At 25.0% G+C, this 50696-nt stretch carries 46 protein-coding genes and 1 riboswitch; of the genes, 35 read left to right on the plus strand and 11 right to left on the minus strand.

Annotation, left to right across the window (positions count from 1 at the left end; translation table 11 throughout):
- Positions 1–174 precede the first annotated feature (174 nt).
- Complete coding sequence (locus BP997_RS00590) at positions 175–2004, minus strand: histidine kinase dimerization/phosphoacceptor domain -containing protein (RefSeq protein ID WP_413828633.1); 1830 nt, start codon at positions 2002–2004, stop codon at positions 175–177.
- Between the two features lie 331 nt (positions 2005–2335).
- Between BP997_RS00590 and BP997_RS00595 the strand changes: the two genes are divergently transcribed.
- Entirely contained in the window at positions 2336–2902 is a 567-nt protein-coding gene (locus BP997_RS00595) for a hypothetical protein (RefSeq protein WP_413828292.1), read from the plus strand.
- Positions 2903–2949: 47 nt separating this feature from the next.
- Here the strand turns inward: BP997_RS00595 and BP997_RS00600 are convergent, their stop codons facing one another.
- Positions 2950–5508, minus strand: coding sequence for a PAS domain-containing sensor histidine kinase (locus BP997_RS00600; protein WP_413828635.1), 2559 nt, complete (start codon positions 5506–5508; stop codon positions 2950–2952).
- Positions 5509–5814: 306 nt separating this feature from the next.
- Between BP997_RS00600 and uvrA the strand changes: the two genes are divergently transcribed.
- Positions 5815–8724 carry an excinuclease ABC subunit UvrA gene (gene uvrA / locus BP997_RS00605; protein ID WP_413825584.1) on the plus strand — a complete coding sequence of 970 codons (2910 nt, stop codon included), beginning with the start codon at positions 5815–5817 and terminating at the stop codon, positions 8722–8724.
- A 52-nt stretch (positions 8725–8776) separates the two neighbouring features.
- On the opposite strand, the gene BP997_RS00610 is transcribed toward uvrA, so the two are convergent.
- The gene (locus BP997_RS00610) at positions 8777–10351 is read right to left on the minus strand and encodes a hypothetical protein (protein WP_413825586.1); all 1575 of its coding nucleotides are present in this window, start codon (positions 10349–10351) and stop codon (positions 8777–8779) included.
- Positions 10352–10568: 217 nt separating this feature from the next.
- Here BP997_RS00610 and BP997_RS00615 point away from each other — a divergent pair, with 217 nt between their 5' ends.
- From BP997_RS00615 to BP997_RS00650, 8 genes are all read left to right on the plus strand, one after another.
- Complete coding sequence (locus BP997_RS00615) at positions 10569–11342, plus strand: DUF4013 domain-containing protein (protein ID WP_413825588.1); 774 nt, start codon at positions 10569–10571, stop codon at positions 11340–11342.
- 292 nt (positions 11343–11634) lie between these two features.
- Positions 11635–11898 (plus strand): hypothetical protein, encoded by a 264-nt coding sequence (locus tag BP997_RS00620; RefSeq protein ID WP_413825590.1) that lies wholly within the window; start codon positions 11635–11637, stop codon positions 11896–11898.
- Positions 11859–12476, plus strand: a complete 618-nt coding sequence (locus tag BP997_RS00625; RefSeq protein ID WP_413825604.1) for a DUF4013 domain-containing protein — start codon at positions 11859–11861, stop codon at positions 12474–12476. Before BP997_RS00620 ends, BP997_RS00625 begins: the two co-directional genes overlap by 40 nt.
- Before the next feature lie 229 nt (positions 12477–12705).
- Positions 12706–13428 (plus strand): DUF4013 domain-containing protein, encoded by a 723-nt coding sequence (locus BP997_RS00630; protein ID WP_413825592.1) that lies wholly within the window; start codon positions 12706–12708, stop codon positions 13426–13428.
- Between the two features lie 107 nt (positions 13429–13535).
- Positions 13536–14447, plus strand: coding sequence for an ATP-grasp domain-containing protein (locus BP997_RS00635; RefSeq protein ID WP_413825594.1), 912 nt, complete (start codon positions 13536–13538; stop codon positions 14445–14447).
- A gap of 144 nt (positions 14448–14591) precedes the next feature.
- Positions 14592–15401: a DUF368 domain-containing protein gene (locus BP997_RS00640; protein WP_413828651.1), complete on the plus strand. Its 810-nt coding sequence runs from the start codon at positions 14592–14594 to the stop codon at positions 15399–15401.
- A 207-nt stretch (positions 15402–15608) separates the two neighbouring features.
- On the plus strand, positions 15609–17096 hold the full coding sequence (locus tag BP997_RS00645; protein ID WP_413825596.1) for a TrkH family potassium uptake protein: 1488 nt from the start codon (positions 15609–15611) through the stop codon (positions 17094–17096).
- A 174-nt stretch (positions 17097–17270) separates the two neighbouring features.
- Positions 17271–18719, plus strand: a complete 1449-nt coding sequence (locus BP997_RS00650; RefSeq protein WP_413825598.1) for a TrkH family potassium uptake protein — start codon at positions 17271–17273, stop codon at positions 18717–18719.
- A gap of 12 nt (positions 18720–18731) precedes the next feature.
- Here BP997_RS00650 and BP997_RS00655 read toward each other — a convergent pair whose 3' ends face one another.
- Positions 18732–19223, minus strand: coding sequence for a hypothetical protein (locus BP997_RS00655; RefSeq protein WP_413825600.1), 492 nt, complete (start codon positions 19221–19223; stop codon positions 18732–18734).
- 221 nt (positions 19224–19444) lie between these two features.
- Here BP997_RS00655 and BP997_RS00660 point away from each other — a divergent pair, with 221 nt between their 5' ends.
- From BP997_RS00660 to BP997_RS00730, 15 genes are all read left to right on the plus strand, one after another.
- The gene (locus BP997_RS00660) at positions 19445–21343 is read left to right on the plus strand and encodes a histidine kinase dimerization/phosphoacceptor domain -containing protein (protein ID WP_409197521.1); all 1899 of its coding nucleotides are present in this window, start codon (positions 19445–19447) and stop codon (positions 21341–21343) included.
- Positions 21344–21527: 184 nt separating this feature from the next.
- A complete protein-coding gene (locus tag BP997_RS00665; protein WP_413828637.1) occupies positions 21528–23561 on the plus strand; it encodes a hypothetical protein in 2034 nt (677 codons plus the stop codon).
- 624 nt (positions 23562–24185) lie between these two features.
- On the plus strand, positions 24186–26834 hold the full coding sequence (locus BP997_RS00670; protein WP_409199046.1) for a hypothetical protein: 2649 nt from the start codon (positions 24186–24188) through the stop codon (positions 26832–26834).
- Between the two features lie 186 nt (positions 26835–27020).
- Positions 27021–27728 (plus strand): zinc-ribbon domain-containing protein, encoded by a 708-nt coding sequence (locus BP997_RS00675; RefSeq protein ID WP_409199045.1) that lies wholly within the window; start codon positions 27021–27023, stop codon positions 27726–27728.
- Between the two features lie 2 nt (positions 27729–27730).
- Positions 27731–29041, plus strand: a complete 1311-nt coding sequence (locus BP997_RS00680; RefSeq protein ID WP_413823901.1) for a zinc ribbon domain-containing protein — start codon at positions 27731–27733, stop codon at positions 29039–29041.
- Between the two features lie 31 nt (positions 29042–29072).
- Positions 29073–29663, plus strand: coding sequence for an MrcB family domain-containing protein (locus BP997_RS00685; RefSeq protein ID WP_409199042.1), 591 nt, complete (start codon positions 29073–29075; stop codon positions 29661–29663).
- Between the two features lie 25 nt (positions 29664–29688).
- Positions 29689–30504, plus strand: a complete 816-nt coding sequence (locus BP997_RS00690; protein ID WP_409199041.1) for a tyrosine-protein phosphatase — start codon at positions 29689–29691, stop codon at positions 30502–30504.
- A gap of 89 nt (positions 30505–30593) precedes the next feature.
- Positions 30594–31352: an exodeoxyribonuclease III gene (locus tag BP997_RS00695; protein WP_409199040.1), complete on the plus strand. Its 759-nt coding sequence runs from the start codon at positions 30594–30596 to the stop codon at positions 31350–31352.
- Positions 31353–31382: 30 nt separating this feature from the next.
- On the plus strand, positions 31383–31790 hold the full coding sequence (locus tag BP997_RS00700) for a hypothetical protein (protein ID WP_409199039.1): 408 nt from the start codon (positions 31383–31385) through the stop codon (positions 31788–31790).
- Positions 31791–31805: 15 nt separating this feature from the next.
- A complete protein-coding gene (locus BP997_RS00705) occupies positions 31806–31997 on the plus strand; it encodes a hypothetical protein (protein WP_409199038.1) in 192 nt (63 codons plus the stop codon).
- A 121-nt stretch (positions 31998–32118) separates the two neighbouring features.
- Positions 32119–32769, plus strand: a complete 651-nt coding sequence (locus BP997_RS00710; RefSeq protein ID WP_409199037.1) for a hypothetical protein — start codon at positions 32119–32121, stop codon at positions 32767–32769.
- 168 nt (positions 32770–32937) lie between these two features.
- Entirely contained in the window at positions 32938–33576 is a 639-nt protein-coding gene (locus BP997_RS00715; protein WP_409199036.1) for a hypothetical protein, read from the plus strand.
- Positions 33577–33818: 242 nt separating this feature from the next.
- Positions 33819–34286, plus strand: a complete 468-nt coding sequence (locus BP997_RS00720) for a hypothetical protein (protein ID WP_409199035.1) — start codon at positions 33819–33821, stop codon at positions 34284–34286.
- A gap of 261 nt (positions 34287–34547) precedes the next feature.
- Positions 34548–34643: riboswitch (Fluoride riboswitch) on the plus strand.
- Positions 34644–34860: 217 nt separating this feature from the next.
- Entirely contained in the window at positions 34861–35394 is a 534-nt protein-coding gene (locus BP997_RS00725; protein ID WP_409199034.1) for an inorganic diphosphatase, read from the plus strand.
- Positions 35395–36264: 870 nt separating this feature from the next.
- Positions 36265–37410: a cation:proton antiporter gene (locus tag BP997_RS00730; RefSeq protein WP_413823889.1), complete on the plus strand. Its 1146-nt coding sequence runs from the start codon at positions 36265–36267 to the stop codon at positions 37408–37410.
- 68 nt (positions 37411–37478) lie between these two features.
- On the opposite strand, the gene BP997_RS00735 is transcribed toward BP997_RS00730, so the two are convergent.
- Both BP997_RS00735 and BP997_RS00740 read right to left on the minus strand, forming a co-directional pair.
- A complete protein-coding gene (locus tag BP997_RS00735) occupies positions 37479–37613 on the minus strand; it encodes a hypothetical protein (RefSeq protein ID WP_409199030.1) in 135 nt (44 codons plus the stop codon).
- Between the two features lie 25 nt (positions 37614–37638).
- Positions 37639–37950 carry a hypothetical protein gene (locus BP997_RS00740; RefSeq protein ID WP_409199029.1) on the minus strand — a complete coding sequence of 104 codons (312 nt, stop codon included), beginning with the start codon at positions 37948–37950 and terminating at the stop codon, positions 37639–37641.
- A gap of 247 nt (positions 37951–38197) precedes the next feature.
- Here BP997_RS00740 and BP997_RS00745 point away from each other — a divergent pair, with 247 nt between their 5' ends.
- Positions 38198–38986, plus strand: a complete 789-nt coding sequence (locus BP997_RS00745) for an exodeoxyribonuclease III (protein WP_409199028.1) — start codon at positions 38198–38200, stop codon at positions 38984–38986.
- Between the two features lie 40 nt (positions 38987–39026).
- Here the strand turns inward: BP997_RS00745 and BP997_RS00750 are convergent, their stop codons facing one another.
- Positions 39027–39329: a hypothetical protein gene (locus BP997_RS00750; protein WP_409199027.1), complete on the minus strand. Its 303-nt coding sequence runs from the start codon at positions 39327–39329 to the stop codon at positions 39027–39029.
- A gap of 179 nt (positions 39330–39508) precedes the next feature.
- On the opposite strand from BP997_RS00750, the gene BP997_RS00755 reads away from it, so the two are divergent.
- The 6 genes from BP997_RS00755 to BP997_RS00780 all read left to right on the plus strand — a co-directional run bounded on the left by BP997_RS00755 (position 39509) and on the right by BP997_RS00780 (position 46692).
- Positions 39509–39772, plus strand: coding sequence for a hypothetical protein (locus BP997_RS00755; protein WP_413823892.1), 264 nt, complete (start codon positions 39509–39511; stop codon positions 39770–39772).
- A 91-nt stretch (positions 39773–39863) separates the two neighbouring features.
- The gene (locus BP997_RS00760) at positions 39864–40967 is read left to right on the plus strand and encodes a DUF116 domain-containing protein (protein ID WP_413828639.1); all 1104 of its coding nucleotides are present in this window, start codon (positions 39864–39866) and stop codon (positions 40965–40967) included.
- A 21-nt stretch (positions 40968–40988) separates the two neighbouring features.
- The gene (locus BP997_RS00765; RefSeq protein ID WP_413824388.1) at positions 40989–41273 is read left to right on the plus strand and encodes a winged helix-turn-helix domain-containing protein; all 285 of its coding nucleotides are present in this window, start codon (positions 40989–40991) and stop codon (positions 41271–41273) included.
- A gap of 280 nt (positions 41274–41553) precedes the next feature.
- Complete coding sequence (locus BP997_RS00770) at positions 41554–43266, plus strand: sensor histidine kinase (protein WP_413828641.1); 1713 nt, start codon at positions 41554–41556, stop codon at positions 43264–43266.
- 169 nt (positions 43267–43435) lie between these two features.
- Positions 43436–45010 (plus strand): histidine kinase dimerization/phosphoacceptor domain -containing protein, encoded by a 1575-nt coding sequence (locus tag BP997_RS00775; protein ID WP_413828643.1) that lies wholly within the window; start codon positions 43436–43438, stop codon positions 45008–45010.
- A 71-nt stretch (positions 45011–45081) separates the two neighbouring features.
- Positions 45082–46692 carry a histidine kinase N-terminal 7TM domain-containing protein gene (locus tag BP997_RS00780; RefSeq protein ID WP_413824382.1) on the plus strand — a complete coding sequence of 537 codons (1611 nt, stop codon included), beginning with the start codon at positions 45082–45084 and terminating at the stop codon, positions 46690–46692.
- A 23-nt stretch (positions 46693–46715) separates the two neighbouring features.
- Here the strand turns inward: BP997_RS00780 and BP997_RS00785 are convergent, their stop codons facing one another.
- A complete protein-coding gene (locus BP997_RS00785; protein WP_413824380.1) occupies positions 46716–47057 on the minus strand; it encodes a hypothetical protein in 342 nt (113 codons plus the stop codon).
- 150 nt (positions 47058–47207) lie between these two features.
- Here BP997_RS00785 and BP997_RS00790 point away from each other — a divergent pair, with 150 nt between their 5' ends.
- Positions 47208–47348 carry a hypothetical protein gene (locus tag BP997_RS00790; RefSeq protein ID WP_413824378.1) on the plus strand — a complete coding sequence of 47 codons (141 nt, stop codon included), beginning with the start codon at positions 47208–47210 and terminating at the stop codon, positions 47346–47348.
- A 46-nt stretch (positions 47349–47394) separates the two neighbouring features.
- Entirely contained in the window at positions 47395–47745 is a 351-nt protein-coding gene (locus BP997_RS00795) for a VOC family protein (protein WP_413824376.1), read from the plus strand.
- Between the two features lie 39 nt (positions 47746–47784).
- Here BP997_RS00795 and BP997_RS00800 read toward each other — a convergent pair whose 3' ends face one another.
- The 3 genes from BP997_RS00800 to BP997_RS00810 form a co-directional block, all read right to left on the minus strand.
- Complete coding sequence (locus tag BP997_RS00800) at positions 47785–48576, minus strand: hypothetical protein (protein WP_413824374.1); 792 nt, start codon at positions 48574–48576, stop codon at positions 47785–47787.
- A gap of 103 nt (positions 48577–48679) precedes the next feature.
- Complete coding sequence (locus tag BP997_RS00805) at positions 48680–49114, minus strand: DUF4064 domain-containing protein (protein ID WP_413828645.1); 435 nt, start codon at positions 49112–49114, stop codon at positions 48680–48682.
- Between the two features lie 44 nt (positions 49115–49158).
- The gene (locus tag BP997_RS00810; RefSeq protein WP_413828647.1) at positions 49159–49704 is read right to left on the minus strand and encodes a zinc ribbon domain-containing protein; all 546 of its coding nucleotides are present in this window, start codon (positions 49702–49704) and stop codon (positions 49159–49161) included.
- A gap of 648 nt (positions 49705–50352) precedes the next feature.
- On the opposite strand from BP997_RS00810, the gene BP997_RS00815 reads away from it, so the two are divergent.
- Positions 50353–50696, plus strand: a 344-nt coding sequence (locus tag BP997_RS00815) for a hypothetical protein (protein WP_413828649.1), incomplete at its 3' end; no start/stop codon positions are given.

Here is a 50696-nt window from a genome sequence, read left to right on the forward strand (position 1 = left end):
TTAAAAAAATTATGAGTCAAAATTTTTCAAAAAATAAAATCAACTAAGTTTTTGACAGAACCAAGTTTGATTAATTATACATTAATTCAGATTAAATATAATTATATTGAAGATTTATTATAAAAAAATGGGGAATTAAGAAATTCAATACTTACCTTTTATAATTTCTTTTTTTTAATCAGTAAAGTTTATCTCATAAGCAGTACCTGGTAGAGGTAGTAGTTCTATAGATCCTTCAATTTGTTCAGTTAAACTTTTTATTAATATTATACCAACATCTTTTGGGTTTTCTATATTAACATTTGAAGGTAAACCAATTCCATTATCTGCTATTAATAATTTTATTAATCCTTTAGAATTCTTTTCTAAGCTGATTTTAATATTGCCTTTTTCATTACTTGGGAATGCATATGCAAAACTATTATTAATTATACCGGAAATGATTAAACTTAAAGGAATAGCTTTATCTATTCCTACTTTTACATCATCTAAATTAAAATCTAAATTTATATTTGGTTTTTTATTTCTTTTTGAAATGTTTTGCACTTCTTCTTCAATATATTCTTTTAAATTTATATGAACGTTATCATTTGATTGATAAATTTTTTTATGAACTGTTGCCATACTATTTATACGATTTTTTGTAGATTCTAAAATTTCTGTTGGTTTATTGGGTTTATAATGCATATTAAGGTTTAATAAACTGGATATTATTTGTAAATTGTTTTTAACTCTGTGATGTACTTCTTTTAAGAGGATTTCTTTTTCATTATTTAAATTTCTAAGTTCTTTTTGCTCCCAAACTTTCTCACTAATATCTTGGAGGTATCCTACACCTTGAACTAATTTACCATCTTTATCAGTTTTACAATCAACATATAATTCAATGTCCTTTATTCCTTTTTGTTTTTCTATTTTTGTTCGAATTAATGCTGTTTGAGTTTTTTTAAGTTCATCAAATAATAGAGAATTAACTCTCTCAAATTCTTCTTTTACAATGTAATGTTGGATTATGTCATCATTTAAATCAATGTCTTCTTTTTTTTCTTCAATTATATTATAGAATTCATCACTCCATTCAAAACCGTTATGGCAATCCCAGTAAATATATGCTATTTTGCTTACGTTTGAAACCATATTAAGTGCATTATCTAATTTTTCTGCCCGTATTTGATGATTCACTCCTTCTGTTATGTCAAAAGCATAGAATAGTGCTGCTGGTTTTCCATTAAAACGGGAGGGTTGCATTGTAGATTTAACATAAACAGTTTGCCCATTTTTATGTTTTAGGGTTAAAATATCAGTATAATTAAACATTTCTTTTTTAATTATTTTTGTATAAATTTCATGGATTTTAGAAGGTGTTGGGTTTCTTTTAAATTGGGGATTATTAAAGTAAAAATTTTTACCTATAATTTCACTTGGAGTATAACCTGTAATTTTTTCAATTGCACTATTTGCTTCTACAATTTTTTGGTCTTGAATAATCATTAAAGGATCAGGTGCATTATATAATAATTCAATTTCATTTTCATCAATTAATTTAAACTTAGATTCCACATAAAAAATAATAACAATGTTATTCTTATGTTTAAAAATTTTTTGATTAGATTCATATAATAATGAATTATCTCCATAGTATAAGAGTTTAATATTTCGTGAATTTCCTGTTTTATAAACTTCATCAAAGATTTCCTTAAAACCTAAATCCATCATTAAAGGACATAATTTAAAAAAAGATTTATTAAATAAAATATAATCACTAATATCTGGGTTAAACGGGGATTTACTAAAGTTAGAATATTGTATAACATAATCCTTACAATTATTATAAGGTATAAGTACATTAACTATTTCATTAAAGTTATCTAAAAAATCTTTATCATTATAAGGTTTCAAATCACTTATAACATTAGTGGTTTCTTTTAGTAAACTAGTTTTATTAATGTTCTTATTAAGTATTATATTATTATTTTCATCTAATAATTGACATTTTACTTTCATATTAGGGACATCTCGTTTATAACTTATTTAATCATATTTTTAAAATTAAGAAGCGAATCAAGAGAAAATTTTTTAATTTTTAAAGTTTTTTTCATAAATTAAGATTTTTATTATTCAATTAAATAATTATATATCCAAGATATAAACATTTTTCTATAATTACTTTTAGTTTATTAAAACAAAAAAAATATAAATTTTCATTTTTTAAATTTAAATTAAATTTCTATTTTATTTAAGAATTCATAATATTTTTTTTTTAAGTATAAATGCTTAAAATCATATAAAATATATTAAAGAATTAATTTTTTTTAGGGAGGAATATTATATTTTTATGATTAATGAAGATTTACCAATTAAAAAGAAATACTATAAAACTTGTGAAAGTTTACAAAATTATGTTGAAAATTATGCTAAATATACTAATGAGTTAACAAATGCTATTAACTTATCAAATAAAGTTAGAATTAAAAGTATTAATCATTTGAAGGATTCACCATCACCAAATGAAATAGAATTAATATGTAATGATATTGCTCAAGTAAATATGAATGAATATAGCGTAATTAAAGAGAATTCAGATTTAATATTTGAAAACTTAACAAAAATAATAAATATTGGATTTTATTTCACAAAACTTTACAATGAACCAATTTTAAAAGAAGAAAAAGAAGATATTTATAATTCCATAAATGCATTAATAGGGTTCAAAAAATCCATTATACAAAACCAAGAAAATTTAAATAATAATATAAAAGTCATGACTAATTTAAAAGTGCCTAATGATTTTGTAACAAATTCATTCAATGATTTAATCGAAATTAATAAAAAAAGAAATAAGAAATATAGTGAAATATTAGATTCATTAAATAAATTAGAAATTGAATTTAAGAAAATATAAAAAGTTTTTTCTAATTTAAAAAATAGTTAAAAAATGTGTTATGGTTTTTAGATTTTAAATTTTAATTCTAAACCAAAACCTTTAACATTACTTAATTGTGTTAAATTTGCATCTAATTGTTGTGTGAAGTTTCGAATAATAATAAAACCTAAACTTTCAGCAGTGAACAAATCAACACCATTTGCTAACCCTACACCATCATCCCAAATCTTTAAATCTAATATTCCATCAATGTTTTTAATGGTAATATAATAATTTCCTTCAACTTCATTAGGGAATGCATATTTTATAGTGTTTAATGAAACTTCATTAACAAGTAAACCAAGAGGAATGCTACGATCCATATCTATTTCAATAGGTTCAATATCTAAATGTAATTTAATATTACCCTTAGAGTAAAGGTTAAATAAATTATTAATTGCATCTTCAAGGAATGTTTTTAAATTAACATTAGATAAACTATCACTATTATAAACCTCCTCGTGTGTTAAAGCCATAGTATGAATACGATTATATGCTTGATTTAAAACATATTCTGGATTATTTTTATTAAATCTTGATTCAAGATTTAAAAAGCTTAAAATAAGTTGTAGATTATTCTTAACACGATGATGAACTTCTTGTAAAAGCACTTTTCGATCTTCTGATAATTGTTTTAATGTTTCTTCATATTCCACGGTTTCTGTAACGTCTTGAATAAATCCAACAATTTTAATTAATTCATGTTTATCATCAAATTTACCAGTAGCTTTGCATGAAAAAATACGATTATTACCTTTAGCTGTGAGAATACGATATTTAATTTGGAAATTTGGATTTTCATAAGAAACACTATTTACTAATTTAAATATTTTCTTTAAATCTTCAGGTACAACAACATTTATTAAATCATTAGAAGCTGTTTCTTCTTTTGTTGTTTCACAAAGATTGTACGCTTCATCTGTATATGTAAAATTTCCATCTTTATAAGTGGTTATGAATATTTTACTTAAACTTTGTATTTGATTAATATTATCTTGTAATTCAAAAGCTTCATTTTTAGCTAATGTTTCTTCAGTAACATCCATTATAAAACCAATCTTTCTAATAACCTGCCCATATTTATTAAATATTGCCTTATTTTGACTGTAAATATATTTTAAAGTATTGTCTTGACTAATTATACGGTAGGTTACTTCACTTGTTGGTTTACTTGTACTTAAATCAAATACCTCTACTAATTTATTTTTATCTTCTGGGACTAAAAATTCATGCATTAAAGAGACAGTATCAGGATATTCATTAGGAGTTATTCCAAAGATTTTATAAATTTCTGGGGTGTAGGAATATTTTCCCTTCTCATAAGTTGTAAGTCCAATTTTACTTGTATCTTGGATTAATTCAAAGTTTTCCTGTAATTTTAAAGCATTTTGTTCTGATTTAACTTCGTCTGTAATATCTTGTGTGAATGTGTAAATATTACGCTTATTGTTAATATATTGAACACTAAATAATGATTTTAAATATTTAATATTCCCTTTTGCGGTTTTAATTCCATAAATACATTTCTCTATCTGATTATCACTTAAATTATCAATGATTGTTTGAATTTTTTCATCTTCACCTGGAAGTGTGTAATAGTAAATGAAATTATCATTAGAGTTTAAATCCACATTATTCTGATTGATTTCAAGGATTTCATAAATTTCAGGTGTCCATTTAACAGTATTTCCTTCACGGATACTAATAGCAGTCTTATAACCTTTTTGTTTATTCATAAAGTTATCAAGAAAACTTAAATCAGTATCACCTGTTTCTTTAATTTTTTTAATATAATGAAAACCAATTTGTATCAAATTATCATCAATTTGGCGAATATAAGTATTAAACCATAAATTATCTCCATCTTTGGTTAATATTTCACATTCTAAATTAGAGTTCTCAATTTCACTTTTAAAAATAGCACTGAAATTATCAATAAAACTTGTTAATCCTTTAGGATTATTATGGATTGTTTTAACAATATTATCAATTCCTTTTTTATTTAATTCAGTTATACTATAACCAATTTTTTCTTTAAATGCTTGGTTTGATTTAATAATTTGATAATCATTGTTGATTTGCAATCTTGGAATGTATGCTTCTTCAAAAACACGATTGCTACGTTTTTTTTCTTGATAAATTTTAGTTTTATCTCTAAAAATTAAGTAGTAATACTCGTTTTGTTTAAAAAAGGATACTTTATAAAATTTTAATAGTTTTTCATTAATTAATAATTGTAAATCAAATTCTATATCTAATTTTATTGTTGTTTGATTATCATTTAATTTTTCATATAATGGGTTAAATCTAAAAACTTCACTTAAAAGTCTTCCTTTTAAATAATCCCCAAGATTAGGTATATACTCATTAAAGAAAGTATTACTTGAATAAAGGAATAAGAAATCATTATTCTTTAAGGGTTTTAATATACAAATATTATCATCTAATTTATCAAATACTGGAGCTAAACTGAAAGATTCAATATTTTCGTATCTGGGACATTCACAGATTAATTCATTTAAATCTTTAAATCTATATGAATAATTTTTTTTCTGTTTTTTAAATTCAAGTGTTAAAGTATACATTACCTTACCTTACCTTCTATGAATAATTTATAATTATTTTATTTTATCATGCTTTTATTATTTATCTTTTTTTAAATTATTTATTTTATTAAATAAAAAAATGTTGTAAGGTTTGATTTTATTTAATTTTTCTCCAAAAATAAGATAGTTTTTATACTATAAAACTAATATCTTTATTTAATATAAAAATTTAAAATATAATATCTAAAAAAATACTTACCAAATGCTATGCTAAAACAAGTATTAAATAAAAAACAAAAAAAATAATCAAACCAAAAAAATAAATTAAGGTGGGAAAACACTAAAATGACTAATAATACAAGTAAAAAACAAATCATACTCAAGGGAGCAAGAGAACACAACTTACAAAACATTAACTTATCTCTCCCTAGGGAAGACTTCATAGTAATAACTGGACTAAGTGGATCAGGAAAAACAACCCTTGCATTTGACACAATATATGCAGAAGGACAAAGAAGATATGTAGAATCCCTATCAGCTTATGCAAGACAATTTCTGGGACAAATGAAAAAACCTGAAGTAGATTACATAGAAGGATTAAGTCCAGCAATAAGTATAGATCAAAAAACTACACGTGAAAACCCAAGATCAACAGTTGGAACAATAACAGAAATCTATGATTACCTTAGATTATTATATGCAAGAATAGGAATACCACACTGTCCAGAATGTGGAAAAGAAATCAGTCAACAAACAATAGGTCAAATAGCACAAAACATCATAAGTGAAGGAGAAGGATTAAAAGTACAAATCCTCGCACCAATTATCAAAGACAGAAAAGGACAACATAAAAATGTCTTCGAAGATTTAAGAGAAAAAGGATTTGTAAGAGTACGAGTTGATGGTGAAATTCATGAACTAGAAGAAACATTTAACCTTAAAAAAACATTCAAACATACTATAGAAGTAATTGTTGATAGATTAATAATCAGAAAAGATTTAGACTTCAACAGAAGACTATCTGACTCATTAGAAACAGCTAGTCAATTTGGGGAAGGAGTAATAAATGTCCTATATGAAAACAAACAAGGGGATAAATATGAGAAAATGTACTCTGAAGACTTTGCTTGTCCAGACTGTGGAATAAGCTTTGATGAATTATCTCCAAGAATGTTCAGTTTTAACAGTCCACATGGAGCATGTCCAGAATGTAATGGGATAGGTTCTAAATTAGAAATCAACCCGGACTTGGTAGTACCTAATCCTGATTTAAGCTTAAATGAAGGAGCAATAATACCATGGAGTAAAAATAATAAAAAAGAAGGATACTACAGTCAAATGTTACAAGCATTATCCAATCATTACAATTTCAGTATGGATGTACCATTCAAGGACTTACCAAAAGAAGTACAAGACATAATATTATTCGGAACAGATGAGAGAATAGCCTTTGCATTTCAAAGAAGAAACAAATCATATCATGTAAACCGTAAATATGAAGGAGTTGTAGTAAGGTTACAAAGATTATACTTTGAAACCAAATCTAATGGGAACCGTAAATATATTAAAAAATTTATGAGTGACAGGGAATGTTATGTTTGTCATGGGAGAAGATTAAAACCAGAAGCACTAGCAGTAACAGTAGGGGAATTAAACATTGCAGAAATATGTGAATTAGCAATAAAAGACTCTTACCAATTTTTCCAAGACTTACAACTAAGTGATAGGGACCAATTCATAGCAAAAGAAATCCTAAAAGAAATAAATCAAAGACTCAAATTCTTAATTGATGTAGGTTTAGATTACATAAGCTTATCAAGAAGTAGTGGGACCTTATCTGGAGGAGAAGCACAAAGAATAAGATTAGCTACACAGATAGGTTCAGGATTAGTGGGGGTATGTTATATTTTAGATGAACCAAGTATAGGATTGCATCAAAGAGATAATCTAAAATTAATAGATGCTCTTAAACATTTAAGAGACATAGGAAATACCTTAATTATTGTAGAACACGATGAAGAAACAATATTATCAGCAGATTATGTAGTGGATATAGGTCCTGGAGCAGGTGAACATGGAGGAAACATTGTAGCCGCAGGTACACCATTAGAAATAATGGAATCTCCAGATTCAATAACAGGTAAATACTTATCCCGAAAAGAAACAATACTCATACCTAAAAAACGCAGAGAAGGAAATGGTAAAAACATAATAATACATGGAGCACGTCAAAATAATTTAAAAAATATAGATGTAACCATACCATTAGGATTATTTACTTGTATAACTGGAGTAAGTGGGTCTGGTAAAAGTAGTTTAATAAATCAAATCCTCTATAAAGGACTTGCAACTATAATTAATCGTAAATACATGTATGCAGGTGAACATGATAGTATTGAAGGTGCGAGAAATATTGATAAAATCATTATAATAGATCAAAAACCAATAGGGCGAACACCAAGAAGTAATCCAGCAACATATATTGGATTATTCACCCCTATCCGTGAATTATTTGCTAAAACACCTTTAGCTAAAGCAAGAGGATATAAACCTGGTCGATTTAGTTTTAATGTTAAAGGAGGGAGATGTGAAGCTTGTCATGGTGATGGAATTGTTCAAATAGAAATGCACTTCTTAGCAGATGTATTTGTTCCATGTGATGTTTGTAAAGGTAAAAGATATAATGAAGAAACTTTAGATGTGCGTTATAAAGGGAAAAACATTTATGAAGTACTGGAGATGACAGTTGAAGAAGCATTAGAATTCTTTGAAAATGTGCCAAATATTTATAAAAAATTAAAAACCTTAAATGATGTGGGATTAGGATACATGAAACTAGGTCAACCAGCAACAACTCTTTCAGGTGGAGAAGCACAACGTGTGAAACTAGCTAAAGAATTATCCCGGGCAAGTACAGGTAAAACATTATACATCCTTGATGAACCAACTACAGGATTACACTTTGCAGATATAAAAAGATTACTTAGTGTATTAGACCGTTTAACTGATGCAGGAAACAGTGTAGTGGTGATAGAACATAATTTAGATGTTATAAAAACTGCCGATCATATAATAGATTTAGGACCTGAAGGAGGAGATGGTGGTGGAAGAGTAATTGCAACAGGAACACCAGAAGAAGTAGCAGAAAGTGGAACATACACTGGAAATTACTTAAAAGAAATATTAAATGAAAATATTACACCATTAGCTAAAAAATTAATTGAAGAACATAATACAAAAATAGAAAGTAAATAAAAAAAATATTTAGATGATTGTAAAAAAAAGTAGTATGAAATTTTTAATGATATTATTTCTTACCAGTTATCCTAGAAATTTTATCATTAATATATCTTAAAACATACTCATTACTTTCTTTATTAATTAATTTTTTTAATTCAGGAACACTATTAATTTTTTTAACAGCAGCATATCGTACTTCCCAATCATTATCAGAGACAGCAATTTTTTTAATAATTGAATCCTTTTTAAGTTTATTAGTAGCTTCTACACGTGTATCTTTATAATGGGAATTCAAGGCTAATTTTTCTAAAGTATCCATATTTCTTATTTTTTGAGTTGCATGTATACGTATTTCATTATATCCAGGGTTTTCACTTAATTCAATAAATGATTTCTCTTTTTTAAGTTTATTAAAAGATTCATGTCTAGTATCTTCAAAACTACTATTAACACTTATTTCTTTTAAAACATTCTCAGATTTTATTTTATTTAATGCAACTTTTCTAATCTTACTGTTCTGATTATTTTCTGCAATTTCTTCTAAATATTTCTCATCAGTAAACTTAGGATTTTCTATAGCAATTTTACAAGTATATTCATCATCTTCCTTATCAATGATGTCTTTTAAAAGTTTTTGATTACCTATTTTTTTTATTGCATCAATTCTAACAAATTTATCCTTATTATTTTTAGCTAAATCTTCTAAAATTTCTGGCTTTGTAATCTTTTTCATTGCTTCAATTAGTATGGAATGATCTTTACTTTCATTTAAAATTTTACGTAATGTTTCTTCATCATTTAATTTCTCTATAGCTACTAATTGGACTTCCTTATTTTCAGTGTTTAATGCTATTTCTTTTATTAATTCTTGATTTTCTTTAGGAATTTTGTTCATTGCATAAGCTCTTACTTTTTCATTTTTCTCATTTTTCGCAATACCTCTTAAAAGATCAACATCAGTAATATGGTTAATTACTTCCATTTTAACATCTTTATCTGGATTGTTTTTAATGATTTCTTCAAATAAGTCTTTATCATTTTTTTCCATTTTTTGTAAGGCTTTAACTACAATGTTTTTATTGCTTGAATTTAGTGCTATTTTTTTATAATTTTTTTCCTTTTTAATCTTGTTTAAAGCTTCTGTTTGGATTTTTTTATCTTTAGCATTAATTGCAATATCTGTTAAAATTTCTTCATCATCAATTTCTTCTAATGATTTTTGTCTTGCTTGTTTATTTTTGTCATTTTTTGCAACTTCAGCAAAAGCTCTTTTTTCATCACCTAATAGTTTCCAAGCAACCATTCTTGAATCAGTGTATTCAGCATTTTCTGCTACATCATGGATAATTGAAGGTTTTTCTATACGATTAATTGCGAATAATCGCACATATTTATCTTTAAAGTGTTTACCTACTTCAGCTAAATCTTTTTGGTCTCTAATTTGACTTACTGCGGCTAATCGTACATGTCTATTATTACTTGTTTTTGCAAGGTCTTTTAGGATATTATTCCCTCTTTTTTCATGTTCTTGTTGTGTTAAATCTTCTTGAGCCTGTTGTTGGTTTTCCTCTTCTACTATATTTTGGTTTTCTTTGTCTTGGTCTTCTTTTTTATCTTTTTTTAAGAAATTGAATAATCCCATATTACTTTTCACCTCACATTTTTTAAGTTAATTATATATTTCTTATTTATATTATAAGTTTCTATAATTCCTTTAGTTTAGTTAATATTTCTATTTTTGTTTTATTTTTGAATAAAAAAATATATTAAAGTTTAATTTTTTTTAATTTATTTCTAAAAAATTAAATATTATTAATTAATAAAATAATCTTATATAATATATGTGAGGTGAAAAATTCATGGAAATAACTGATAATTTGAAAGAATCATTAAACTTTCCTATTCAAAATTATGAAAAATGGCTAATTGTTGGTGTATTATTCTTAATTATTGGAATATTTAGTTTTTTAAATACTAGTTATCCTAGTAGTGTAATGTCTACTATTAATACTATAGTTGATATTGTTCTTGGTTTAATCCTTTTTGGATATTCTATTAGTATTATTAAAGCTACTATTAATGGTGAAGATCTTCCACAATTTGATATTGTTAAGAATATTGTAGATGGAGTTAAAGTTGCAGTTTTAGATTTTGTATATTTAATTATACCAACTATAATTACTATTCTTGTTGCTTGGGGTACTGGTGTTTTCTCAAATTTCATTAAAGTAGTTAATATTTTTGCTAATAATGCTACAGCTTCAAGTGCTTCTATACCAGCAAGTTTATCTACAAGTTTAACTTATGGGGTTATAATTACTGTTATAATTGCAGTTATCTTATATCTTATATTTATATTATTAGCTTATATTGGTATGGCTCGTATGGCTGAATTTGATAGTTTAAAAGAAGGATTATCCTTTGTTGAAGTATTCCATAAAATAAGTTCTATTGGCTGGATGAAATATGTAGGATGGTTCATACTTTTTGTTATAATTTTAATGGTTTTAAGTTTAATTAGTGGTTTAATAGATATGATTCCTTATGTCGGTACATTTATAAATGCATTAATTGTAAGTTCATTTATAATGTTATTTACTTATCGTTCATTAGGGAATATTTATAATGAATAATAAATATTTTTAAATCCAAACCATTATTTTTATTTTTTTCTTTTAAAACTTTTAATTATTTTTTTAATAATTCTACTTTTTCTGAACAAAATTTTATAATAGTTTAAATAATAATTTTATGTTCAATTTTTAACTAGAAAATTCAATGACACTCTCTATTTTTATGAAAAAAATTTAAATACTTTAAACAAGAAAAATTTAATTATAATTATTATTTTATAATAATTAATTAATTTTTTTTATAAAAATGTATTAAATAAAAAACTTAAAAAATTAAGGAAGTGTTTTCGAGTTGAATTTAACTCAAATGGTTAAAATATCCTTAAAATATCCTTTTGAAAATAAAAAAGAATGGTTGTTACTTGGAATTATATTTTGTATTATAGAATTATTCAATGCTATTGCAGAAACTTTAGTAAGTCCAGAAGTTGCAGGGATTATAAAATTTATTTCATTAATAATAGCAGTTTTTGTAGCTGGTTATGAAGTAAATGTAATTCACCATGCAATTCACGAATTAGAAGGGCTCCTGATTTTAATTGGAAGAAAAGTCTAGTTGAAGGTTTAAGATCTAAAGTATTCTATATTTTATACTTATTAATCCCAGTAGTAATTATCTATTTTGTAGCCTTTTTAACAAATCTCGGTAAAAATATTGGAATTGTAACTACAGCATTAAAAACTCATAAATATTTAAGTACAGTAATTGCTAATCAAGGTTTAAGTGATGCTTTTAAAATTAGTCAATTATCTACAGTAGTACCAGTGGATGTTATTAATAGCCTTATATTTGGTTTAATAGTAACATCAATAGTTGCAATAGTTGTAATTTTCTTATTTGTAATGTTTTCTGTTATAGGTCATATTATAAGTGATACTCATGGATTTAAACATGGTTTTAATCATAAATTAATATTTGAAAAAATTGGTAAAATTGGTTGGGGTAAAATGTTAGCATGGTATATAAGTTTAATTATTATAGCATTTGCATTACTCATTTTAGCCACTATTATAGCAGAAATTTTACCATTTGAAATCGGCGTATACTTTGATATGTTATTCATAATATCTTACATATTTATGGCTGGTTTCCATTATGTTGGAATGATTTATACAGAAACAGAATCAAATTAAAATATAATTTTTTTTTGAGTATTAGGAATAAATACTATTTATTTTATTTTTATACTCATTACCTATTTTTTTTTAAATAATAATTTTTTTTATTTTGGAAAAATATTCTATTTACTTTAATATATTATTAACATACTAATTCTAATAAAAAAATATATTTAAATATATATGATGATTAAAATAATAATATTATACTAAAATATTTTAATATAAAAGGAATTGAGTATATATGGGTTCATTAAGCTTACTTAAACAATCATTAAACTATCCAATCAAAGATAAAAAGGACTTCATAGTTATTGCAGTAATATTATCCTTAACTCAAATCGTAGATTTTATACTAATTTCAATATTAAATATAAATTCATCAACTATTATAAGTACAATTAATTTTATTTTTAACATAATAATATTTGGTTATTTATTAAATGTGATTAAAAGCACAATAAAAAATCATGATGAAATGCCTATTTTTTATTTTAAAAAAAATATAATTCCTGGGATAAAAGCGTCAATTCTTAGATTAATATATTTTATAATACCAATATTTTTGACTGTTATATTATCATTTTTCTTAAAATATAATATAGATATATTACATAAAATTCCTGAGTTAATATTAATTATAATAAAACAATCTTATACTTTAAAAGGTTCAGCAAATGCTCTTTATGTTTTTAAAGATTTGGTATTCCATAATTTATTTTTAGCTGTATTTGCATTGATTTTAATAATTATTTTTGATATTGCAGGATTTATTGCAATAGGTAGGCTTGCAGAAACAAATAGTTTAAGAGAAGGTTTAAAAGTTAAAAAAATATTTAAAAAAATAGGATCAATAGGTTGGTTCAAATATATTCATTGGTATGTAATCTTTGTTATTTTCATAATAATATATACAATATTTACTGTAATAGTAAGTTTAATTCCATTGTTGGGGTATATATTGTAAGTTTCATATTAGCTCCTTATTATTTACTATTTAAATATCGTGAAATTGGGATAATGTATAAACAATCAAAAAATAATGAATTATAAAAATTAAAGGAGTGTTTTTTGTTGAAAGGCTTAATATTAATAGAAGATAATTTAGAGGAATATATTAAAACAGGAAAAACTCCAAAAGGAATTAAATTACTTTTAAAAATTTTTAAGAAAAACAATATAGAAACAGATTTAGTTAATTATAAAAACATTAAATTCAATTTAAATCAAGATAATCTTAAATTTACTATTAACAATAAAATATCAGCTAATCCGGATTTTGTTTTAAGTATAATTGTTCCAGAACCAGAAAATCATGATTATTATAATATTAAAAAATGTTTTGAATACTTAAATGTTAAAGTTATAAACCTTATAGATAATGTGAATCTAGCTAGAAATAAATTTTTAACATTAGTAAAAATCAAGAATCATTTGTATAATATTAAGGTTCCAAAAACTATGGAAATTAAAAATTTAGAAGATTCTAAAAATATTATACAGGAATTAGGTTTACCACTTGTAATAAAATTAAATAATGGGTATGGTGGAGAAGGAATAAGTTTAATCCGTAATGAAATTGATTTAAAACATGAACTAAAAAAGATTAGTTTAAAAGAGGAATCTTATATTGCTCAAGAAGCTATAATGACAAGCACTTGTCGAGATGTTAGGATAGTAATATTAAATAATAAATTCTTTTATAGTTTTGAACGATATAATCCAAATGATTTTAGATCTAATAAACATCAAGGTGGAGGATTCAAGGATTACAATCCATCTAAAGACTTAATAAACTTTGCTATTAAAATTTCTAAAATTTTAGGTTTAGATTACTGTGGAATAGACTTTCTTTTTGGGGAATCAGATACATTTTATTTATGTGAAGTAAATACTTTTCCAGGTTTTTCTTATATACTAAAAAAGTATGATGAAGGAGATAATAGTTTTTTAGATAAAATTTATTATTTACTTAATTATTTTTGATATTGTGAAACATATAATTATTTATATTTGTTTTAATAAAGTGTAATTATTATTTTATTTATTATAAAAATTATATTTATAGAGGTTATTTTGATGAATAGTAAATTAAAAAACGCATTTTATATTTTTATCCGTGGATTATGCATGGGTTCAGCAGATATTGTTCCAGGAGTGAGTGGAGGGACAATAGCTTTAATAACAGGAATTTATGAACATTTAATTGGGGCTATTAGTAATATTAAATTCATATGGTTAAAACCATTACTCCATGGTGATTTTCATTCCTTTAAAACTAAATTATTAGAGGATATTGATTTTGAATTTTTCATACCATTACTTTTAGGGATAGCTATAGCTTTCCTGTCTTTGGCAAAGGTTATTAATTTTTGTTTAGATGTGTATACTGCTTATACTTTTGCTTTCTTTTTAGGGTTAATTATAGCATCAGCTTATATTTTATACACTGAACTTGAAGAACTTAATATTAAAAGTTTAATTATTGTTGCAATATTTACAGTTTTAACTTTCATTTTTGTTGGTTTAAATCCTATTGCAGCTAATCATTCTATACCAATAATTTTTATATCTGCACTTATAGCTATTTGTGCTATGATTTTACCAGGTATTAGTGGATCATTTGTTCTTTTACTTTTAGGTCAATATCAATACATGCTTACTTGTTTAGCTAATTTAAAAATAGCGGACATTATAACATTCGTTTTAGGTGCTGTTATTGGTCTTCTTGGTTTTACTCGTGTTATTAAATGGTTATTAGAATATTATAAAGCAGCTACTATTAGTGCTCTTATTGGTATTATGTTAGGTAGTATTCGTTTACCTTATGTTAAGATGGCATCTAGTATGGCTGGAACTAATATAATTGCTATTGTTGCTTTAGTAATTATTGGATTTTTTGTTATTTATGTTCTTGAAAAGAAGTTTAAAATGGTTTAATTTTATTCCAATTTAAACAATTTTTTTTCAAATTTTTTCTATATTTTTCCCTATTTTTTAAATAAAAGCTTATAATTGTCTCTTTTTGCATTAAATTTTTTAATAATTTTACTGATTTTTTGTCTTTTTTTCAATAAGTTAATATATTAAAAAGTATAATATTAAAATATTAATTTTTTTTAATTAGTGTGAGGAGGTTGTACTTATATGGCATTTATAAAACGAAAATATTTAATAGATTTAGAAACTATTCTCCATTACTTTGGGGAAGTGGGAATATTTATTGGAATTTCATTATTTATCCCAATTATTGTAGCATTAATTTATGGGGAAGAAGCTTATATAACTCCATTTTTATATGTTGGTATTTTTAGTATTGTTCTTTCTTTAATCCTTAAATTTGGATTTAAAAAACGAAATAAAATGTCAATTAAGTTAAGTATGTTCTTTGTAATGTTCATATGGTTGTATATTTCTTTTTTAGGAGCATTACCTTATGTTCTTTCTGGTGAATTAACTTTTGTGAATGCTTTCTTTGAAGCTATGAGTGGTTTTACTACAACTGGTTTTACAATGTTTTCACCGACTCAAATGATACCTCATTGTATTAACTTTTGGAGAGGTTTCACACAATGGATTGGTGGTTTAGGAATAGTTTTTATGGTTTTAAGTATCATGCAAATTGTTGGAAATGATGTTAAACCATTATACAATGCTGAAGGACGAGATGAACGTATATTTCCAAGTATAAAACATACAACTAAATCAATGCTTTTAATTTACACTGGAATAACTGTTGTGGGTATTATATTATTTATTATTGCTGGAATGCCGGTATTTGACAGTATCTTTTACTCTTTCTCTGCAATATCAACTGGGGGATTTGCTTTATCTTCTTCTAGTATTTATCAATATAATAGTTTTCTTATAGAATTAGTTGCTATTGTTTTAATGATTTTAGGTGGGACAAATTTCAACCTTCATTATGTAGTTTTAAAAGGTAAATGGAGAGAATATTTTAAAGATATTGAAACAAAAATCTTTTTAGTAGTTTCAGTAGTGAGTATTCTTGTTATAGGATTACTTTTAACTTATCATAATGTGTATGGATCTAATATTTTCCATAATTTCCGTTTTGCACTTTTCCAAGTAATATCTGCTATTACAACTACTGGTTTACAAACAAGTTTTGCTCCAGAATTACATGGTGGTTACACTAATTTAGGAGTGTTCATTCTTGTTATTATAATGATTATAGGTGCAGGTACTGGATCTACTGGTGGGGGTATTAAACTTGAAAGAGTTGGAATAATGTATCATTCTATTCAAAACCATATTAAAAGTTTACTTGAACCTTCTAATGCAGTAGTAGTTAATAAGTACCATCATATCAAGGATTATAGGATTGATGATAAGATGATGAAGTATACTTTAACTTTCATTTCTCTTTACTTAATCATTTATATTATTAGTGTTTTAATTGTTTTATTGTATTGTAACGATTTATCTGGTGTTTTATTCGAAATTGCATCTGCTATGGGTAATGTGGGTTTAGGTGATGGATTAGTTGGTCCTACTTCACCATTAGTTGTTAAATTAGTTTATACTTTTGACTTTTGGGCTGGACGTTTAGAAATTTGGCCTGTAGTTATTGTATTTTATAATATTGCAAGAAAATTACATAAAACAATTTAAATTATTCTTTAATTTTTTTTAAAGTTTTATTAATGATAAAAATAATATACTAGTAATTGTTTATATATAGGGGTTTGTGTTAAAATTTTTATTAGAAGCCGTAAATTTACAAATAATTTTGAAACTCTTCTTCATTACTTTGGTGATGCTGGTCTAGTAGTAGGATTAGTTATTTTGCTCCCTATTTTTGTAGCATTTATTTACAAAGAATATGAATTTGTTTTTCCTTTCTTTATTGTAGGTGTTTCTACTATTTTTGTTTCATTAATTCTTATTCATTTTTGTAAAAGAAAAAGTGAAATGACTTTAAAATTAAGTATGTATCTTGCTGTTTTTCTTTGGTTATATTTTGCACTTATTGCGGCATTTCCTTATTTTATAAGTGGAGAGTTAAGTTTTCTTAATGCTTATTTTGAAGCTATGAGTGGTTTAACAACTACTGGGTATAGTATGTTTCCAGATACTGGTGCAATACCTTACACTATTAATTTTTGGAGAGGTTTCACACAATGGTTTGGTGGCTTAGGAATAATTTTTATGGTTTTAAGTTTAATGCAAGTTGCTGGAAATGATGTTACTCCTTTATATCAAGCTGAGGGGAGAAATGAACGTATTTTCCCTAGTATTCGACATACTACAAAATTAATGTTAGTTTTTTATTTATGTTTTACAGCAGTTGGTATTATATGTTTTATTATAGCAGGAATGCCCGTTTTTGATAGTGTATTCTATACTTTTACTGCTTTATCTGGTGGTGGATTTGCTACTAGTAATAATAGTATTTTCCAATATGATAGTTTTAGAATTGAAGTAGTAGCTATGGTTCTAATGATTTTAGGTGCTACTAACTTTAATTTACATTTTATGGTATTTAAGGGTCATATTAAAGAGTATTTTAAAGATATTGAAACTAAAGTTTTTTTAACTGTTTTAATAGTTTCTACACTATTTTTAACAATTCTTTTATTAAATAATCATGTTTATGGTGCTAGTATTTTTGAAAATTTCCGTTTTGCACTTTTCCAGGTAGTATCTGCTATTACAACTACTGGTTTGCAAACTAGTTTTCCTGCACAATTACATCAAGGTTACTATGCAATAGGTACATTAGTTTTAACTATTATTATGATTATAGGTGCAGGTACTGGATCTACTGGAGGAGGTATTAAATGGTACAGAATAGGAGTTATGGTAAAAAGTATTAAAATTCAAATTCTTCATTTATTAAAACCTAGTAAAGCTATTGTACATGCGAAATATTATCATTTAAAAAAGCATGTTATAACAGACAAAATAATGAAAAATACATTAATGTTTATATTAATTTATTTAATAGTTTTTGTTCTCAGTACAATGATTGTTTTAATTTATTATAATGATTTTTCAGGTGTGCTCTTTGAGATTGCTTCAGCTATGGGTAATGTAGGTTTAAGTGATGGTTTAATGACTTATCAATCTCCAAGTATTACTAAGATTGTTTATATTATTGATTTTTGGATTGGTCGTTTAGAAATCTGGCCTGTTCTTATTGTGATTTATAGTATTTTAAGAAAATTTAAAAAAGTAGGTAGAACTGTTGAGAAAGAAGAGAAAGTTGAAATTAAGAAATTGGAAAATAAGTAAATATAATTTCTTTTATAAATATTTCTCTATTCCAGTATCTAATTTTTTCCATACATTAAATGTTACTTCTGGTAATCTTGTTACAAGGTTGGTTAGTTGATCTTGTATTTCTTCAGATTTTTCATTTATTGGTGTTGGTTCATTTGCTGTGTTAAAGTATATTGCAATTTTTTCATCTACTTTTATTACACCTTTTTTCTTAAGTTTTATTTTATCTAACATTACACCTATAAGGTTTAGTTGATAAATTAGATTAGCTTTCTCATCATTATCAAATATTGAATATTCAATAGTATAAAGTTCATTTTTCTTATATTCTTCATACTTTAATCTTAGGTAACTGTAAGCATTATTGTTTATTGGATAATAATAATCAAAGTCTTCATCTTTAAAATCAACTTTCTTAAAAATCAAAACTCTATTATCACTAGCTTCAACCTTATCTAACAATTCTGGTTTTAAATCCTTTCTAATGCTACTAATCTTACTTTCAAAATCTTTCATAAAAAAACTTCCCCATATTATAAAATAATACAAAATATATCTATAATAAGATTTATAATAAAACAAACCTTTTATAATTAATCCCTAAAAAAACTAAAACCCTTACTAAAATTATAAATTTATATATTAAAAACTTAAAATAGTATAGTATAATAAATAAAAAGAAAAGTAAATTTTTTAACAATTATTTTTAATCCTTATTTTTTCAAAAGAGTGATTTGATGGTAAAATTAACATTAGTAGACCAAGACGCAAACGAAATAAATCATGCAATATTCAATCAAGAAAATTTTTATAATCCATCAGAATATATAAAAAACGATTACCAAAACATAAATGTAGATTCACAAACAAGAAATTTGATAAATAGTATGGAATACAAAGTAGACATACTTTTACCATGGCATGATGGAGAAGACTTTATAATAACAAAACCAGATACATTAGCAGATTTACTTCAAAAATATGGTGGATTAGACGATCCATTATCTTTAGAAGGAAGATTATTCACAAGAGTATTACCAAAACTAGGAGAACTTGCATATCCTCAAATATTTCGAGAAGTGCTAAAGGCAGGAACATTCTATCATTGCCGTTTATTAGAATTCTTTAAAAAAGAAGTAATAGAATCTTACACTCAAATTATAGTACCATACAATAATATGATATTACTTTTAACAAAAAGAGAAACAGAATTCGATTTAGTGTTTCAACAGGAAGAACATGATTTATTTGAAACAGCACCATCACCAATGGCAATAATCTATCAAGGAAAATTCGTAAGAACCAATACAAAATTCTTAGATTTAATAAATAATTTTCAAGATCAAGAAACACAAATTAATAAATTAAATGTAGAAACATTCTTCACAAGTGATAAATTCGAATTTGAAGGAGAAAAATCCACAGAAGCTTTACAAACTTTTATACAAATTCAGGACAGAGATGTGTACAGTCATGTGTGGACAATTAAAAAATATTTTGCAAACGGAACAGCAAAATGGTTAAATGTACAAGGGATACCTGTAAATTATAAAAACAAACCAGCTGTACAAGTTGTATGTGAAGATATAACAAAAAGAAAACTTGCAGAAGAAGAAGCTTTCCAATTAAAAAAGGACTTAGAAGTTGTAGCAAATGATGGTTTAATTTCAGTAATGCATTGGGATCCAATAAATGGTTTCAGATGGACAGATGAAATTTACTCTATATTGGAAGAGGAACCAGAAAACTTAGAATTAGGAACAGATATATTACTATCACAACTTTATGGTGATATGGAAGAACAATTAAGAGTAAGAAGACTTATTGATCAAGCAATAAAAGATAAATCTAGTTTTACAACTCAACTTTCAATACAAACTAAAGTTGGGATAAAAAATATTAGTTTAAGTGTTCATTGTTATGGACCAGAAAAAACTGGAGTACCTTACTCCACAGGTTTCATACAAGATATATCTGAAGTAGTACAATTACAACAAAGTTATAATAATTTAGAAATAAGTTTAGAAGATAAAAATGTTATTCTTCGAGGATTATATCAAAGATTTAAAAATAATTTACAAATTATTTTAAGCTTCTTAAGTTTAGATATGCGATTCAATCCTAATGATCCTGATAAAGTTGTAGGTTCTACTCGTGATAGAATTAACAGTATGGTGTTAATTAACGAAAGTATGTATCATTCATCAGATTTAGTTCATGTAAACATGGAACATTATGTGGAATCTGAAGTAACAAGTTTACTTTCAAGTCACAGAGCTGGTAATATAAGACCAATTATTGATGTTGAATCCTTAGAATTCACTATGGAAGAAACAGTTCCTGTTGGATTACTTATAAGTGAATTCTTATTAAACAGTATTGAACATGGATGGGAAGAAGGAGAAAAAGGAAGTTTCATGGTATCACTTAAATCAGAAGGGGAACACATGACATTAATCGTTGCAGATGATGGTAAAGGTTTACCTGATGGTTTCTCAATTGAAACTGCAAATAGTTTAGGATTTACTATAATTGATAGTCTTATAGATCAATTAGAAGGTACAGTTAAACAGTTAAATCAAAGAGGAGCAGCTTTCCAAATTGAATTTGATAGATTTGAAAACAGTAAAGTGTAATTAATTTCTAATTTTTTATATTTTATTACTATTTTTTCTTTTTATTTTTTTAAATTCTTTAAACTATTTTTTTTTAATAATTTTTAAATACTATAAATAAGTATATTTTAAAATATATCGATATGAATATTCTTATCGGTTGAACTTTTTTATAATAAATAAAGAATTATAGGGTAATACGATAATGAAAACTAAAAAACCAATACTAATTTTAACGTTAATACTACTAATATTTTTATCATTAACTTCAGTATCAGCTTCAGATAACCTTAATATTAATAATGTAACAATTAATAATACAAATTCTGATATTCTAGCTAATACTGAGTTAAATGAAGAATCAAATAATATATATGTATCATTAAATGGAAGTGATACAAATGGAAATGGGAAACAAGACAATCCTTATCAATCCATAAATTATGCAATTAATAAATCTACAAGTGGAAGCACAATAATCCTTAATAATGGGGAATACAGTGGATTGAATAATACTTATATAAAAATAAATACTACTTTAACAATTACTACAACAAACCCTAATCTTCCAACAATAATAAATGGGGCAGGAACCACTGATAGTATAATTACAATAAATGAAGGGGGAATTTTAACACTGAAAGGTTTAACCCTTACTAATGGGTATAGTGATGAAGGTGGAGCGATAAAAGTTAATTCACGAGGAATTGCAATTATAGATAATTGTAGTTTCATAAATAATAAAGCTAGTCGTGGAGGATTTATGTACAATTTTGGAACTTTAACTTTAACTAATTCACAAATAATAAATAACACTGCAAAAGAATTAGGTGGAGGATTAAAAAATTGGGGTAAAGCCACAATAACTAATACTTTATTTATGAATAATTATGCCGACTCCACTGGGGGAGCAATCTATAATTTTTATTTCCCTATGCAAATAAATAATTGTACATTTAAAGATAACAGTGCAAAATTCGTAGGTGGAACAATACATAATGTAGGAAGTTTAAACCTAAAAAATAGTGTGATAAATGGTAGTCGCTCATCAAATAGTGATGCAGGAGCAATATGTAATGATATTTATGGAGATAATATTGGATCATGTAATATAACAAATACAATAATAACCAATTCTTATGCAGCTAAAAATGGTGGAGCAATCTTTAATAATGAAGTACAAAAATTAACATTAACAAATTGTACAATAACAAATTCTCAAGCAAGATATGGTGGAGCAATCTATAACCTTGCAGATTTAACCCTAAATAATAATACAATGAATGGTTGTACAGCTAGTGACTTAGGAAATTATATTTATAATTTAGGAAATATTAGAACAAGTATTATACGATTTGAAGCTTTACCAAATAGTATTGATATTAATAAAACTATTAAATTAACTGCTAATTTAACTGATGATAATTTTAATCCAATAACTAATGGAGTAATCACATTCACATTAAACAATACGCTAATTGATTATTGTAATGTTACAGAAGGTATTGCAAGTATAAATTACACTCCAAAATCTTATGGGGAATTCATATTAAGTGGAATATATTCAGGAAGCAATACAAGTGATTTTAACTCAATAATCTTTAACTCTACATTAAAAGTTACAAATAATACAGTAGTGAATACTAATTTAAAAGGTGAAGATTTAACAATAATTTATGGAACTCCAAAAAATTATACAATACGATTAACTGATGAATTAGGTAATCCTGTGATTGGTCAACATATTGCTTTAAATTTAAGTAATCCTATTAATGGTTTAAGTAAAATTTATTGGGTTAGTAGTGATACTTTAGGATTTGAAAGTTTGGAAATAAACTTAGCACCAGGTGAATATTTAGTTAATGCTTATTTTGATGGTATAAGTAATTTTAATTCTAGTAAAACTAATAATACAATAATTGTTAAGAGCAATTTGGATAATAAGACTGGTACTATTTTAAGTGCTAATGAATTTAATCATCCTTATAATGCAGGATGTAATTTTACTGGTAGATTAACTGATGAATTGGGTAATCCTGTGATTGGTCAACATATTGCTTTAAATTTAACTAATCCTATTAATGGTTTAAGTAAAATTTATTGGGTAACTACTGATACTAATGGTGAATATCAATTAGAAATAAACTTATATAAAGGTAATTACACTGCAAAGGCTTCTTATTCTGGTAATGATTTATATTTATCTAGTTATTCTAATGCAAATATTATTGTAAATTAATTTTTTTTATTTTTTTATTTTTTTTAAATATTAAGTAATATAATTTATTCTAATTTTATTATTATAAGAAAATTTTTATACAATTATAGACTTAAATTAATAATGTATATTTTTTAAAAATTTATGAGGAAAACATTGTTTTTTCTTAAATTTATAAAATATCAAAATTTTTTATGACTTTAAATATAAGGAGGTTAAAGTATTAAGTCTAAAAAACTATACTCATTAGTTTTAATAGCATTACTTGCATTTGCAATATGCATATCTGTAGATACAGCATTTGCAGCAGATAATACTAACACTACTAATGCGGATAGTACTAGTATTACACTAGATGACGCATCAGTTAATGCAGTTTACTCATCTAATACTACATTAGGTAACTCAAATCTTGAAACAATACAAAATCAAGAAACATTAACTGCAGAAAATGCAAATTCTATATATGTAAGTACAACAGGTAGTGACACTGATGGAACTGGATCATCATCTAATCCATACCAAACTATCAACAAAGCAGTTAGTTCTGCAACAGGTGGAAGTACAATATACTTATATGATGGAACTTATTCTGGTACAGGAAATACTGGTATTACAATTAATAAAGATTTAACAATTACATCCATGGATAAAACTTTAAATACAATAATCGATGGAAGTAACAGCAACCGTTTATTCACCGTTACAGGAAACTCCAATGTTACATTTTCCGGTTTAATCTTCACACATGCAAGAGCAGATTATGGATCAGCAATTTATATAAATGACGAAAACAATTATGTTAATGTTAATATTTACAATTGTACCCTAACAAATAATTATGCTACCATTGCAGGTGGAGCAATAGCAATAAATGGTAAATACACAAGCAAAGATGAAAGCAGTAAATTCATCATTGAAAACAGTACATTAAGCAATAACTATGCAAGTCAAAAGGGTGGAGCAGCTTATGTAGAACGTGGTGGATTAAGTGTAAGACACACTGATTTAATAAATAATAGTGTTAACAGTAATTTGAATGCTAAAAATGGTTTTGGTGGAGCAATTTATAATAAATTCTTAACATGGTCTTATGGATCCAACTTCATTAATAATACAGCATATAATGGGGGAGCAATATACTCTACACAAGGACACCTTTACACTTATTATAATAAAGGTGAAAACACTATATTTATGAACAATGTTGCAACTGGAAGTGGAGGAGCTATCTACAAATATAATGTTAATGGTACCTCACGTATAAACAATACTTTATTCTTCAACAACACTGCACAATATGGTGGAGCTATTGCAACTATTGGATCTTCAAATTTTACTGATGTAATAAACTCTACTTTTGCATATAATACTGCAACCGTATATGGTGGAGCTGTTTATAATAATGCTATTTCACAATTTAGTGCATCTTACTGTGCATTTTATGGAAATAATGCACCTGAAGGTAAAAGTGTTTATAATAATGGTGGAACCTGTAGTGCAGATTACAATTGGTGGGGAAATAATACAAACCCTCAAAAAGATGGAGATATAAACTTTAAACCATCAACTTGGGTAATAATGGATATGACCACCACTGATAATGGTAATACTGTAAGTGTTACAGCAAACCTTAACAAATACACTACAACTGGTTCAGATAAAAAGAATTTAGAATATTACATCCCATTTAATACAGTAACATTTTCTGCAACAACTGGAAGTATAAGTCCAACAAGTGCAACACTTGAAAATGGAACATACACTGCAACATACTACAAATCTAATGAAAACAGTAATGTAAGTGCAACCATAGGTTCACAAACTATCACTGAAACAATTAATGGTACTGGTGTAGTTTTAAATGTAAACAATGTTACAGGTGATGTGTTAACAAGTACTCATGTAACTGGAACATTAACTGATAATCAAGGTAACCCTATAAGTTTAGGAAATGTAACATTATCAATTAATGGAGTAAACATTAGTACAGTAAATGTAACCAATGGAACTTATTCAATTCCAATAACATTAACTGCAAGTGGAGAATACACATTCTATGTAACTTATAATGGATACAAAAATACTTATGGAGTTACAACTACTGCTGGAAAATTAAATATTAAAGGATTACCAACAATAATCAAAATAGATGATGTTCAAGGATCACTTGGAGATACTGTAACCTTAAATGTTTATGTAGTAGATGAATCTGGTTATGATGTTAAAAACGGAACAGTTAAAATCCATATCTACGATCAGGATACTTTAGTAAATGTATCTAACGGAGTAGGAACTGTTCAATACACTATCATAGAACCATTAGGTCAATATCAAATGACTGCAACCTATTTAGGTAATGAAGTTTATGAATCCTCAACTGGATCTGCAAACTTAGTAGTTACTAAAGAAAAAGTTGTAATAGATGTTCCAACAATCAATGGTGAAACTGGAGAAACTATAACAGCAACTATTAATGTAACTAACCGTAATGGTACTCCTTTAAATGGAACAATAACAGTTAAATTCTATGGACAAACAACCACACTTAAAGTAGTTAATGGTCAAGCAAATTATACTGTAACCTTACCTAATGAAGAAGGTAACTTTAACTTAACCGTAACTTATCTTGAAAATGGAATTTATGATAACACTACTAAAACTGTTGTAGTAGGTGTTGGAGTAACAACCACAGTATTAACTGGTGAAAACTTATACATTGTTTATGGTAATCCACAAAACTACACTGTTAAATTAACAGATTTAAATGGTGCAGTAATTGTAGGAAGACATATAGCAATTAAATTAACCCGTGTAAGTGATGGGGCAAGTAAAACTTACTTTAGTACAACTAGTAGCACTGGTACTGCAGAATTAGAAATTAATTTAGCACCCGGATCATACACAGCTGAATGTTCTTATTCTGGTGAGACTGGTAAATTCTTACCAAGTACTTGTAATAATAATATAGTTGTTCAAAAAGAAGCAAGTAATAAAACTTTAACAGTATTAACTGCTGATAAGTTCAATGAAACTTATGGTGCAGGTCAAAACTTCACAGGTAAACTTTTAGATGCAAATAATAGACCATTAATAGGTCAACATGTTGCATTAAAATTAACCCGTTTAAGTGATGGTGCAAGTAAAGTTTACTGGGCTACAACTGATACTGATGGAGCATACCAATTACAAATCAACTTATACGCTGGTGAATACACAGCACACTGTTCATATGATGGAACAAGCAGATATGAAGCTTCTACAGCATATAACACTATAACTGTAACTGCTTAAATTAAGTAAAAATTTACTTAATTTTCTTTTTCTTTTTTTTTTAAATATTTAAAATATAATTTCATTTGATTCATAAAAATCTTTTTTTTCTTGAAATATATAAAAAATTTTTTATAAAACTTATTAATATTACTAATTATAAAAGTAGATATAATTATAAGAAAATATTATGGGGGTTTATATAAAATGAGTGATGAATCAAATGTTCAATGCACTAGATGTGGATATTTAAATGAATCTGATGCTAAGTTTTGCTTAAACTGTGGATATAAATTAGGTGAAAATAATTTAAATAAACAAAAATGTCCAAAATGTGGATATTTAAATGAATCTGATGCTAAGTTTTGCTTAAACTGCGGAGGCAAACTTAATGTAGATTTATCTTCAACAAATATTAATACTGATAATACGAATCTCAATTCTAATGAGGATAATAAAAATTTACATGATGCTGATGCTAAATTTAACAAAGAAAATAAAGATTTAAATATTAAAAATAAAGCTGAACCAATAAGTAATTCTAATTTAAACCAAAAAGGAGAATCAGTTAGAAATATTGATAATGTAAATTTTGAATCCACTAAAAATAATAATGTTAATCCTAATCAGATACATAAACCTTTAAAACATAAAAACAAGTTTTTAAGTATACTATTCGCGGTAATTTTTATAGGTGCTGGTGCCTGGTATAATAAGCAAACAAAAAGAGGTTTACTATACTTTATTTTAGCAGCAATAATTTTCTTTTCAATAGGAGTAAATTCAAATATGACTGCTTTTCTCATAATTATATACTTTGTTCAAATTATTGATGCATATTCATCTGCAAGTGAAATAAATAAAGGGGAAGAACCTAAATTATTAAGTTTTATTAAAGTACCTAAAGGATGGTAATTATGGTTAAATTTTGTACTGAATGTGGATATAAAAATGAAGACATATCTAAATTTTGTGTAAACTGCGGTCATCCTTTTAAAAACATGGATGCATTAAATTCTGAAGATGTAAATAGTGAAGATTTAAATAAATCTAATATTAATAATGAAAGTTTAGCAAATGAAGAATCTAAAACTGATAAACCTGAAGAATTAATTGATACTGTGGGATCTGTTGTTGATGAAAAAGATGACTCAGAAGTCACTGTAGATTTAAATAATGAATCTGATGAATCTAAAAAATCAGAGGATATTGAGGAATTAATTGATACTAAAAAACCTGTTACCAATGATAAAAATGATGTATCTGAAGAAACAAAGGAAAAAATTACTAATGTGATTGAAGAGAACAACAAGCCTGAAAAGAATATAAAAGATAATGAAAATCAAGAGATAAATGATAAGTTTGGTGTTAAAGTTAATTCTTATTTTTGTCCCGTTTGTGAAAAAAAATCTCTTAATCAGTATAAAAAGAATGGTTTAATTAAAAATTCTTATACATATTATTGTCCTGATTGTGGTTTGAAATTTAGTAAAAATATGCATGCTTATAATTTAAAGGATATTGAAAATAAGGATAATGCTGTTTGGCTTAAGTATAATAATCAAAGTTTAACTAAGGATGAATGGTACCGTATTTTTAAGGGTGGAATTTCAGATAAGGAGCAGAAAGTTTTAGATAAAGAAGCTGCTAAAAAATTAAAGTTAAAACGTGAAGGTGAAGAAAAAGTTAGAAAGGAGAAAATTAAACAAGCAACTAATGTATTGCCAATGCTTATACCTAAACATCCTGAATTATTAAAACCTATTACTACTAGTTCTATTATTCTTAAAAGGGGTGAAATTGCATATTTGGATTTGGATAATGTGATTTTATTAGAGCCTAGGGCTGTTAGAACTAGTACTGGTGGTTATGGTGGTGGTTCTGTTCGTGTTGCTAAAGGTGTTAATATTCGTTTAGGTGGGGCTCAAGGTCAGAGTAGTTCTCGTGATGTTTTAACTCAAATTGATTCTGGTAAACTTATTTTAACTAATAAACGTATAGTTTATACTGGTAAATTAAAGTCAAGTAATATTCCTTTTAGTAAAATTATGAATTTAACTACTTATAGTGATGCTTTAAAAGTTCAAATTGAATCTAGGGCTAAGCCTCAATATTTTAAGGATACTGATAAAAGTGTTAAATCTTTTAAGTATACTAATGAATTAGTTAATGTGAAATTAACTAGTAGTATTTTAAAGGCTATGATTTTAACTTTAATGGAGAATTAAATAATATATTTTTTTGGGAGTGTGTTATATTTTGAATAGTGAAAATTTTAAGGATATCTTATTAAATTATGAAGATGAAATGGATATATCTAAAAGTGAAAGTGAATTTGTTTCTAAGATTGAAGATGAATACTGTGATGATTTAAAATCAAGTATTCATAGTATTGTGGATGAACCTGAAGATTATAAGGTTAGTATTCATACTGGTCGGAAGAATTGGTTGAATGTTCCTTTTGCTATTATTTTTAATTTAAATGCTGGTGATTCTTATAGGACTGGATTGTTTTTAGGTTATAGTTTTTACCCTAAGAGTAATCGTTTATATGTGAAATTAGATCAAGGTTGTAAAGGTTTAGCTGGTAATATGGATTTACTTTTTATTCGTGGTGAAAAGTTACGAACTTATCTAGATGATGTACCTGAAGAATTTAAATTTAATCCAAGAAAGTGTGCTGCTGGAAATATTGTAGGTAAAGAATATAAGTTAGATGAAATAAGTGATGAATCCTTAAATGAAGATTTAAAATACTTAATTGATACTTATGAATATTTAATGCCTTACTATGAAAAAGTAATACAAATACCAACTAATACTTTAATAGAATCATTAAAATCTGAATAATAAAAATATTAGGATAAAAACTTTTATGAATACAAATATAAATAAAATCCCACTTGAAGGATTATATAATACAAGAGATCTTGGAGGAATACCAACATTAGATGGTCACAAGATTAAACATCATCGTTTAATTAGAAGTGGAGTGTTGAAAAATGCAAGCCCACATGATCAAGCGGTTCTCATTGAAGATTATGATTTACGTTTAATAGTAGATTTACGTACAGGAATTGAGATAAGTGAAACACCGGATCCTTACTTTCCAACAGTTAAAGTAATAGTGAATCAAATATTGGAAAATCCTGGAAATGTTTTAATTCATAGTAAAAGTCCAAATATTGATAAAGTTGAAACATTACTTGGAAGTTTTAAATCAAAAGGATTAACTCCTGAAGAGTATATGATGACATTATATGCTGATATGGTAAACAGTAAATACTCTCAAGAACAGATAGGTAAATTCTTAAAAATAATTATAAATCATGAACATGGTAGCACTTTATGGCACTGTAATGAAGGTAAAGATCGGACTGGGGTTTGTACGGCAATTTTACTTGCTTGTTTAAATGTATCCTTAGATGTTATAGTTGAAGATTATCATATAACTGGACATTTTATGCATGAAAAATTTAAGGCAACTATAAGTAAATATAATATCAAACAGGAAATAAGTCCAGAATTACGAAATGTATTATACACAATTTTAACTGCTAAGGAATCTTATATTTTAAATGTTTTCAGTACAATTAATGCTTATTATGGTGGTTTAGATAATTATCGTAGAAATTTTTTAGGAATAAATGATGATGAAATAATGAAATTAAGACAAATGTATTTAGATTAAAAAATAATATGTTTATGAAAAACTTTATTAATAAAAAACTTAAAAATGTACATAATAAGTAATATATTTTAAGGGAAAAGTTAAACACAATGAAAAATTATAAAATAATGTCATGTAATTTAAATGGAATTAATGCAGCTTTCCTTCGAGGCTTTGAAAAAGTTGTGAAAGAAGTTAATCCTGATATTATTTGTGTACAAGAAGTTAAAACACCTGAGCATAAATTAAAAGATAAAGTTCGTAATATTCCCGGATATAAAAGTAAATTTTACACTAGGGAACGTGGAAGATCTAGTGGAGTAGCAATATACACTAAAATCAAACCAGAATTAGTATTATGGGGATTAGGAATAGAGGATGGTAAAGAAGGACGATTGCTCCGTTTAGATTATGATGATTTTGTTTTAATCAATGCTTATGCTCCTAATGGTCATAGTGAAGAAATCATTAAACATAAAATAGATTTCATATATAACACGTTCCATTATGTAGTAAGCCTACGCCAACAAGGACATAATGTAATACTCTGTGGAGATTTTAATGTAGCACACACAGAACAAGATTTATATAATCCTAACTATACTGGACCAGGATATTTGCCTGAAGAGCGAAAACTATTTGATGAATTAATAGATTCAGGATTTATAGATACATACAGAGTATTCCATCAAGAAGATAGAGAATACACTTGGAGAAGTTCAAGATTAAGAGAATATGAAATCCAAGGTGGATTTAAATTTGATTACATATTTGTAAATAAAAAATTACAAAAGAATTTGAAAAATGCATATATGTTAAATTATGAATTATCAGATCATGACCAGCTTATATTAGAATTAGAAATATAAAAAAAAATTTTTAAAGGATGTGTTGAAAAAATGGAAACAGTGTTTAATGTTGAAAGATGGAGAAACTGGGCAAATGGATCTTACTCACTATTTTATACTTTACCTGATAATGGTAGAGTTGGTGTAGTGACAAATGATTCTAGTGAAGATATTTTAGTTTTCAAGAAAGACAGAAATAGTGATAAAGTTAATGTTGAATCAAATAAGATACAAGAAATTAGATTACAACCTGTAGTAGATATAGTTTTCATCATTAATGAAAGAAATTTTGATGAAGTATTAAATGATGATACCTTTAAAAGATTATCTGAACTATTAAAAGAAGGTTTAATTAGTATTTTTTCATTAATGCCTCTAAATGAATTAAATCAAAAAGATTACACATTATTTTTAAGTTCACTAGGCCTATCTTCTAGTGAATGTGTTTTATGTAATTAATAGGTTAGTATAAAAATGTTAAATGAAGATAAAGCATTTGAACAGAAAATTAAAGGACAAATGACTAATGGTACATGTCCTTGTCAAATGACAGATTTAAATCCACAAAAAACTAGTTTACATACTGTAACCTGTCGTGTATGTGGTAAAACATTTAAAACTAATAGTCAAGATGATATTTGCTTTTCATGTAAGAAAAAATCTTAAAAATAAATAGACAATTTTTTAATTTTTTTTCTTAAACTTTTTTTTAAAAAATTTTAAATAACACTTTTATTATATTAATAAAGTAATAGTAATTTACAATTTAAATGGAGGTGTTTTTAAAATGGATTTTAATCTAGATTTTAATACAGATAATTCCATTAAAAGATTTGGATTACCTGTAATAATTGGGATAATAATTACCTGTTTATTAGGATTTGTAGGACATAATACCTATGGAATCATTATTGGAGCCCTTATTATGGGTTTATTAACAATAGATGAAATGACTGATCTTGGAATAAATAGTGTTATAGTGGCCGTTATATCTGTACTCATTATAGACTTCGCTATTGGAGGTTATAATGGATTCGGATGGTTAGTATGGGATTTAATTATTGCAATTATATTAGCATTCATATTCGGATGGTTAGGAGTTCAAGCTAGAGGAATGAATGGTGAAAATACTTTAGTGGCTAAATATCTTCTACCTTTAATTTTCGGTTTAATAATCACAATCTTTTTAGGAGTATTCGCTCACACATTCTGGGTAATTATAATCGGTGCTCTTATAATGGGATTCTTAAGTGCTAATGAATTAGGTGATCTTGGTTTAAACAGTTTAATCTTAGGTCTAATCTCAGCAATTGTTATTGATTTCGCATGTGGAGGTTATAATGGATTTGGATGGTTCATATGGGATATCATAGTAGCAATAGTTGTTGCATTTATTTGTAGTAATATTGGAGCAAGAATTAAAGATTACTACTATTAAAAACAAAAATTTTTTTTATACTCTTTTTTATTTTTTTTCAGTTTTATTCTTAAAAATTAGTTTAAATTCTCTTTTTAATATTTATCTTAGATTTATTTAGGAAAATATATAAGTAATAACCTTTATAATTTAAAATTAATCATTAAATTTAATGTGGGGGTGAAAATTGTGGAATCTAACAAACTTATAATAATCTGTTTGACAGTTATTTTGTGTTGCTTAATAGTGGCAGGTACAGTATTTTTAGTTTCTGGTTCTGGTATAAATCTTTTTTCACAAGAAGAAAAGATTTTAGCTACAGGAGATTTGAAATTAAATCTGACTGGTTATAATTATAAATTAGTCTCTAATCAATCTACTGGTTCAGGTTTTACTGAAACATATAATGTTAATGGTCAAGGTGATAGCTTCACTTTAACTATTACAGTTTCATCTGATAATCCTAGTAGTTCTAGTGCTGTTGCATCTACTCAATATTTAAATGGTAAGAATTATTTAATCCAAATGAGTGGAGGTAATCAAGAGCATAATACTCAAGGTTATTTAGAATCTTTAATTATAACTAAAGGTTCTCAGAATCAGGGAACAACTAGTGATTCTGGAACTTCAAGTTCTAGTAGTTCTTCAAAATCTGTATCTAAAGATACAAGTTCTAGTAGTTCTAGTAGTGGTTCCAGTAGTGGTGTTAAAACACGTTACTGCACAACTCATGGTAGAGTAGTTACTGATGGATCTAATACTTGTCCTTTATGTGTGCAAGAAGGTTTAGATAGTAGAACTGTTAAAGGTTCAACTGAATATGTATAATTAAATTTTTTTTTACTTATTTTTTTATTTTTTAATTTAAAAGATTAATTTTATTAAATATTTATACTAATTTAATTAATAATTTAAATTTTTTCTATATGGATATAATATAAAGATATTTATATTAAAACAATTATAATTATTTATACTTATAATTTATACTTTAATAATAAAATTATTAACTTATATATAAATAAGTTCCATAAGTATATTTTTATTTAAAAAAATATGGAGATTTAAAAATGAAGTTCAACTTAAAAAATTGTATTAGTTTAATCCTACTTGTAGGTGTAATTGCAGTAGCAGGATCTTGTGTTGTATTTGCAGCAGATGCTACTTTAGATGATGGAAGTACTTTCACCATACCAACAGGTTTCACTCTTAATTCATCTAGTGAAACTAGTATGGTGAGTATTTCAAACGAAGCTGATGGAATATTCATTAGTGTAGGTTCAGATGCTGTTAAAGTAACAAAAGATACTTGGGCAGATAAAGGTTTCACATTCAAAACTGAAAAAAACATAACCTTAAACGGAGCTACAACAACTGAAGAACAATATGATAATTCAGGTGTTCCATTCTACGTTTACTATGTAACTAAAGAAGACACAAAATACACTATCATTGTTGCAATGGAAGATAATGCAGATTGGAATGTTCAAGATACTGCAAATCCAGTAAACAGTATAGTTAAAACATTAAAAGCATAAAATCTTAAATTTAAACTTTTAAGGATGATATTAATTTTAAATCCTTAAAAATATTCTTTTTTTTTAATATTTACATCTTAAATCTTAATAGATTATATTAATCATTAAAATTTAAATAAAAATATTTTAGTTAATACTTAATTCAATTAATATGCATATTAACTTTTAAACCATTACCACTTTCTTTTAATATATTAAGCTTATTTTGGCAAAGCCCCTATTTTTTTTAAGAAAACTTTTATATAATAAAAAAATCTAAAATATAATTAAGGTGATGAAGTTCACCTTTTAAAACAGCCAGACTAATTTTTTTATATATTAAATAATTTTTTTCTGGATAATGACTTCTACAACAAAAAATGTAAAATTTTTTTATAAAAAAAATGAATTATATATTAAATATTTATTCATAAATAAAAGAAGAATTATTATCCAAAAACATGAACATTAAAATTTTTTTTGAAATTACTAATTCTCGTATTATTGAAAATTTAAATATTTAATCTATATGAATTTTTATAAAAAAAAATTTTCATTACCCACTAAAAAAAAAGATTAATGGAGAAAAATTATTATGAATAACTTATGGAAAACAATTAAACCCGGTGAAAATGTACCTGAAGAAGTTAATGCAATCATTGAAGTTCCTAATGGTTCTAGAAATAAATATGAATACAATATAGAAATTGGTGCTTTTGAATTAGATAGAGTTCTATATTCACCTGTCCATTATCCAGTAGATTATGGTTTCATACCACAAACAATATACGATGATGGTGATCCAATGGATATAATGGTTTTAATGGATCAACCAACTTTTACAGGATGCTTAATTAAAGCTCGCCCAATTGGCTTAATGAAAATGATAGATACTGGGGAAAAAGATTTTAAAATACTTGCAGTACCCTGTGATGATCCAAGATTTAATGAAATCAAAGACATTTCAGATTTACCTGAACATATACCTAAAGAAATCAGTCACTTTTTCAGTGTATATAAAAATTTACAAGGAAAAAAAGTTGAAGTTCTTGGATGGGAAGATGCTAGTGTTAGTAAAAAAGAATTAACATACAGTATTGATTTATTTAAAAAGGAATATCAAAAGTAATTATTTAATTAATTATTTTTTAAACAAGGGAAAATTAAACATATTTTTCCAGGTGATGAAGTCCACCTACAAAAAAATTTTTTAAAAAATTATTAAAAACTGCACATAAAAAAAGCTAATGTTTACTTAACATTTTTTTTTATTTGCTAATGACTTCTATTTTTTAAAAAAAATGTGAAAAATTTAAAGGTTGGGAAAAACTTAATAATTTTTAAAATTTATTTTTTGTATAAGTAAAAAAAATTTAAACATTTTTTTATTACCTCTCAAACAATAAAGAAATTAAGTTTTTTCAATAAAGAATTTTAATTAAATATTTAATTTAAAAAAATTTCTTGTATCTAAAAAAATAATATTTTGAAAATTAAATAATAAATAAAAATAAGAAAAATTATTAAACCATAACTTTTTAAAAAGAAGGTAAAGAGTAATTTATTCTAAAAAATAAAAAGTTTTTACTATTTAGTTTCTTTTTTTATAACCTCACTCCTAAAAAGGACTAAAAAATTTTTTAAAATTAGAATTAATGTTCTATAAATTCTTTTTAATATAACTAAAAATATTTTTTAAGGTAGAATATAAAAAATTTAATTTATAAAAAAATAAAGGATATGGTTTTAATAATTAAAAACAATCTAAATAAATAAAATATAGATTATATAAACGAAAAAGCTTAATTAAAACTAAAATTTTTTTTAACTTATACTAAATAAAATAAAATTTAAGAAATATTTTTATTTTACCCTCCCTTCCTTTTTACATTTTTTCACCATAAAAACACCCTATATTTCACAATCTAAAGATCTGTTAGATTAGTGAAATTTTTTTAATTTAATAAAAATAATCAAAAAAAATGGAGGCCCATTAATAATGGCTGATATATTTCCTTTAATTTTAGGAATATTAATATTACTAGCTAGTTTAATCTCAATACGTGCTGGAATATCAGTTACAGTTATTGAAATTTTACTTGGAGTAATCGTTGGAAACTTAGGTTTCTTTCATGCGGAATCATGGATGTTATACCTTGCAAGTTTTGGAGGTATACTTTTAACTTTCCTTGCAGGTGTAGAAATAGATGTAAATATGTTGAAAGAGAATTTTAAAGAAAGTTTTACTATAGGATTCTTATCGTTTTTAATACCTTTTGCTGTTATATTTGTTTTAACATATAATATTATAGGTTGGGGTTTAAATCCAAGTTTACTTACAGCTACAGCATTATCTGAAACAAGTATAGCTGTAGTGTATAGTGTTTTAGCAGAAAAAGGATTATTTAGTGAGAAAATTGGTAAACTTATTATGGTTGCAACTTTCATCACAGATATGTGTACTGCTGTAGCATTAAGTGTTTTGTTTGTCAAATTTGACATATATACTGTAATATTTTATGTAGTTTCAATTGTTGTACTTGTATTATCTTATTACCTTTCAGATTATATATTTAATAATGTTAAACTTAAAAATAAATTAGCTGAAATTGAAATCAAATATATTTTCTTACTATTGTTGATATTCATATTCTTTGCTAGTTTAGGTGGAGGTCAAGCTATATTACCTTCTTTTGTTTTAGGTGTGATCTTATCTAGATACTTTAAAGAAAACCGTGGAGATTTAAATGTTAAATCAAGATTTAAAACAGTTGCATTTGCTATATTAACTCCTATATTTTTTATAATGGGTGGTATGAAAGTTTCTATACCTTTGATTTTATCCTCTTTTGGAATTTTCATTGTGATGTTTGCTCTACGTCAATTAAGTAAGTATGTAGGTGTTTATTATGTTAGTAGATATTTCCTTAAATCTAATTATACTTATGTTACTTTGATGATGAGTACTGGTTTAACATTTGGTTTAGTAGCAGCTTTATTTGGTCTTAATTCTGGATTAATTAATCAAACTACTTATAGTGTTTTAACTGGAGTATTAGTTTTAAGTGCTGTATTACCAACATTTATGGCTGAAAAATGGTATCCTCCAATACATAGTGAAGATATTGTTGAAAGTGAAATGTGATAAAAATAAAATTTTTAATAAAATTTTTATTTATCCATTTTTTTGTTGAAAATTAGTAAAATTTTAGATTAAATATTGTCATTTTCATAGTTGAAAATATAATCTACAGTTTGTATAAGGTTAGTTTTCTTTTTAACTTTTTTATTATTCTTTAATTTATCTTCTTTTTTTATTAAATCCTTATTTTCCTTATTATTGGACATAATAATTATTTCCATGTTTTAATTTCTAAAATTTTTTAAAAATAGTTAAATTTTTGTTAATTGTTTTAATAAAATCTTGTAATTGATGATATAAATTTATTCTAAAATTCTTTATATAATGTTTTCTTTGATTTATTCTACTTGCAAGTGTATTGATGTATAATACTTCAGATATGCAGTATACAAGAAGTAAACCAATGTTTAATATTGCGAATATAGTTAATAAGAAGTATTGAAAATGGTGTGTTTGTTTTTTTTCTCCTTTTAATTTTGTCCCACATTTGTAACAGTAAACTGATTCAAAATCATTTATGGTTTGACATTTTGGACATTTCATTTTATACTTACATCCTTTACTTTTTTTATATAATGGCATCCATTGTTTATTTTATTAAATTGTATGTTCTTATATTGTTTATAGGTTAAATATTTTGTTATTTAATTTTTTAATTATTTTAGTAATTTATTTTCGAAATTATTAAAAGAAATGAATTATAATATAATATTTATTCAAAAGTTATATGTTAAAAATAATTTAAATTTTTTCTATTTATAAAAAAAAGTTTGGAATAAGGTGATTTTTTTTGATTGATTTTGATTTTAAAATTATGAGTTGTAATCTTAATGGAATTAAAAGTGCTAAACGTAAAGGTTTTCTTGATGTTGTGAGTGGTGAAAATCCTGATATAATTTGTATTCAAGAAACTAGAACATGTTTAGATAATTTACCTGAAGATTTAATTAATATTCCTGGTTATATGAATGTTTTTTATAGTAATCCTAATCCTGTTTTATGTGGTGTTGCTATTTATAGTAAAGTTAAACCTTTAAGTATTCAGTCTGGTTTAAATATTGAGGAGGATATTGAGGGTCGTTTGTTACGTTTTGATTTCCCTGATTTTACTCTTATAAATGCTTATATTCCAAGTGGGAGTAATAAGTTAAGGTTACAGCATAAGCATGATTTTGTTTATAAATTATTTAATTATGTTAAAGATTTGCATGATGAAGGTAAGAATGTGATTCTTTGTGGTGATTTTAACATCGCTCATGATAAAAGAGATCTTTATTTTAAAGAGTTTAAAAGTGCTGGATTTTTACCTGAAGAACGTAAGATGATTGATTGTTTCCTCAAGAGTGGTTTTAAAGATGCTTTTCGTGAATTATATCCTGAGGAGGAAAAGTTTTCTTGGATGTCTTGGAGAACTCGTAATAATCCTAATTTAGGTGGGGGTTTACGTCTTGATTATTTCTTTGTTAATGATGGTTTAATGGATTCTGTTGTTGATTGTGAGATTAAGGATTTTAACTTATCTGATCATTGTCAATTGTTTTTGAAATTAAATTTGAAAAAGGAGAATGTTGAGGATTAAATTTTTTTATATTTAATCCTAATTTTTATTTTTATTTTTTTTATCCTATGTTTATGTTTACGTGTAAGAATATTAATCCAAATAGTAGTATGTTTAGGAGTAATATTATTATTCCGCTGTTTTCATGTTTTGGATAGGTTATTATGATGTAGTAACTTAGTAGTAAGCTTAGTGTTATTGTTATTAGGCTTAGTGGTATTGGTTGTGTGTTGTTGCCTATTATGATTTGTGATATTGGTATTATTGAGAATAGTATTAGTAATGAAATTATTGTTATTAGGTAGTTTAGTCCTATTATTGTTTTTTCTTTTTTTGGTGTTGGTGTTTGGTTTTTTTCTTTCATAGTTTATTTTTTCTTTTTTTTATCTTATTTAGTTTTAATGGTTTTTTTCTAAAAATTTTTACTAACAATCGTTAGCTTTATATAGTATTTATTACAAAATAAAAACTAACAAGTGTTAGTATATATTTTTTTTAATAAAAAAAATAACATTTGATAATAAAAATCATGGAGATAAAAATATGGAAACAACAAGAATAAGAAAAACAGAAAATGATGCTCAATATGAAGAATTAATTGATGAATACATAACAAGAGGATACAAAACAGAACAAAGAGGAGAAAAAACCTGTAACTTAATGAAACCTAATTATGGATCAACTCCCTCCCATTTAATAGTAGCAATACTAACCTGCTGGTGGACATTATTTGTTGGAAACATAGTATGGGCAATATACAATTACTATCAAAACTCTGACCATGTAATAATAAAAAAACAATCTTAAAAATAAATTAATAAAAGAATAAACTAACAAATGATTGTTAGTTTAATTAATATTTTAAAAAAACACTAAAAAACAAGAAGGGTAAAAATAAATGAGTATAACATACAACATAGAAGACCCAAATTACTACAAAACAATAAACAAGTTCACAAACACAATCATAAAAGAAGAAAAAAAATACTTAACATACATAAACAATTACACAAAACATGCCAAAAATAAAACAAAAAAAGAAGCAATACTAGAATCATTAATAATAGGAACATACTGGAACAACTATATCCAAAATGCAATAAACCTAAACCAAAAAGACTACATAAAACTCACAAACTTATTAAAACAACGAGAAGAAAAAAAAGAACTAAAAAATGAAATAGACCAAATACGAGGACAATTAAACACAAAAATAATAAAAAATAATAAAACACAAAAATCAAGAATAAAACTAAACTTACAAAACCTAAAAAAACTAATAAAATTCCTCGAAGCAACAGGAGAATTTAAATATGAAATAAAACACTTAAACACATTCTTAGACTATTTAGAAACATTAAACATTAATAAAATAGAAAAAATTTTAAGAGAAATCCAAAAATTCACAAAAAACTTCCAAGATAAAGCAGAAAAAACTTTAGGAAAATACACAATAAACATAAAAGAATACTTAAAAACAAGTCAAATAAAACATAAAAACAAAGAGGACATTATACTCTGCTCAAGAAACATAAATGAATACTACTTAGAAATGTTTGGAGCAGAAATAATGAACCAAATTAATCATCAAGAATTTCAAAAAAGACCAAGAAAAGCATTAATACTCCCAGGATGCATGAGACTACCAAAAAACATATGTAAAGGAGAAAAAACACACCTTGGAGATGTATGTAAAAAATGCAACGCCCAATGCCCTACTTACAAACTAAAAAAACAAGGCGAAAAAGAAAAATTTGAAGTATATACAATAACTCATGAATCAGATGCATTTAAAAATGCAAGCCAAGAAGATAAAAAAGAATTAGGGATAATAGGGGTAGCATGCACATTAAACCTTATAAATGGTGGATGGAAAGCAGGAAGTTTAGGAATACCTGCGCAATGTGTAATCTTAGACCAAGTAGGATGCACAAATCATTGGAGTGAAAAACCAAAAACAACAAAATTTAATATTAAGCAATTAAATACTATACTCATATAAAAATAGGAAAGATAAAAAAACATGACAATACCAACACCATTAGAATTAATGATACCAATACTTGATTTTTCAAAAGATAAAGAAGAAAAAAATATAGATCAAACACTTGAATACTTAAAAGATAAATTTGAATTAACCCCAGATGAGATTAATTCAACTAATACAAATGGACATTCTATAATAAGTAATAATATTAAATCTGCACGAAAATATTTAGTACAATCTGGTTTATTAGAATATACTAAAAAAGAATATGCTAAAATAACTGAAAATGGATTAAAAGTCCTTCAAAACAAAACACAATAAAAAACTATTTAATATAAAACTTTTTCTATACTTTTTATTTAATCATTTATTTCTAAATTAATTTTAAAAATTAAAGAAAATATTTTCACTTAAACATTTAATTTAAAACATAAAATCAAATATACATATAAATATTGATTTAACCCTATTTTTCAATATTAACTATTAAATCGTAAATTAAATCTTAATAACAGATTTAATAAATAAATAATTGACCTATTTAATAAGATTTGCCCTATTTTTACTTTCAAAAGTTTAAAAAAACTTAAATTTAAGTTTAGTGGATTGTTTAAATTTAAGTTTTAGTGTATTATTACCTTATAATGATGGTGAAGACTTTTATTATCAGTATATTAATAATACTAAATTTTTCAGTAAAAGTTTTAAAAGATATGAAATTGGATTCTCTTATAAAAATTTATTTAAAACATTACCTAACTTAAACCCATTAATATTCCTGCAAAGAGCATGGACAGAAAATAGGAAAGTTGATGTTAGTATTGAATTATATGAAGATAATATTTTAATTTTAAGCTTTGAGTATTATATTATACGAGATAACAATCAATTATACATAATAAGTAAAACAGTAAATGATTTAATTAGTCATCAAAGGGAAGATGAAAAAATATCTAGTATGGGTAATACTGGGATAATATATGTGAATAAAGATGGATTATTAGTTTTTAGTAATGAAAAGATATCTGAAATATTTAATACTGATAAAATGAATTTATTTAAGAATTTAAACTTTTATGAATTTATGGATAAATTTTCATTGTATGATAATGATTTTATCACAACTGATGAGTTTATGGATAAATTTAAAGCATTAACTAGTCATGAAATTAAAAGTATTACTTTAGAAGCAAATCCTAATATTGAAAAAGAAGAATATTATCATATAGAAGCTTTCCCTATAATATATAAACAAAAAGAAGTTTATAGGATTGATTTTGAAAGGATAACAGAAAGTAAACAAAAAGAAATCTTAGCTTCTAGATTAAATAAAATCTTAAACACTATGGAAGAATTAGCAGAAATTGCACTTGGATACTATGATTATAAAACAAAAAATATTCAATGGACAAATGAGATATATGAAATGCTTGAAACAAGTCCAGAAAATATTAATGTTTCCAATTTTGAGGATATTTATGAATACATAGTACCAGAAGATCGTATAATTCAAAAAGAAGCTTTAAGTCAATTAAGCATTACAAAACCTGATATTAACTTTATTGTAAAAATTAAAGCGGAAAAATCTAATATTAAGTATATTCATCATTATTATAAACTTTTCTTTAATCATTTCAATCAAAAGAGTTTACTTGTTATTTTTGCACAGGATGTAACTAAGAATGAGGAAGAGTTAAAACAAAAGGATATGCTTATTAAAGAGGTTCATCATCGTGTGAAAAATAATTTACAGATAATATTATCTTTACTTAACTTGGATTTACGTTTTAATTCTAATGATCCTTTAAGTATTATAGAAGATACTAGGATTCGTTTAAATTATATGGCTCAGTTACATGAAAAAATTTATAAATCATCAATTAATAATAATATAGATTTAAAGGATTATTTAGTTGATATTGCAAGTGGAATATTAACTATGTATAACAGTTCTATAAAAATTAATAGTGATATGGATAGTGTTATTGTGGATTTAGATTTAGCAGTGCCTTTAGGTTTAATTCTTACTGAAATAATAAATAATACTAATAAATATGCATTTCCTGAGAAAGATGGTAATTTTTATATTATTTTACGATTAAATGGAGATAAAGCTATTCTTGATTTATATGATGATGGTTTAGGTCTTCCAGAAAATTTTAAATTTGAGGATAGTGTTGGGTTAGGCATGACTGTTATTAAAAGTTTAACACAGCAATTAGAAGGAGAAATAAGTATAGTGCCTGATAAAGGGGCTCATTTTAAGTTAATTTTACCAATTAAAGAAAAAAATTATAAATCTTTAAACCATTAGTTTATGGTATATTATTTAAAATATTAATAATTTTGAAATTTAATATTACATTATTAAAATTTTTTCAATATATTTATTATACTTGAATAAATAAATTATATACAATATTAATTAATGGTAGGAGTATTTTATTATTTTAATCTTTAATTTTAATTTTTTTGGTTTGACTTTGATTACTGCAGGTATATTAGCTGCATGTCTCTCTCGTCATTATTATCATAGAAAAGAAGATAAAGTATTCTACTATTTCAGCATAATATCCTTTTTATGCTTTTTAAATTTCTTTTTTCAAGGTTTAGATACTATTACTGTTCCTTTTATACTTAAATCATTTTTTGGACAAATTTGTGTCTTAGGATATGCATTTATACCAGTATTTTTATTAATCTTAACTTATACAATAATAAACAATGGAAAAGATTTATCTAAAAAACTTAAAATAGCTTTGTTATGTATACCTGTAATTTTTTGTTTAGTTGCTTTAAGTAATCCTTTAACTGGTTGGTATTATAATAATATTACTTATCCTAATCCTGGTTTTTATCAATTACAATTACATTACATTCCTAATTTTGGGGAAATAATTTTACGAACTTATAACTTTTTAATGATATTCCCCGTTATATTTATGAATTTGAAAGCACTTATTCAAGATAAAAATTCTGAATATAGTACTATTTATAAAATAATGATAAGTGTAGGAATATCTATAGTCTTAATTAATTTATTTGTATTTACTAAATTCGAACCTGGATTTAGTTGGGGACTATTATCTATTTTAGTTGGATATATAGTTTTATTTTTTGCAATAAACCTTTATAATCCATTTGAAGTATTGCCAATTGTGAATTCAAAAATCATTAATGAAATAGATATATGTATCCTTTTTTTTGATGAAAAGAATAAATTATTATCAGTAAATCAAGCATGTACAGATTTAAATATATTTAATAATACTTTATATCAATCACCTGAAAATGTTTTTAAAGATAAACCTGAAATAATTGATTTTTACTATAAATCTGATTTGGATTCTTTTAGATTTAAACTTAATGATAAATGGTTAGAAATTGACAAGTCTGAAATGAAAGAAGAAAATCAAAAATTAGGTACTATTTTAAGTATTGAAGATGTTACAAGTAATATTTTTGAATTAGAGCAAAAAGACTTACTTGTAAAAGAAGTTCATCATCGGGTTAAAAACAATTTACAAATAATATTATCCTTACTAAACTTAGATTTACGGTTTAATAGTGATGATTATATGTCAGTTATTAATGATACTCGTTTAAGATTAAGTTATATGGCAAGTTTACATGAAAAATTATATAATTCTTCATCTAATAATAATATTAAAATTAATGATTACTTACCAGATATTGCATTAGGAATTTTTAATATGTACAATAGCCATATTAAAATTGTTAAAGACTTAGAAGATGTTAATGTAAACATAGATATTGCAATTTCTTTAGGTTTGATTCTTACAGAAGTAATTAATAACACTATTAAATATGCTTTCCCTAAAGAAGATGGACATTTCTTCATAAGATTTAAAACACAAAATGGTAAGGGTATCCTAGATTTATATGATGATGGTGTAGGATTACCAGAGGGATATAAAATTGAAGATAGTACTGGTTTAGGTATGACTGTTATACAAAGTGTTACCTCTCAAATTAATGGTGAATTAAAAATTATTCCAGATAAAGGAACTCATTTCAGAATAAAATTCCCATTATAAAAAAAAATTTTTATATTTTGTAAGTTTTTAACCATTATTTTTAATAATAAGTTTAAACATAAAAAAATTTAATGTTAATTCAAATAACTGGATTTGGAATTTTACTTTATTTAACTTGTTTAATAAGTATATATTTAATCTATATTTTTAAAGGTAAAAAAGATAATAAAATTTATTACTATTTAATATTATTATTCATATTTTTTACTATAGATTTATTAGCTCAAGCATTAGAATGTAGTTTTACTCCATTTAATTTTAAGAGTTTTTTTGGACATATCTGTGTCATTGGTTATAGTATTGCACCTGTTTTCTGGTTACTATTTGTTTATGCTTTCACAAATAAAGGGAAAACTATGTCACGAAAATTAGAGTGCTGTTTATTAATTATACCAATTTTTGTTGTGTTTTTAGTAATTACAGATCCATGGTTACATTGTTATTTTAGTAATATAACTTGGTCTACTTCAGCTTATACTATACAATTACATTATAGTTATACTTGGGGTAATCATATAATTGTAGGTTATAATATTATTTTAGCTTTAACTACTGCATTTTTACTTATTAAGGAAATTATAAAAGGAAATAAGCTTTTTAGAAAATCTTATTGTGTATTAATTACTGCTACTCTAATTGTATTCTTGATGAGTATATTAAATGTTTCAAATATATTGCCTAATTTTAGTTTTGAAGCATTATCTATTGTCATTTCAATTTTACTTATTACAACATCTGTTTTAATGTATGATAGTTTAGATTTACTTAACTTGTTAGATATGAAAATAATTAATGAATTAAATAGGGGTGTTGTTTTTTTTAATAGTCAAGATATTTTAAAAATAATGAATACTAAAGGTCATGATTTTTGTTTAAACACTGAGGATATAATTAATCAGAAAGCAGAGAATGTATTTAAATTTCGCCCTGAAATGTTTAATTTTTATAATAATCCTGAATTAAAGACATATAAGTTAACACAGGATAATAAATGTTTTGAGATTACAAAGGATAAAATTATGGATAATGGTAAATTTTTAGGGACTACTTTAATTATAAAAGATATTACAAGTGATAATTATGAATTAAATCATAAAGATATGCTTATTAAAGATGTTAATTTAAGAGTTAAGAATAATTTACAAATTATTTTATCATTACTTAATATAGACTTACATTCTCATCCTGATGATTCTTATGTTGTTATTGAAGATACACGATCCAGGATAAGATTTATGAGTTCTTTACATGAAGAGATTTATAAATCAGCAAATTTCCATTATATTAATGTTAAAGATTTTTTACCTAAGATTACAAAAAATATTTTTTCAATGCATAATACTATATTGAATACACAATATAATTTAGAAGATTATATGGTTGATATAGATTTAGCAATGTATTTAGGGTTAATTCTTATTGAAGTTTATAGTATTTCAATTAAGTATAATTTAATTGAAAACAATGATGATATCTATATGAAATTTAGAATCTGTAATGATTTTGGTGTATTGGATTTAATAGATCAAAATCAAAAATTAGAATATGAAATTAACATTGAAAATAGTGAAAACTTAAGTTATATGATAATAAAAAACTTACTCAACCAAATTGATGGAACATTAATAAAAATTCCTGAAGAAAACACACATGTAAGAATAAAATTCCCACTAAAAAAGTAAGATAAATAATTAATAAAAAAATTTTAATTAGGTTTTAATTCATTTAAAACCTTTTCATTAACTTTGCGTAATTCACGTAAAACCTTAGGACCCATACTAGTTTTCTGATTGAAATTATGGAATAAATCTAAAATTTGTATTAAAAGATACTTCATTATTTCATAAGTTTCATCACTTAAATAACCATTCTCATAAGCTAATTCTAAATCCTTTAAAATATTTTTTCCAATATGTAAAATTTCTTTAATATCACTTAAATGTTTATGACTGTTATTTAGAAAATTATACAATTCATTCTCTAATTTATAAGATTCCACTTTAAATCTTTCATACAATCCTTCACGATCAATATTATCTCTAATCATAAATAAACGTCCTCCCTTTTAAAAAATCTATTTTTGAAAAATAAAACAAATTAATTTATATAAAACTATATAATTTCAGGATTATATAATAATTACTAGTTAAATTAATGTTTTATAAAAGAAATTATATTAAAGGAGGATTCTTATTTAATGGAAGATGAAAATAATAATGATTTAAGTGAAACTAAATGGAGTAATTTTAGTATTACAGAGAAAATATTGTTAATAATAGCATTAATCCTCGTAATTGTGGTTTTTGTAGGTGCTATTTTAAGTATTATATATCCATGAGGATTTTAAACCAAAGTTTAAAATTTTATTAAAGGAGATTTTGTTTATGAAAATTAAATATTCAACAATGATAACGGAAAATATGGAAGAAACAGTGAAATTTTACAATGAAACATTAAGATTTGAAATAGAATCTACATTTGATTTACCAAACAATGCAAAAATAACTCTTCTTAAAGGTGAAGGTGAAACTTTAATTGAAGTAATACAAAACAATATTGATAAAGTAGGATTATACTCAATTGGAATAGAAGTAACAGATTTAAACAAAACTGTTGCAAATTTAAAAGAAAAAGGTGTTAAATTTTTGCTTGAACCAACTGAAATTAGTGTAGGATCCATGGCACGTTTTCAAGATCCTAATGGGGTTAATATTGTATTGCTCCAACATTACTAAATAAAAATAAAAATGTTAAAATTGGAACATTAAATAATATTATGCATATTCAGCTTCCATATTTCGTCTAGCTTGATCATCTACTGGAGTTAAGTCACCTGCACCTTTACGGTATTGACAATCATCACGATATAATCCACCATTTAAACGGTAATATTTACCATAATTAGGGTTAACTCCACCATCACCCCATTCTGATTGAGCTTGCTGTAAATCTCCTTCAGTTAAAATATCACTACCAGAATCACTACTTGATGAACCTAAATTAGAATTTGAACTTGTAGTAACTGATTTTTGAGCAGTTTCTTCATAATCTGAAGTGTCTAATGGTTTTAAAGTGATACTATTTAACATTTTAACAAGATCTTCAGTATTATTTGCACCTACCATAACTACAGTATTGTTAACACAAAAAGTTCCTAAATATTGGACTTTATAAGAATTATTATCGTTTAATCTATAAATTTTACAATTAGAATTTAAATTACTAATATTATTCACTGGACTTATTTCTCCACTTTGATTTAAAGCTTGACTCATAATTTCGCTAGCATTACCATTAAATAGTGAACTGTAAGCAAAACTTGCTATTAAACTATTATTCTCATCAATGAATAATGATTGACCTGGAACTAGTTGATTGTTTGTACTTGTATTATTTGTAAAAGTAGCATTAGATGAAACATTCATTGTGAATTCTCCAAAATCATAAACTTTAGAGTCATTAGTATTTAATGGGTTAATGTTACCTATTGCTAAAACGGTTCCAAATGTTATTACCACTAAGATTATAATAGTAGCTAAAATTATTATAATATTTTTTTCTTCCATTTAAAAAACCTTTAATAACTTATTATAAAAAAAGGGATTATATGAATTTAAAAACCATTTCTAATAATTAGATTAAGGCTTTTAATTCATAAAATTTACTTCTTTATTTTTTCATTAATGCTAATATACCACCTATACCTAATAGTATTGCAGGTAATACTCCAAATAAGCTGATACTTATAAGTACCCATATTGCGGATATTATTAATATTATTCCACCATATTTAGCATTTTTATTTAGATATACTGCTCCAATTATACCTACAATTGAACCTATTAATGCACTCATTCCTAGCATTAATATTTCATCTCCACCAAATGCACTAAACATGATTGCAAGTATAGCGCCTAATATACCGAATATTCCACCGAGTATTCCTAAAACTAATTCAGTTGTGTGACTTACGTTACTGTTTTGGTTGGAATTGTTTATTATTTTTGGAGTTGGGTTTTTGGAGTCAATTTCAGCTCTACAATTATTACAGTATACTGTGTCTTCATCTACTTCTTTTCCACAGTTTGGACAATATTTTGTCATTTAAATTCCCCCTTAATTTAAAATTTTAATTTTATTAATTATTTTTATAATGTTACATTTTGTGAGTATATTGCGGTGGATAGGTCTCCTCCACTAAATGGACTATCAAAGACATATATTTCTGCTCTAGTTGGTGTTCCACTGTCTACATAAGCTGTACCTGAAACTTTAATGTTTTGGTTTGCTTTTACATCATTCATGTTCCAAGTTAGTGGATCTTGTTGAAGTATAGTTCCTTGATCATCATAATATACTGTGACTATTTCTAGGTAATCATAATCTTGGCTTGCTACTAAATCTCCAGATACATCGTATCCTCCATAACCTGTACTTGTTATTGCTAAATTGGTTAAGCTTAAGGTTGGTTCTGTGGTTGTACTTGGACTTGATAGTGCACCTATTATTATAAATAAGATTATTAGTAATAGTACAATTATTATGAGTTTTTTGGCTGTGCTGAATGATTTGAATTTGTTTAAAATTCCATCATTTTTGTTTTGTGGGCTTGTAGTTGTTTGTGTTCCACATTTTTTACAGAAGTTACTTCCTTCAGGTATTTCTGCTCCACAATTTTTACAGTATTTTGGCACTGTTTTTATCCTCCTTCTTAATTTTTTATAAATTTATAAAAAAAAGTTTAAAAAGGGTTTTTAATGTTTTGTAAAAAATTGATATTATCTATTTAATATAAAGTATTACTATAATTGTATTATATAAAAAATTAGCACCCAAAATACAATTAATATAAAAAATGTATAAATTTATAGATTAATACAAATTTTTAAACCTTTTAAAATTTTTTATATGCACCCGATTTACAATTAATAATATGTACTCTATTTATATTTAAATAATTCTAAAAAAATTTTTGTAAAAATTAAAACATTAGTTTAATATTTTTATAAAAAAAATTTTAAAATATTTAATCAAATTTTTCTTCACTTAAAGATTAAATCTGAAATATAAACAAAAAAAGGGAGATTTTAATAAATAAATAAATTTACTTAACATATGCAAGTATCTTATAAATTAATTAAAATTAAAAATAATATTAATAATATATTAAAACATAATAAAACAATCAATAAACCTCCCTATAATTTTTTTACAATATAATATAACTAAACAAGAGATTTAAACAATATAAATTTTTAAAAAAAATAATAAAATCATTAAATTAATATATTCGTACATATAAAAATAAAAAATAAGTATAGGAGGGAGAATTAAAGTATATTATGAAAAAAAAGATAATATTCATATCAATTTTAACAATAATCTTATCATTAACCTTAATAACATGTGTTAGTGCAACAAATAATACAAATAATAATATTCAAGTTAATGATACTAATAACTCTAATAATTTATTATTAAATGAAAATAATAATATAAATAATTCCAGTTATAATGAAATCCAAAACAATAGTAATTTACAGTCTAATTCTAATACAATTTATATAAGTCCTAATGGTGGAGGTTCTGGTTCCAGTATCTCATCACCTACTAACTGGTGGAATGCATATAATAATATAAATACTAATGGAAATATCATTTTCAGGCTCTGTCAAAAATTTAGTTG

Origin of the sequence: Methanobrevibacter sp. UBA412 (genome assembly GCA_002495685.1) — an archaeon.
Taxonomy (GTDB): Archaea; Methanobacteriota; Methanobacteria; order Methanobacteriales; family Methanobacteriaceae; genus Methanobrevibacter_A; species Methanobrevibacter_A acididurans.

What these genes read in the sequence shown, in the direction of transcription:
- BP997_RS00590 (WP_413828633.1), bottom strand. Translation starts at nt 2,004, where the DNA reads ATGAAAGTAAAATGTCAATTATTAGATGAAAATAATAATATAATACTT.
- BP997_RS00595 (WP_413828292.1), top strand. Translation starts at nt 2,336, where the DNA reads ATGATTAATGAAGATTTACCAATTAAAAAGAAATACTATAAAACTTGT.
- BP997_RS00600 (WP_413828635.1), bottom strand. Translation starts at nt 5,508, where the DNA reads ATGTATACTTTAACACTTGAATTTAAAAAACAGAAAAAAAATTATTCA.
- uvrA (WP_413825584.1), top strand. Translation starts at nt 5,815, where the DNA reads ATGACTAATAATACAAGTAAAAAACAAATCATACTCAAGGGAGCAAGA.
- BP997_RS00610 (WP_413825586.1), bottom strand. Translation starts at nt 10,351, where the DNA reads ATGGGATTATTCAATTTCTTAAAAAAAGATAAAAAAGAAGACCAAGAC.
- BP997_RS00615 (WP_413825588.1), top strand. Translation starts at nt 10,569, where the DNA reads ATGGAAATAACTGATAATTTGAAAGAATCATTAAACTTTCCTATTCAA.
- BP997_RS00630 (WP_413825592.1), top strand. Translation starts at nt 12,706, where the DNA reads ATGGGTTCATTAAGCTTACTTAAACAATCATTAAACTATCCAATCAAA.
- BP997_RS00640 (WP_413828651.1), top strand. Translation starts at nt 14,592, where the DNA reads ATGGGTTCAGCAGATATTGTTCCAGGAGTGAGTGGAGGGACAATAGCT.
- BP997_RS00645 (WP_413825596.1), top strand. Translation starts at nt 15,609, where the DNA reads ATGGCATTTATAAAACGAAAATATTTAATAGATTTAGAAACTATTCTC.
- BP997_RS00655 (WP_413825600.1), bottom strand. Translation starts at nt 19,223, where the DNA reads ATGAAAGATTTTGAAAGTAAGATTAGTAGCATTAGAAAGGATTTAAAA.
- BP997_RS00660 (WP_409197521.1), top strand. Translation starts at nt 19,445, where the DNA reads ATGGTAAAATTAACATTAGTAGACCAAGACGCAAACGAAATAAATCAT.
- BP997_RS00665 (WP_413828637.1), top strand. Translation starts at nt 21,528, where the DNA reads ATGAAAACTAAAAAACCAATACTAATTTTAACGTTAATACTACTAATA.
- BP997_RS00670 (WP_409199046.1), top strand. Translation starts at nt 24,186, where the DNA reads ATGGATAAAACTTTAAATACAATAATCGATGGAAGTAACAGCAACCGT.
- BP997_RS00675 (WP_409199045.1), top strand. Translation starts at nt 27,021, where the DNA reads ATGAGTGATGAATCAAATGTTCAATGCACTAGATGTGGATATTTAAAT.
- BP997_RS00680 (WP_413823901.1), top strand. Translation starts at nt 27,731, where the DNA reads ATGGTTAAATTTTGTACTGAATGTGGATATAAAAATGAAGACATATCT.
- BP997_RS00690 (WP_409199041.1), top strand. Translation starts at nt 29,689, where the DNA reads ATGAATACAAATATAAATAAAATCCCACTTGAAGGATTATATAATACA.
- BP997_RS00695 (WP_409199040.1), top strand. Translation starts at nt 30,594, where the DNA reads ATGAAAAATTATAAAATAATGTCATGTAATTTAAATGGAATTAATGCA.
- BP997_RS00700 (WP_409199039.1), top strand. Translation starts at nt 31,383, where the DNA reads ATGGAAACAGTGTTTAATGTTGAAAGATGGAGAAACTGGGCAAATGGA.
- BP997_RS00705 (WP_409199038.1), top strand. Translation starts at nt 31,806, where the DNA reads ATGTTAAATGAAGATAAAGCATTTGAACAGAAAATTAAAGGACAAATG.
- BP997_RS00710 (WP_409199037.1), top strand. Translation starts at nt 32,119, where the DNA reads ATGGATTTTAATCTAGATTTTAATACAGATAATTCCATTAAAAGATTT.
- BP997_RS00720 (WP_409199035.1), top strand. Translation starts at nt 33,819, where the DNA reads ATGAAGTTCAACTTAAAAAATTGTATTAGTTTAATCCTACTTGTAGGT.
- BP997_RS00725 (WP_409199034.1), top strand. Translation starts at nt 34,861, where the DNA reads ATGAATAACTTATGGAAAACAATTAAACCCGGTGAAAATGTACCTGAA.
- BP997_RS00730 (WP_413823889.1), top strand. Translation starts at nt 36,265, where the DNA reads ATGGCTGATATATTTCCTTTAATTTTAGGAATATTAATATTACTAGCT.
- BP997_RS00735 (WP_409199030.1), bottom strand. Translation starts at nt 37,613, where the DNA reads ATGTCCAATAATAAGGAAAATAAGGATTTAATAAAAAAAGAAGATAAA.
- BP997_RS00740 (WP_409199029.1), bottom strand. Translation starts at nt 37,950, where the DNA reads ATGAAATGTCCAAAATGTCAAACCATAAATGATTTTGAATCAGTTTAC.
- BP997_RS00750 (WP_409199027.1), bottom strand. Translation starts at nt 39,329, where the DNA reads ATGAAAGAAAAAAACCAAACACCAACACCAAAAAAAGAAAAAACAATA.
- BP997_RS00755 (WP_413823892.1), top strand. Translation starts at nt 39,509, where the DNA reads ATGGAAACAACAAGAATAAGAAAAACAGAAAATGATGCTCAATATGAA.
- BP997_RS00760 (WP_413828639.1), top strand. Translation starts at nt 39,864, where the DNA reads ATGAGTATAACATACAACATAGAAGACCCAAATTACTACAAAACAATA.
- BP997_RS00765 (WP_413824388.1), top strand. Translation starts at nt 40,989, where the DNA reads ATGACAATACCAACACCATTAGAATTAATGATACCAATACTTGATTTT.
- BP997_RS00780 (WP_413824382.1), top strand. Translation starts at nt 45,082, where the DNA reads ATGTTAATTCAAATAACTGGATTTGGAATTTTACTTTATTTAACTTGT.
- BP997_RS00785 (WP_413824380.1), bottom strand. Translation starts at nt 47,057, where the DNA reads ATGATTAGAGATAATATTGATCGTGAAGGATTGTATGAAAGATTTAAA.
- BP997_RS00790 (WP_413824378.1), top strand. Translation starts at nt 47,208, where the DNA reads ATGGAAGATGAAAATAATAATGATTTAAGTGAAACTAAATGGAGTAAT.
- BP997_RS00795 (WP_413824376.1), top strand. Translation starts at nt 47,395, where the DNA reads ATGAAAATTAAATATTCAACAATGATAACGGAAAATATGGAAGAAACA.
- BP997_RS00800 (WP_413824374.1), bottom strand. Translation starts at nt 48,576, where the DNA reads ATGGAAGAAAAAAATATTATAATAATTTTAGCTACTATTATAATCTTA.
- BP997_RS00805 (WP_413828645.1), bottom strand. Translation starts at nt 49,114, where the DNA reads ATGACAAAATATTGTCCAAACTGTGGAAAAGAAGTAGATGAAGACACA.